Consider the following 57,671-nt stretch of genomic DNA (forward strand, 5'->3'; position numbering starts at 1 on the left):
TGGGGCTTCCCCATGTGAGAGTAGGTCACCGCCAGGTAGGAATAGAGAGCCCCGATAAATATCGGGGCTTTTTTTTAAAAAAATCCTTAAAAAAAGCACCGCACTTTTATTCATTTTTCAGTCTATTATTCATACCCGATTTATCCGCCCATTGTTTGCTTGGATCAATTCTCTAGGTAATGTTGAAAATTGGCTCATCTATCTCATTTTTCAGCTATTCCGCCATATTTATCGTTTATTAGTTAGGTTATTTTATAATTGGAATTTTTAGTATATTTAATACTTATTTAAAGTATAATTGAAACTTTTTTAAATTAAGGGTAAAGTGTCAATCATATTTTAAGGAATTTGCTATGAAGAAAGATTTAGTTTACCGCCAGAAATACCTTGAAAGGGTACGCCCGTTTATCGGCAAATCCTTGATTAAAGTATTCACAGGGCAACGCCGTGTGGGTAAAAGTTATTTGCTGTTTCAGATTATGCAAGAGATTCAGACGGCGGATAAAAAAGCCCATATTATTTATATCAATAAAGAAGACTTGGCATTTAGCCATATTTCCAGTGCTGAAAATCTAAATGATTTTGTACGGCAACAGAAAAAGTGCGGTCAAAAAAATTATATTTTTATCGATGAAATTCAAGAAATTACCGGCTTTGAGCAGGCGTTGCGTTCGCTTTTATTAGACGATGAACTGGATTTGTATTGCACAGGCAGCAATGCTCATTTGCTTTCTCGGGATATTGCCGGAGCCTTGAGCGGGCGGGCGATTGAAATTAATGTCCATTCTCTTTCCTATTTTGAATTTCTTGAATTTATGCAGTTGGAAGAGAGTGATAAGGCGATGTCGTTATTTTTAAAATATGGCGGTTTACCTTATTTGAAAGACCTGCCATTGCAAGATAATATTGTGTTTGAATATCTGAGAAATATCTATTCCACCATTGCGATTCGCGATATCGTGAACCGCTACTCATTAAGAAATGTGCAATTTTTAGAGCAACTCACGCAATTCTTGGCGAGCAATATCGGCAATCTGTTTTCCGCCAAAAAAATCTCTGATTTCTTAAAATCGCAAAAAATCACCACTTCAAGTACGCAGGTACAAAATTATACGGAATACCTTGCTAGCGCCTTTTTGATTCACAAAGTACCGCGTTATGATATTGAGGGAAAACGCATTTTTGAAATCGGTGAAAAATACTATTTTGAAGATTTAGGCTTGAGAAATGCTTTGATCGGCTATCGCGTGCAAGACCGTGGCAAACTGCTTGAAAACTGCATTTTCAATCATCTTCAAATCGCAGGTTACAATGTCAAAATCGGCGGTTTAAATAGCCAAGAAATTGACTTCGTGGCAGAGAAAAATGGCGAACGTATTTATGTACAAGCCGCACTCGCCATTAACGAAGAAAAAACGCTCGAAGGAGAATTCGGCAACTTATTGAAAATTCAAGACAATTACCCGAAATATGTGGTTACTATGGATGAATTTGACGGTAATAGTTTTGAGGGAGTGAAGTGCTTGAGTTTGAGGGAGTTTTTGAAGTTGGTCTTGGGAAGGCAGGATTAGATGGTAGATCTATTATCTCAGAAACAGGTATTTACAAAAATTATGGGAGAGGCTTAAAATGCCGTCTGCCCCAACTTTCAGACGGCATTCATCCCCTTACTTACCCAATTCCTTTTCCTGCAACCATATTCGGCCATTTTTTGCTTAGGCTCAAGCAGATTTGCTATTGGTCTTTAACTTGATTATCGGACGGTTTGTGGCTGATGAAATCGCCGTAGTAAATCACCATCGGAGTTTTGCCCAATTTATCGATGCATTATTAGAGAAAATTTAATTTTTCCCCGTTTCTTTTGTATGTATTTTAGTTTTTAAGGCTCGGGGCTGGTTATTCTTTATTCTTCTTATTCCGTCTGCCCCGAATATGGAATAATATCCTCTATCATCAATTATTCGGAATTCCTGCTATGCACGGCGCAAGTTTTTTCTCTTCTTTTTTATTTTCTATGGGCGTTACCTTGCCCAATCTGCTTATTTTGATGCTAGGAATTATATTGCGGCGCATCGGAATGATCGATGATCGTTTTTGCGAGCAGGCGACCAAGCTGGTATTTAATATTACCTTACCGCTGCTGCTGTTTCTCAGCATTGTAAATAATCATGTGGATTATGCTTCTCAGGCGTTGCTGCTTGGGGTGGGGATTTGCGGTACCTTGATTATGTTTGTTCTGGCGGAATGTTTTGCGGCAAAGTTTATCGCTGAAAAAACAGAGCGAGGAACTTTCGTACAATCGGTTTACCGGGGTAATAACGGTATTATCGGGCTGGCGTTGTGCATTAACGCTTATGGCGATGCGGTGTTTGCCCCCGCTTCTATTTATGCCGCCGGTTTGACGCTTATTTATAATATTCTCGGGGTGATTACGCTAAGTCGTTCCCTATCCGACGGCAAAGTGAGTATGGGAGCGATGCTGAAGAATATTGCTAAAAATCCGTTAATTATTGCAATTATTCTCGGTTTAGTCGCTAATGCCTTGCAGCTTCGCTTGGTAAAGCCTCTTCAGTTAACCGGCGGTTATCTTGCTGCGGTAACCTTGCCTTTGGCGTTGATTTGTGCCGGTGCCAGTATTAATTTTCGAGCTATCGGGCAACTTTCCGGGGTTTCTCTCCGTTCTAGTATCGGGCGTGTGCTGTTCGCACCGGTTTTTATGGTTCTAATCGCCAAAGGATTCGGGTTGAAGGGTATGGATATGGGGATCGTATTGTTGATGGCGACTACGCCCCTTGCGGCGGCTGCCTATGCTATGGTTAGAGCGATGGGCGGAAATGCGGTAACGGTGGCCAATATTATCGGCATTACCACTATAGGTTCTATGCTGGCTTCCGCCTTAGGATTGATCCTGTTATCCCAGATCGGCTGGCTGTGATGATGACCGCAGATTATTTTTCGTCTAGGGAGCATAAAGTGCGGTCGTTTTTTTATAAAGTTTTTATTCTACGCTTATTTTAACCGCGACCCGTTCGCCCCTTTCTAAGCGCTGACGGATTCTCGCCGTTTCCACGCACAGCATATTGCGGTAAGCCTGTTCGGACATAGCGCTCGTCGCTTTGTGCCAAGGGTTCCAGACCACAATATCGGAAGCATTGCTATGCTCGATTTTGATTATGCGTTTATACAGCGGATCTTCAATCAGGGTAGGTTGATTTGGCCGCGGATAGATACAATCCACATGTTCCCCGATTGAACGAGGGGACGGCACTATTTGTTCGCTTTGACTTAGAGAATCGAAACATTGTTCGGATAAATTGTGCAGTATTGTTTGTTCGATATCGCCCAGATTAAAATAACTGTGCAATGCAAGCTGAGCCTGGGATTCGGCGAAATTTACAAAGGTGATTTCACATTCCCGATCAAAGGTCATAATGATCTGAGCGAGAATAATATCCTGAGCGGAAAATAATGAAAAAACCAACCGCACTTTGTCGCTTTCGATAATATATTCGCTTAATTTCCACAAACTGATGCGGGCGAAGCCGTGTGCGGGAGTCCCCGCGTTATTAAACCAGGGATAGCAGATAGGGATGCCGCCGCGAATCGCCTTACCCAAGGAGAAGGGTTCTATTTCGCTGAGCCAAAATACGTCCTGTTGGGTATGCCGGGGCTTCCAACTAAGTAAATGTGCGCCCTGTAGTGCGATTTCCGCCGAACCTATTTCATGTTGTAATTTAAGCACGGGAATCTCGTTATAATGGTATAAACTCAGGGCGGGAGTGATTTGCTCTACTAATTTGTATTCCATAATTTTTCCTTTTATAACCTCGCTTTGTTACAATATAACCCAAAATTTCCCTTAATATGAATAAAAATAACAATGACAGATGTTGATTCTATCGCCCGGGTTTTTGCCCAAGATGGGACATTAAGCCGTAATCTGAAAGGGTTCAGCCCCCGTGCGGCACAACTTGAAATGGCTCAAGCCGTATCGGAAGCCATTTGCCGTCGTCGCCCTTTATTGGTGGAAGCGGGGACGGGAACCGGGAAGACCTTCGCCTATCTTGCCCCGGCACTGCTGTCGGGGAAAAAGACCATTATTTCCACCGGCTCGAAGAATCTGCAGGATCAGTTGTTTAAACGGGATCTGCCGGCGATTAAAAAAGCCTTGAACTATACGGGAAAAGTCGCTTTGCTAAAAGGCCGGGCCAATTACCTTTGTCTTGAACGTCTGGATCAGCTGATTGCTCAGGGTGTACTGGGGGATCGTTCCGTTCTGGCGGATTTATCCAAAGTGCGTAAATGGAATAATGCGACTCAAAGCGGTGATCTGTCCGAATGTATTGAACTGGCGGAAGACAGCCCTATTCTGCCGCAATTGGTCAGTTCACAGGAAAGTTGCCTGGGGACGGATTGTCCGAATTATGCGGATTGTTATGTGGCGGCGGCGCGTAAACGTGCCTTGGCGGCCGATCTTGTGGTGGTGAATCATCACCTGTTTTGCGCCGATATGGCGGTAAAGGAAAGCGGTTTCGGGGAATTGATTCCTGAAGCTGAAGTGATTATTTTTGATGAGGCTCATCAGTTGCCGGATATTGCCGGACAATATTTCGGCCAGTCCTTAACTTCGCGCCAGCTGTTTGATTTATGCAAAGATATGCATATCGTTTATCGCACCGAGTTGAAAGATATGCAGCAACTGGGCGCCGCTTCCGATCAGCTGATGAAATCTGTGCAGGATTTTCGCCTGTTACTCGGCGATAAGAATACAAGGGGTAATTGGCGCGATTTATATAAACAATCGCCACTGCAAAAGGGGATGCAAACGCTGCGCGAAAGATTATTGTTTTGCGCCGAAGTGATTAAGTTGGTTTTGGGGCGCTCCCAAACTCTGGACAGTATTTTTGAACGAATTGATAAGCTCAAAGAATTGTTCGAACGTTTCACTGATACCTCCGTTACCGGCTATTGCTACTGGTACGAAACCTTTAACCGCCAGTTCGGATTATATATTACGCCGCTGACCGTAGCCGATAAGTTCGGCGAACAAATGAAAACGCAGAAAGCGGCTTGGATTTTCACCTCGGCAACCTTGGAAACCGGTGGAACTTTTGAACATATCCGCCATCGCTTAGGTATTGAAGACGGCGAACAGAAGCTATTGAAAAGCCCCTTTAATTATGCCGAGCAAGCGTTATTATGTGTACCCCGTTACCTGCCGGCCAGTAACAGGGAGGATACCACCCGGCAACTGGCACAAATTTTGTTGCCGGTAATTGAAGCGAATCTTGGGCGTTGCTTTGTTCTCTGTACCTCCTATTTTATGATGAAAAGTCTGGCGGAGTATTTTCGCAATAACAGCGCATTATCCGTGCTATTGCAGGGTGAAACCTCAAAATCCCGCTTACTTGAACAGTTTGTACAGGAAAGCCATAGCGTGCTTGTGGCCACTTCCAGTTTTTGGGAAGGTATCGATGTGCGCGGCGATGCCCTGTCGCTGGTTATTATCGATAAACTGCCCTTTGCCGCCCCTGATGATCCTTTACTGAAAGCAAGGATTGAAGATTGCCGCCTACAGGGGGGAGAGCCCTTTCGGGATATTCAAATTCCGGAAGCGGTTATTGCACTGAAGCAGGGAGTAGGGCGTCTGATCAGGGACGTTACCGATAAAGGTGCGATAATTATTTGCGACGGCAGGCTGGTTATGCGCCCCTATGGCGAAACCTTTCTGAAAAGTTTACCTGCGGCAAAACGTACCAGAGATTTACAAAAAGTGATAGAATTTCTCACATCAAAGCGAAGTGAAGAAAGAGAATAACATGAATTTAACATTATTAGCCCTGGACACTTCGACCGAAGCTTGTTCCGTGGCTTTATTGCACCGGGGAGAAACGCTCTGGGCGGATGAACAGGCTCAGCGTAGTCATACCAAACGTATTTTACCGATGATCGACAAAATTCTGGCCGATGCCGGATTACACCTAAAGCAGGTGGATGCGTTGGTTTTCGGGCGGGGACCGGGCAGTTTTACCGGTGTTCGTGTGGGCGCAGGTATCGCGCAGGGGCTGGCTCTGGGGGCGGATTTACCGGTTATTCCGGTTTCTAATCTAACGGCAATGGCGCAGGCCGCTTATGAAATTCATGGGGCGAATAAGGTTATCGGTGCAATAGACGCACGAATGGAAGAGGTGTATTGCTGCTATTTGAGCGGACAAAAAGTGCGCTCGGAATTTGGCGAGTTTATGCAATGGCAGCCCCTGATTGAAGAGCAGGTATGCTCACCGCAACGGCTTATTGAACAACTGAAAGCTATGCCGCAAACGGAGGCTTGTTGGCGCGTGGGAACCGGTTGGTCGGCCTATCCCCAGCTGGCGGAGGCGGATTTAGCTCGCTCATCGGATATCATTCTGCCTTCCGCCCGTTATATGCTGCCTTTGGCTCAACCTGAATGGTACGCCAAGCGTTTACTGAACGCCGTTGAAATTGAACCGGTTTACCTGCGTAATCAGGTTACCTGGAAAAAACTGCCGGGCAGATAATGCCGGCATATTAGCGATCGGCTGCGGTATAAACCTAATTCCGTCATGAGGAGGGAAAAATGAAAAAAGGATTTATATTATTATCATCTGTGTTACTGCTTAGCGCCTGTGTTTCTCCGCCGCAAGGATTAGAAAAGGAGCAATCATCGCTGCGGAATATAAAGGACATAGTTGCAGAGGATTATGCCTGCCGTTGTAAAACCGTTCGATTGGGGGGAAAAGTGCTTTCCGCCACGGCAATGAAAGATCGGATGCGAGTTGAAATTCTTAGCCTGCCGATTGCTTCATTTTCTGCCAAACCGGTACTGAGCGCCGATAGTGATGGGCGTTTTATCGCTTATTTGGACGGGTTTATCGAACCGGAAAATTTAATTCAGCAATATATTACCGTATCCGGCATATTGAAGGGGACGGAAACGGAAAAAATCGACCGGGCGGATTATACCTATCCCGTCGTACAAGTGAAAAACTATAAAAAATGGAGACTGGCGCAGCGTTATGCTTATGCGGCAGAGGACTGGGAGGATTTTGACGGCTATTATGCTTCTCCTTTCTGGGGATGGCCTTCGCCCTTCTGGTATCCGCGACCGATGCTGCGTTATTATTTGTATTAATTCAGAGCAAGATTTTATCTAAGGACATATATGCAAAAGCCATGGTTTAAAAATTATCCGGAAGGCTCGGAACAAGAACTGGATACCTCCGTATATCGTAATATTTTGGATATGCTTGACAAGGCGGTGCGCGAGCATCCCGACCGCCCGGCCTATATCAATATGGGGCAGGTTCTGACCTTCCGTAAACTGGAAGAACGCAGTCGGGCTTTTGCCGCTTATTTACAGAACGAACTGAAATTACAGCGCGGCGATAGAGTAGCGCTGATGATGCCGAATTTACTGCAATATCCTATCTCCCTTTTCGGCGTATTGCGTGCGGGGCTGATTGTAGTGAATGTTAACCCGCTGTACACGCCGCGCGAACTGGAACATCAGCTGCAAGACAGCGGTGCGAAAGCTATCGTCGTGGTTTCTAATTTTGCCTCCACGTTGGAAAAAGTCGTATTTAATACCTCGGTTAAGCATGTGATCTTAACCCGTATGGGTGATCAGCTTTCTTTCGGGAAGCGTACCCTGGTTAATTTTATTGTTAAATATGTCAAAAAGCTGGTGCCTAAATATAAACTGCCGCATGCGGTAACCTTCCGTGAGGTACTGAGTATCGGTAAGAACCGCCAATATGTGCGCCCGGTGATTGAGCGCGAGGATTTAGCCTTTTTACAATATACCGGCGGCACCACAGGTATTGCGAAAGGGGCGATGCTCAGCCATGGTAATATTATCGCCAACGTATTTCAGGCGAAGTGGATTGCGGTTCCCTTTTTGGGCGAACGGGAAAGGGAACGTAATGCGATCTTGGCCCTGCCCTTGTATCATGTTTTTGCGCTTACGGTAAACTGCCTGCTGTTTATTGAATTGGGGGTTACCGCAGTATTAATTACCAATCCGCGCGATATTGACGGCTTTGTCAAAGCGCTGAAAAAACAACGCTTTGTGGCGATTACCGGGGTCAATACGTTGTTTAACGCTTTGCTGAATAATGAAAACTTTAAAGAAGTGGATTTTTCCGCACTGAAACTGTCCGTAGGCGGCGGTATGGCGGTTCAGCAGGCGGTGGCGACCCGTTGGCACGAATTAACCGGTTGCAGCATTATCGAAGGTTATGGTATGACGGAATGTTCTCCGTTAATCGCCGCCTGCCCGATTAATGTGGTTAAACATAATGGCACCATCGGGGTTCCGGTTCCGAATACTGATATTAAAATTGTGAAAGAGGACGGTTCGGAAGCCGCATTAGGTGAGGCCGGCGAGCTTTGGGTGAAAGGGGAACAGGTGATGCGGGGCTACTGGCAGCGTCCGGAAGCTACGGCGGAAGTCCTGAAAGAGGGCTGGATGGCAACCGGTGATATTGTGGTGATGGACGAGTCTTACAGCTTGCGTATTGTCGACCGCAAAAAGGATATGATTCTGGTTTCCGGTTTTAATGTTTACCCGAATGAAATCGAAGATGTGGTGATGCTTAATTATAAGGTGGCGGAAGTGGTCGCTATCGGTGTGCCTAATGAAGTCAGCGGCGAAACCATCAAGATTTTCGTGGTCAAAAAAGACGATAGTTTAACGAAAGACGAGCTGCGCAAACATTGCCGACAGCATCTGACCGGTTATAAAGTGCCTAAAGAAATTGAGTTTCGCGACGAATTACCTAAAAATAACGTCGGAAAAATTCTGCGTCGCGTATTGCGTGATGAAGAACAGGCGAAACGTACGCATTAATTTGTTATTACAGCGCACGGATTTCAGTGCGCTTTTTTATTTTACCTAAACTCGGAACCCGCAATGAATATAAAAGAAATTAAAAATCAACCGTTCTTTCATCTGGTAACCGATGATGAAAGTTTAGCCCGTGTTTGTCGCCGGGCTCTGCAACAATCCGTAGTGGCTTTAGATACGGAATTTATCCGTATCCGCAGTTATTTTCCCAAATTAGGCCTGATTCAGTTGTATGACGGCGAATGCGTGGCATTGATCGATCCCTTGGAGATCCGGGATTTTTCTCCCTTTATCGAGTTACTAAAGGCGCCCCAAGTGTTGAAAGTATTACATGCCTGCTATGAAGATTTGGAAGTTTTTCAGCATTATTTCGAACAGTTGCCCGAACCTATGGCGGATACTCAGATTATGGCGGCTTTTCTAAAGTTTCCCGCTTCTACCGGCTTGGCAACATTGATTAAGCATTATTTTTCTCTGGAATTGGATAAGGGCGCTTCCCGTACCGATTGGCTGGCTCGGCCGCTATCGGAAACACAGCTGAGATATGCGGCCGCGGACGTATGGTATCTGCTGCCCTTATATCATCATATGAATAGCGAACTGGAAGGAACGAGATGGAAAAGTGCGGCGGAATTTGACTGTGCTTTATTACTGGAAAAACGTCATCAGATAAAACCAAGCGACAGCGCTTATCTGAATATTACCAATGCCTGGCGCTTAGATGCGGAAGAGCTGATGCGTTTGCAGCTCTTGGCAAAGTGGCGCCAGGAAGAAGCGATAAAACGCGATCTGGCGTTAAATTTCGTGGTAAAAGGGGAAAACTTATGGGCGGCGGCAAAGCATAATCCCGTGCATACCTCGGACTTACTAAGCCTGGGATTCAGTACACAAGAGGTGCGGATTCACGGTAAAAAAATCTTGCAGCTGCTGAGCAAAGCAAAGCGTATCGATGCGGCGGAATACCCAGCACCCATTACTCGCCTGGCGGATGATCCCCGTTATAAGCAAACTTTGAAAGCCTTACAGCGGCGCCTGGCGGAAATCACGCCGCCGGATTTAAATTCGGAGGTGATTGCCAGTAAACGGGGACTTGAAAGTCTGATGAAATGGTGTTGGCTGCGCCGGCGGGATAAGGATAACCTACCGCAACTGATGCGTGGTTGGCGTAGGGAATTTGGTGAAAGCTTAGCCGCTTTGCCGGAATTGCAGGGATAAAAAATCCCCCTCTTTTAGAGGGGGACAATGGAAAAATTACATTTTTTCTACGGTTTTGATTCCCAACAGCGCCAATCCCTGTTTCAGGGTTTTCTCGGTAAGGCGAGCCAGTTTCAGACGGCTGAGCTTCAGTTCCGGTTCGGCGTTTAAAATCGGGCAATGTTCGTAGAAGGCGGAAAATGCTCCGGCCAGTTCATACAGATAATTACACAGAATATGCGGGGTGCCTTCTTTTGCCACGCTTTGTACCGCTTCTTCAAACTGTAGCAGTTTAATGGCCAACGCACGTTCCTTTTCATCATTTAAACTGATGTGCGCCTCCTGCAATTGCTTCTGATCCACATCGGCTTTGGCGAACACGGAACGAATTCGGGTATAGGCGTACTGCATATAAGGTGCGGTATTACCTTCGAAGCTGAGCATATTATCCCAATCGAAAACATAGTCGGTAGTACGGTTTTTGGATAAGTCGGCGTATTTCACCGCTCCGATGGCGACCGCTTCAATTACCGCCGCTTTTTCCCGCTCATTAAGGGCGGTATTTTTTTGCTCGATTAACAGAGTGGCGCGCTGTACCGCTTCGTCCAGCAGATCCGCCAGTTTAACCGTACCGCCGGAACGGGTTTTAAAAGGTTTACCGTCTTTACCCAGCATCATGCCGAAATTATGATGTTCAAGGCTGAAACTGTCCGGCACATAACCGGCTTTACGGGTGATTAGCCAGGCTTGCTGCATATGTTGGCTTTGGCGCGTATCGGAAAACACCAGAGCGCGATCCGCTTTTAAGGTTTCGTAGCGGTATTTGGCCGCAGCGATATCTGTGGTGGTATAGAGGAAACCGCCGTCTTTTTTCTGTACGATAACCCCCATAGGTTCGCCTTCCTTATTCTTAAATTCTTCCAAGAAGACGACCAATGCCCCTTGGTCTTCCTGTGCCAGTCCCTGCGCTTTCAGATCGGCGACAATCGCAGGCAGCATCGGGTTGTACAGGCTTTCACCCATCACGTCTTTTTCCGTGAGCGTTACATTCAAGCGCTCGTAGTTGCGCTGATTCTGACGCATTGTCATATACACCAGTTTTTTCCACATCGTACGGCAATATTCATCGCCGCTTTGTAGTTTCACGACATACTGACGCGCTTTTTCGGCAAAGACCGGATCCTGATCATAATGTTCCTTTGCCGCACGGTAAAAGGCTTCGAGATCACTGAGTTCCATTTCACTGGCATGTTCGTTTTCCATTTTTTCCAGATAAGCAATCAGCATACCGAACTGGGTACCCCAATCTCCCACATGATTGGCACGAATTACATGATGTCCGAGAAATTCCAGGGCGCGAACTACCGCATCGCCGATAATGGTGGAACGCAAATGACCCACGTGCATTTCTTTGGCGACGTTAGGCGATGAGTAATCCACCACCACGGTTTGCGGATGCTCGGTATGAATACCGAAATGCTCGGCCGTTAGCGCATTTTGTGCATTGTCCGCAATCCAGTTTTTACTGAGGAAAATATTAATAAAGCCGGGGCCGGCAATTTCAGTTTTTTCGGCGATATCCTTTAAATCAAGGTGCTCTAACACTTTTTGCCCGAATTCACGGGGATTCAAACCGAGTTTTTTCGCCGTTGCCATAATGCCGTTCGCCTGATAATCGCCGAATTGCACTTTCCCGGACTGACGAACCGAAGGTTCGCATTGATCATCCGCACCGGCGGCGATCATCGCTTGTTTTACTTTATCGGATAAAACGGACTGAATGTTCACTATATATTCCTATTGTTCGGATTTGATTAAAAAAATTAATCCGCTATGATACTCCGGTTTGCTATTTTGGAAAAGGTGGAGTGGGAAAAAATGAAAAATTTATCGCTGCCGCATAATTTATTTGCTATGGGCGAGGAACTTAAGCGGGATTTTCCATTGTTCGAGAGGAAAATCAGTCAACTGGCGGAAGTGATGAATATTTCCCTTTCCGCCTATGTAATAGATCATCTGGCCCTGCGCAGCAACAGTGAAACCCTAGCGAAAAGCTGGCTGACACTATTATTAAAGTGCGGTACAATTCTGAGCGATAATCGGATTAACGGCCGGCCCATTTATCTGATTCGGCTGCATCAGCCGCTGATATTTGCGGGACAAGCGGTGGAAGTGATTGAACTGCCTTTCCCGAAAAATAAGCATTATCCACAGGAAGGCTGGGAACATATCGAACTGGTCATGCCGTTTTTGTCGCAGGAATCCGTAGCCGAATGGCAGGAGCGGATTTTATCTTTATTCGGCTGGAACCGTTCGGCCCATTTAAAGGTCAAAATCAGCGAACCGAAAGGTGAAGGGGAAAGACTGCCGAATCCCTCGATTGCGGTGAGTCTGGCGGATCAATCCGAAAATCATACCTGCATTAAGGTTCACCCTTATAGCATTCAACGGGTTGTCGGGCTTCATTCCGGTGCAAAGGGCGTTTAGGCGGATATGCCGGGAGCTGCGGAAAGGACTAATATTTCCTTCCGTTTTTTTATGATTTATTTTAAAAGGTTATTGATATGAAAAAATTAGCATTGGTTGTGTTGTTAAGCTTAGGAATGGCGGGCTGTGCGAATACGGATATCTACAGCGGAAATGTATATTCCGGCAATCAGGCGAAAGAAGCGCGTTCCATCAGTTACGGTACCATCGTATCGGTGCGAGCGGTGAAAATTCAGGCGGATAATCAGGGTGTGATCGGTACCGTTGGCGGCGGTGTTCTCGGCGGTATCGGCGGTTCTGCTATCGGCGGCGGTACGGGGCGTGCGATTGCTACGGCGGTAGGTGCGGTTGCCGGCGCGGTACTTGGCAGCAAAGTAGAAGAAAAAGCGACCCAAGTCGATGCGGTGGAATTGGTTATTAAGAAAGATGACGGCCAGGAAATCGTGGTGGTTCAGAAAGCCGATAGCAGCTATCAGCGCGGCGCCCGAGTGCGTATTGTCGGCGGTTCCAGTTTGAACGTTTCCGTTATTTAAGCCCGCTTCGGCAGGAAAGGCTTGTGGTTTACAACATAAGCCTTTCTTTTTTCGCGAACAGATTTTATGACCTTTCCCTTTTTTGTATTTCCTTTGCGCTTTGTGATTAAAAGTGCGGTCCTTTTTATGCTTATTTTTTTATTGAGCGCTTGTGATCCGGTTCCCCATGATAAATCGCCCGCAACAGCATCGGATAAAGCGGCGGCCGCAACTAAACCGGCCATACCTGTTTTAACTCGAGCGGTTTATTCCGATTTAGTATTAAATCCGACGGATATACAAAATGAGGAACAGGTGAGCTTCCTACGCGATTTATTTGAAGGACTGACGATTTTTGATCCTCAGGGTAATGTGATCCCCGGCGCTGCTTCCCACTGGTATACGGAAGATAATAAAATCTGGTTTTTTAAGCTACGTCCCGAGGCTAAATGGAGTAACGGCGAACCCGTCAGTGCCGAAGATTTTGTGCTGAGCTGGCAAGCGCTGGCACGTTCTGCCGGGCCGTTAAAAAATTATCTGAGCTTTATGCACCTGGAAAACGCGCTTGAGGTTGCGGAGGGTAAAATGCCGGTGCAGGCATTGGGAATTCATGCGCCCGAGCCTTTTCTTGTACAGATTAAGCTGGATAAGCCCCTTTCCTATTTACCTAAAATGTTGACCCATGCAGCATTGCTGCCGCGTTATCGGGGGGAGGCGACGAATCCCGTGGCTAACGGCGCCTATGGACTTGTTGAACAACGGGGGGATTTGATTCGGCTGGAGAAGAACTCTTTTTATCCTCAGCAGGAGAATATCTATTTCACTCGGGTGGATTACAGAAAAATAGGCACAGGTCAGGATCTCGGTGCGGCAGATTTAGTTGTTTCGCCGGCGCCCGGCACTGAGAATACGCAGCTTTTTCCCCGTTTGTGCAGCTATTTTTACGAATTTAATTTTCGCGATGCCCTTATGGCTAAAAGTGCGGTTAGGAAAGCATTGGTTTCTATGATTTCACCGGCGGCGATTCTGAGAGATGAAAAATTGGCGATGATGCCGAGTAATTCCGTGCTGCCTCGTAATATGCAACCTGAATCCGATACGCAATGGCAGGCTTCGGTGGTGGAACAGTTATTACAGCAGGCGGGGATTTCCGCCGCTAACCCGTTACGCTTTAAGCTGAGTTATGATCAGGTGGGCATTCATCCTGCTATTGCCAACCGTTTGATTCAAGCCTGGTCGCAGTCGGATTTGATTCGGGTTGAAGCTCAGCCCCTAAGCTGGACGCAACTGCAGGAGAAGCGCAATAAAGGAGATTTTCAGGTAATACGTTCCGGCTGGTGCGCAGACTATAATGATGCTTCCGCATTTTTTCACTTATTCCGTTCCGGCAGTCCGGATAATAAAACCGGTTTTGCCAATCAAGAACTGGATCAATTATCAGAGCGCCTGAGTAACGAGATTATTGAACCCCAGGCTGTAACGGATATTTTACGTCGTATTTCCGATCTCATTCGTCGAGAAAGGGTAGTGCTGCCGATCTTTCAATATAATAAGGCGGTCTATATTAAAGAGGGGATTGCGGGCTATGAGCTTTCCAATCCCACCGAAACCCTGTACAGCAAGGATCTTTATCGTTTGCAAAATCGCCCTCATTCCTCCCCGCAGCACTAATCAAATAGGTGTATATGGGAAAAATAATCCAGCTTCCGTTTGCCGAAAGGGCTGTAATTTATTAAAATGACGGAGTTTTTTTGTTTTACCTTCTGTGGGAAAAGGGGAGCGAAGCTCCTCCTGTCGCAGCATAAGCCTTATGCTTCGCTGTTTTTGGGGCGGTTTTCTATCCCGAATATGTTGAGTGATTTTTCTTTAATTTATGACAATTTTAGTTCTTGGTATTAATCATAAGACGGCAACTGTCGCAGTCCGCGAAAAAGTCGCTTTTAGTGAAGAGAAGCGGCGTTTTGCCTTGCAACAAATCCGGGAAATAAAATTGGCTCAGAGTGCGGTGATTCTATCAACCTGTAATCGTACGGAGATTTATCTGCATGATAAGTTTATTCCGCCGCAGGAAGAATCGGAACAGAACCGACAATGGCTCGAAGGCTGCATTCGCTGGTTTGCGGAAATTCATCAGTTGGAGCCCCAAGCGTTAGAAAATTGCCTGTATGCCTATCAAAATCAGCATGCGGTTAAACATCTGATGCGGGTTGCCGGCGGACTGGATTCTCTGATTCTGGGCGAACCTCAGATTTTGGGGCAGGTGAAGCAGGCCTATCAGAGCAGTACGGATTATTATCAACAGCAAGCGCAGGCGATGTCCGGCGAATTTTCCCGTTTATTCCAGAAAGCCTTTTCTGTGGCGAAACGAGTGCGCACGGAAACCTCTATCGGCGACAGTGCGGTTTCCGTTGCTTATGCCGCCTGCGGACTGGCTCGTCAGATTTTTGAAAATCTGCAACAGCTTAATATTCTGTTGGTCGGTGCGGGGGAAACCATTGAGTTGGTCGCTCGCCATTTGTTGCGCCACGGGGTAAAAAAGCTGACCCTTTCCAACCGCACTTTATCCCGCGCCGAACAATTGGTACATAAATTAGATGCCGCAGATATCCGTATTTTAGCACTGGAACAGTTGCAGAGCGGACTGAATGAAGCGGATATCGTTATCAGCTCTACCGCAAGCCCAAATATATTGATAACCCGAGATATGATGAAAGCGGCTCAGCAGCGGCGTAAAAACGCTCCGAGTCTGATTATTGATATTGCGGTACCTCGTGATGTGGAGGAAAGTGTCGCCGAGCTGGACAGCGTATATCATTATACGGTGGACGATTTGCATAATATTATCCGGCGTAATCTGAGCGAGCGGGAAAAGGCTTCTAAGGAAGCGGAAAAGATTATTCAGCATGAATGTGAAGATTTCTTCGAATGGCTGAAAATCCATCAGGTATCGGATTTAATCCGACTCTACCGTGAGGAAGCTGAAAATATCCGTCAGGGGCTGGTGGAAAAAGCCATTGTCGCCTTACATAAAAATGAAGATGCGGAAAAAGTGTTACAGGAGTTAAGTTATAAATTAATGAATAAGCTGATTCATAGTCCGACGCAGGCTATGCAGTTAATGGTAAAACGCGGCAATACGGAAGGGTTGCAGAGTTTTTCCAGTTCGCTCGGAATTAAGTCCGAAGCGGATAAAGAATCCTCCAATTAAAAAGCGGAATTAAATAATTCCGCTTTTTTCGTCCGTATTTTTATTAAAGTACAATGGTTTTATTCTGGAAGACGAATATTCTGTCGTGCAAGGCAAGATCCAGCGCTCGGCTTAATACGGTTTTTTCAACGTCCCGTCCCGCTTTCATCATAGCTTCCGCATTATAGGTATGATCCACATTAATTACGTTCTGCATGATAATCGGGCCTTGATCCAGCTCGTTATTAATGAAATGCGCTGTTGCTCCGATAATTTTTACTCCGCGCTCATAAGCCTGCTGATAAGGTTTGGCGCCGATAAATGCCGGCAGAAATGAATGATGAATATTAATCACTCGGTTCGGGTAGCGGGAAACGAATTCCGGGTTTAGCACCCGCATATATTTGGCCAGTACGATATAGTCGGGCTGATATTCATCGATTTTATCAGCCAGTAACTTATCATGTTCCACCCGAGTTAAATTTTCATGACTGATACAATGAAAAGGAATATCAAAACGTTCGACCAATGATTTTAAATGGGCGTGATTACCGATAACGGCGGCTATTTCCACATCCAGACCGCCATAATAATTCTTCATCAGAATATCACCGATACAATGGGCTTCTTTGGTTACTAAAATAACGATACGCTTTTTACGGTTGCCGATTAACCGGCAATTGGTTCCCTGCGGTAAACTGAAGGCTAAATCGGCCAGCAAGGTTTCTTCATTAAAAATACCTTCCAATTCGGTACGCATAAAGAAATGTTTTGTTTCAAAATCAACGAATTCATTATTATGCAGAATATTAAGTTGATGTTTGTAACAAATATTGGTGATTTTGGCGATTAATCCTTTGTCATCGGGACAGTCGGTAAGCAGTATTTTATTTTCAATCATAGGGTGTTGCATATTAAATATAGTTCCTACAAAAAATAAAACCCATTATATTCAAATGGGTTTTACTTCACACAAAAAGAATTAAATTGCAAATGAAGACAGCGGTTTTCCAGCGTCCAGCTGAGCCTGAATCGCTTTCGGCGTTCTGCCCTGACCGGTCCAGGTTTTTTCCTGTCCGTTTTCATCCACATATTTATATTTCGGTGGAAACGGCGCTCTTTTTTTACGTGTGCGAACCGGCGTATCGCCACCCAGAATTTCGGCTAATTCTGCCGCGGTAATGCCGTCTTGTTTTAATAATTCTTTATATTTTTCAATACGGCTCTGACGCTCTTCGGCCAGACGTTTATTTTCCTGCTCTTCGGCACGTTTTTCTTCAACCACGATCTGCACTTTATTCAAAACGGATTCTAACTGCTCCAGAGTTAATTCGCGTGCGATAACGCGCAGGCTGCGGATATTGGTTAAAGTTTTAAGTAATTCGGTCATTACGCCTCCTTATTTCAGCTTCTTTTTGCTTTGAATTTAAAATTAACTAGTAACATATATTTAGTACGGCAGAATAATAAACCAATATATTTTTTATTGATATAAGGTACTGTACTTCAATACATAATAATACATAATTCAGTTCATTCCGATTATAAGACTATAGGACAATCGAAAAGTTCTTCTAATCATATAGTAATTTTTATTTTAGGTAAATCTTATTCAGCTGATAATCTTTTATCTTTTCGCTGGTATAACCTGATAAAGATAAGGTTAAAAAATTCTTGCTTTTTCTATTGGCTTTTGGGACGTAATACGGTAATCTTGGAGGGCCTATAAATGTAGAGGTGCGAATATTATAAGTAATTTTCCCGAGTGGATAACGTTGAAGGAAGAGGAAAGGAGTATTCGCCGAAATCGGTTAAAAGTCATTTTATCCGGTTGGTGGCATTACCGAAAGGGATGTTACTGTCATAGTATTATTTATTCACTATGGAGCGCTACTGGTTAGGTTGGGTTCTTATCACCTGCCTTTCTTTTAATTTTATAATCTCGCCGATTATTCCTTTAAGTAGTTCTCTTTAAATTTTATTTAGGTAGAACAATGCAATTAGTTGATTTTTCCACTTCCGCCTGGTCGGTATTACCGGCGATTCTCGCCCTGGCTTTAGCAATTGTCAGCAGAAAAGTAATTCTTTCCCTGAGTATCGGTATTTTGGTCGGTGCGATAATGCTAAGCGACGGCAACATTGGAACCGGTCTGCAATATTTATATGATCGGGTAACTTCTTTGATTTACACCTTTGACGAATCCGGACAATGGGTACTTAATGATAATAATACGAATATTATATTTTTCCTGTTATTACTGGGTATTCTCACTGCTTTTTTAAGCGTATCCGGCAGTAATCAAGCTTTTGTCGAATGGGCTCAGCGGCATATTAAAAGCCGACGCGGTGCAAAATTGATGGCGGCCTGTCTGGTTTTCGTTACCTTTATTGACGATTATTTCCATAGTCTGGCGGTAGGCGCCATTGCGCGTCCGGTAACGGATAAGTTTAAAGTATCTCGTGCTAAATTAGCCTATATTCTGGATTCCACCGCCGCACCTATGTGCGTGCTGATGCCAATGTCCAGCTGGGGCGCCTATATTATGACCCTGATTGCCGGTTTGTTGGCGGAACATGGTATCCGCGAATATTCGCCTATCGGAGCCTTTATTACCATCAGCTCCATGAATTTTTATGCGATTTTTTCTATTGTTACGGTTTTTGTCATTGCGATTTTTTCCTTTGATATCGGCCCTATGGCGCGTCATGAACGACAGGCTATGGCGAAAGAAGAAAACGAATGCGATGAAGAGGGGGCGGTAAAAGGAAAGGTCAGAAATCTTGTATTACCTATTTTAGCGCTGATTGTCAGTACCGTAGCTATGATGATGTACACCGGAAATCAGGCGTTAGCCGCCGAAGGTAAAGCTTTCAGTGTGCTTGGCGCCTTTGAAAATACGACGGTGGGTTTATCCTTAGTCGTCGGCGGGTTGACTTCCATTGCGGTATCTAGCTTATTAATCGTGGCTGGGCGCCAGGTCAGCCTCAGCGAATATCTGAGAGCGATTATCCTCGGTATGAAATCCATGTTGGGAGCGATTCTGATTCTGTTCTTCGCCTGGACGATCAATAAAGTAGTTAGCGATATGCAAGCAGGGCAGTATCTTGCCGGTTTGATTTCGAGCAATCTTGCGGCAGGGTTGTTACCGGCATTACTCTTCTTACTAGGTACCGTGATGGCATTTTCTACCGGAACCAGTTGGGGGACTTTCGGTATTATGTTACCTATTGCGGCGGCAATTGCGGTGAACGCCGCACCGGAATTATTGATTCCTTGTCTGTCCGCTGTAATGGCGGGCGCGGTTTGCGGCGATCATTGCTCTCCGGTTTCGGATACTACTATTTTATCCGCCAGTGGTGCGAAATGTAATCATATGGATCATGTAACCACTCAATTGCCTTATGCTTTACTGGTCGCCTTATCCACCACCGTAGGTTATTTAACGGTCGGATTTACTCAATCCGGCCTATTGGGCTTTGTTGCTACGGCGGCTGTGTTAGCCCTAATCCTTCTGATCGGGAAAAAACGTATCTGAAAAATGTGATCAGACACAAATTTATCAATAAAAATTTAATTTTTTATAAAATGCGACATTTAGTCGCATTTTTTTATTTTATTTAATTTATTTTTTATAAAATATCGAAATTTGTTATATTTTTGGAGTTTTATTCTTATTTTTACCGAATGGATTTGGTTTGAAATGCTGTGAACGGGCTAGACAATTCTCCGGGGATAGGTAAACTGAAATTCGGTTTATAAAAAAGTTAGGGTTTCTTTAGGGGAACCCGTGGAAGAATGCCCTAGGCACGAGAGGTGAGTATGAAAAAATTATCCGGCGCGGAGATGGTAGTGCAGGCATTGCGCGATCAGAACGTAAAATACTTATTCGGTTATCCCGGCGGGTCGGTACTGGATATCTACGATGCCATTCATACATTGGGCGGCATTCAACATATTCTGGTACGCCACGAGCAGGCGGCGGTTCATATGGCGGACGGCTATGCCCGAGCAACAGGAGAGGTCGGTTGCGTTTTGGTTACCTCGGGGCCGGGGGCGACGAATGCAATTACGGGGATTGCCACCGCCTATGCGGATTCCGTTCCCTTGGTGGTAATTACCGGTCAGGTGATGAGCGGGCTAATAGGGACCGATGCTTTTCAGGAATGCGATACCGTGGGGATTTCCCGTCCGGTGGTAAAGCATAGCTTTATGGTTAAACGTACCGAAGATATTCCGAGCATTATTAAAAAGGCATTTTATATCGCCTCCACCGGACGGCCCGGCCCGGTGGTCATCGATATTCCAAAGGATGTGGTAAATCCGGAGAATAAATATCCTTACGAATATCCGAAAGACATTTCCATGCGTTCCTATAATCCAAATATTCAGGGGCATAAAGGACAGATCAAAAAAGCCTTAAAAGCGCTTTTAGTGGCGAAAAAACCGGTTTTATTTGTCGGTGGCGGCGTTATTGCGGCCGATTGCAGTAAAAAACTAACCGAATTCGCACAACTGTTACATCTTCCGGTTACTTCCTCATTAATGGGGTTGGGCGCATTTCCCGCTACGGATAAACAATTTTTAGGTATGCTCGGAATGCACGGTACCTATGAAGCGAATAATGCTATGCATCATAGTGATCTTATTTTGGGGATCGGCGTCCGTTTTGATGACCGGACGACCAATAATCTGGCGAAATATTGTCCGGAGGCCAGAGTTATCCATATTGATATCGATCCGACCTCGATTTCCAAGAACGTGCCTGCGGCTATTCCTATTGTGGGGAGTGCGGATAATGTATTAACCGAGTTTTTAGCCCTGCTGGAAGAGGATAATTTAGTAAAATCTCAGGCGGATCTCAGCGACTGGTGGAAGCGGATTAATCAATGGAAGGATAGAAAATGCCTTGCTTACGAGCAGGATAATGAGGTACTAAAACCGCAGGCCGTGGTAGATTGCATTTACCGCCTTACTGAGGGTAAGGCTTATATCGCGACGGATGTCGGACAGCATCAGATGTTTGCGGCGCTGCATTATCCCTTTGAGCGACCGCGCCATTGGATTAGCTCCGGCGGATTGGGAACCATGGGATTCGGTTTACCGGCGGCGCTCGGCGTTAAGTTGGCTCATCCCGAAGCTAAGGTCGTTTGTATTACCGGCGATGGCAGTATTCAAATGAATATTCAAGAGCTTTCCACGGCAAAACAATATGGTATTCCGGTGGTGATCGTCAGTTTAAATAATCGTTTTCTCGGCATGGTGAAACAGTGGCAGGATTTAATCTATGCAGGCCGTCATTCTCAGGTGTATATGAATTCGCTGCCGGACTTCGTAAAACTGGCGGAGGCGTACGGCCATGTGGGGATCCAAATTAATCATCCGCAGGAACTGGAGGAAAAACTCGAACAGGCTTTTGCGGTTAAAGATAAATTGGTTTTTGTCGATGTTCAGGTGGATGCTTCCGAACATGTTTACCCGATGCAGATACGCGGCGGGGCCATGGATCAAATGATTTTAAGTAAAGCGGCGGAGTAAAATATGCGTAGAATTTTATCTGTATTAATAGAAAACGAGTCCGGCGCATTGTCGCGCGTCGTCGGATTATTTTCCCAACGGGCATTTAATATTGAAAGTCTGACCGTAGCACCTACCGACGATCCCACATTATCCCGAATGACCATAGAGGCGTACGGCGATGCCGGGGTATTGGAGCAAATTGAAAAGCAACTGCATAAGCTGGTCGATGTATTCAAGGTAATTAACCTCAGCGATTGCGAGCATGTGGAACGCGAGGTGATGTTATTAAAGATACGGGCGGTAGGAACCACCCGAGATGAAATAAAGCGTTTGGCGGATATTTTCCGCGGTCAGATTGTAGACGTAACAACCAAATCCTATACGGTACAGCTAACGGGTACAAAGGATAAATTGGATGCTTTTGTGAAGGGCGTTAAAGAAGAAACCTCTATTATTGAAATCGTACGCTCGGGGCTTATCAGTCTGTCCCGCGGTGAGAAAAATTGCCTTTAATCGCTTCAGGCGGAAAAAAGTGCGGTGATTTTGACCGCACTTTTTTACGACCATGAGAATGATCAAAGTTTTAGGTATCTTTTCTGGTTTATTTCTTTCTTAGTGCTAAAATCAAGCCGGCAGTTTCGGAAGGTATTAAAGCATGAAATTAGATGAGTTAGCTAAGCTTGCCGGTGTTTCCACCACTACGGCAAGCTATGTTGTAAACGGTAAGGCGAAAAAATATCGAGTCAGTGATAAAACCATCGCCAGAGTCGAAGCATTGATCAAGGCTTATGATTTTAAACCCAATGCGATGGCGGCGGGATTGCGCGCCGGAAAAACCAATACGATGGGGTTGATTATTCCGGATTTTGAAAATATCAGTTATGCGAAAATTGCCAATCAACTGGAAAAAGCCTGCCGTCAGCAGGGGTATCAGTTATTGATCGCCTGTTCTAACGATAATGCGGAAAACGAAGCGGAATGTGCCAAACATCTGATTCGGCGGCAGGTGGACGCATTATTCGTATCCAGCGCATTACCTGAGGATACGACTTTCTACGCTCAGTTCGAGCAGACGCCGATTATCGGATTCGATCGTTTTCTTGGGGCCGCTGGGATCGATAACGTACTGACGGACGATGAGGCGAATGCCGAAGGTTTGGCGGAGGCCTTGCTGATGCGGCAAGGGGGGCAACGGATTCTATTTTTAGGCGCATTGCCTGAATTACCGATTAGCCGGGCAAGGGAGCAGGGATTCCGCAGCCGCTTAAGTAATACGGAATGTAAAGTGGATTTTTTGTATGCAAACCGCTTTCATCAGGACGATGCCGCTGAGGTATGCGCACAATGGCTAGGTAAAAATCAGATGCCCGATGCCTTATTCACCACTTCTTTTACTCTGTTGCAGGGGGCGCTTAAAGCGTTGATGCAACGCCCCGGCGGTATTCCCGATAGATTGAACATCGCGACTTTTGGGCAGCATGAAATGCTGAATCTGTTGGAAAATCCGGTAGTATGCAGCGTACAGGATCACCGTAAAATTGTGGATTCGCTGTTGACAATAGCATTAGAACGAATCGGCGGTAAATCCTTATGCCGACGGGAATGTATTTTGCGTCAATTAGTATTCCATCGCTGGGCGAACTAGAGTCGTTAAGGGTAAAAACGGCAGGGAAGATAATTTTTCTCTGCCGTTTTTGTTGTGCCGTCTTTCCTTTATTTATCCGCTTTGGAAAGAAAAGACCAACAGATGGCCAATAAGGAAAGCGCCGAAGCTGCCGTCAGCACCAGCATTACTACGTTTAATAGCGGATATCTGTTTAATATCAGATGCTGGGTTATATTGCTTTTATTCAAATATACAAAATAGCTTGTGGCCGCCCAAATACCCCAGGTCAAACTTGCCAAACACAGGCTTTTTAACCTTATTTTCCAGCCGAGATGCTTTTTATTAATAATCATCTGTTTTTGTAATTTTATATCGGTCATTGTTAGACTCCTCTGTCCGGGCTTGTCCAAACCGCAAATTGGGATTTCTTCCGGAATATGGCTCTGGGCAAACCTATGGCAAGGGTGGCCATGCCAATCAGCCAGTAAGCCCAGGGGTACCAGATACAATGAAAGGCATAACGAAATAAGCCGTTTTCATATTTGCTGTCGATATAAAGGCTGCATAGGAATTGCAGCAGAAAGGTGAAAAATAACAGGATAATTCCCGGTTTAAGCAATGAGGTTTCGAATAGATGGAGCATATTATGCCCGGTGATAATGCCGTAAAAGCTGGCAATGGTACTGAGCAATAATAAAAATACCCAATTTGCGGTTACCAGATATTCAATATACATCGGCCATAAGCGCCGGTTTTTGAAGCGCCATACTTGGGGAAAATATTTGATAATGACTTCGGCTCCACCCTGAGCCCAGCGCAGGCGCTGCTTAAATAAGCCCCCGAGCCGTTCGGGCATTAACACCCAGCATATTGCTCTTGGCTCGTAATAAATATTGTATCCGGCAGTTTGCAATTTCCAGCTGATATCGAGATCCTCCGTCAGCATATCCGTACTCCAACCGCCGAGCCGGCGTATAATCTCCGCATTAAACAGGCAGCATACGCCGGAAACCGTAAATATCGTACCGATCAGGCTTTGCGCCCGTTTGATCAGGCCGATGATGGCACTAAATTCCGATACCTGAAGGCAACCTAGAATCGTACTGCGGTTACGTACGCGCGGATTGCCGGTAACCGCCGCATAAACAGGATTTTTTTCCAGAGCCATCACCATATAATCCAATGCGGAATAATCCAATACCGCATCTCCGTCAATACAGAGGACATATTTTCCTTTGGCAAGATTAAGGGCGTTATTTAGTGCGCTGGCTTTACCGGAGTTTTTTTGATGCAGGGCGGTAATGCGTTTGTTTTTTTGTGCCCAGCGATCGATGATTTCTCCTGTTTTATCCGAGCTGCCGTCATTGATCAGAATCAACTCATAGTTCGGATATTGCAGGGTTAACAGATGAGGTATGGATTCTTCCAATTGATCCGCTTCGTTATAGCAAGGCATCATAATACTGACCAAGGGAATATTTTCAGCGGGCATTTTACCGAGCAAAATCCCTTTGCGCTTATTTTCCATAAATACAAAGTAGATGATTCCGGCAATCGACCAATATACCGCCATCACTGCCGGGTGCAGAAAAATAAACAGTCCCGTTATTTCGATTATCATATTCATATTACGTTCATCCTGAAAGTATCGTTAGTGCTTATTTTTCCCCTTGTTTCACCGAGAGGTAAGGTTTTACCCGGGTTATATCCGGTCGGTTTAAGAGGAAATCGTCGGGGTAATAGCCGAAGTTCATCAGCTGATTTTGTTCCAGTAATTGCATCCAGCGGATTAGTTCGGATTCCGGAATAGGTTTTCCGCTGCGCCAGTTATAGGATTGCAGTTCAAATAAAATCTTATCCTTGGGGAGAGCGGAAGAGTTTATTTTTTCGATTAATTGCTGTAACCAACCATAAGCGGCATCTCGGCTCAGAGGTGCTTCATTTTCCAGATAGGGCATGGCCATTATTGCCGTACTGTCGTAATGGGCGACGAATTCCGCCAGATTTTGGGCAAACCATTCTTCACTCTGCGGCTCGTTAATCAGGGCGGCATAAATATTACGCGAGGTTTTGAGTGCTTCCCCGCCATATAAAAAATAAGGTTCCAGCGCTTTTTTCAGGCTTAGGGTGAGCTTAATCAGATCCCGGTTTTTTTGTTTGGCTTCACGGCTGACGAGCTTTTCTTCCCCCGGCGGCATCGTTTTTTCCGCTATAGACGCAGGCGCCTCAAAATCGGTTAGGAAAGCATCGTCATGAAAAAGAATACCGTTAAATTTGGTATAAAAAGAAAGATCCCGATAAATGCTTTTTAGCATTTCAATATTTTCCTTATCATAGGGAGAAAGTCGAAGATATTGATCCGCAGCGGGTTTTCCCGTTCTTTTATCGGTAACGTATTTAGCTTTTTTAGCGGAGGCGCTTAAATCAAAAGCCAGGGTCGGCATCCAAGCATAAACTTTCACCTCCGTTCTTTTCATCAGTTGCCAGGCCACCTGGCCGAATAAGTCCGCTTTTACCGGCAGGTATTTATTCGGAAAATAAAGGGCATCGGCCACGCCGTTACCGTCATCGTCCGCATAGGCCTGTAAATATACGGTGGTAACGCCGTAGTCATAGATTCGCTGGATTAACGCATCTAAATTCTTTTTCTGTTGCAGCGGATTTTTATCATATACATAATCTAAATCCACATGGATTACCCGTTGTATTTTTTGGCTTTCATCCGCTTGTTGATTTAAATAAGCGGCAATGGTAGAAAAATCCGTTTCTGCATCCAATAATAGGCGGCCGACGTGCGGATCGCCTGGAGTATTGGTTTTTTCCGCATTCAGCGAGAAATGATGGGTTAATCCCGCCTGTTTGGCGGCATTGATCGCAGCTTGGTTGAATTGCCCGTAGGGCCAGACTATCAGTCTGGGAGTGATTCCGGTACGTTGTTTGATCATATGCGCTGAAGTTTTTAAATCCTGCGTAATTCGCTTTTGATACTGAGCTTCGGTTTCGTATTTTCCGTTACGATAAATAGGGGCGATAAGCGCCGGAAGTTGACTGCCGGCCGGATTGGCGGCGACACCATGATGGGAATCATAGGTATGGGAGGCTATTTCAACCAAACCGCTGTCATACATTTCTCTGATTTTTCGCCAAGTAGTAAAGGCCGAGCGATCCAGTTTTTTCGCGCCATATTGTACCTGGCCTTTTTCCGCAGTATCTACCCAACGGGTAACGGGAGCGAAAACCGCCGGATAATTATAGGCTTTTAATAAGGGATAAATAACGCTGTACATGGTTTCGTAGCCGTCATCAAAGCTGAGCAGTACGGCTTTTTCCGGTAATTCCGTTTTTCCCTGTTCCGCATCTAAAACCTGTTGCCAACTAATTACCCTATAGCCGTTTTCCTGCAACCAATTAAACTGCCTGATTAGCATGGCGGAAGAAATAGTTTGGGGGACATAAAGGCTTTTATCCACAGGGCGGCTTTCGTCCACAACGGAATGATAAGCCAATACGGCGTATTTATCCGCTGCATAGCCCTTCGCCACGCAAAGGGAACAAAAAAGCAAATAAATCGGCAAAATTATTTTTTTGATATACATAGAAAATCCTCCGAATTAAAAATAAACAGATAAATTCAAACGGGCAAAGTTATTAAGTTCCGCCTTGCCGTCATAAATATTCTTTTTACGTCCGATATCATAGGAAATAGCGATTTTTTTACCGATCCTCCATTCTTGTCCGTAGCTGAAAGACCAGATATTTTCACTGCGGTGAGCATATTGTTTATATTTGCCCAAGTCGGCTTTTAGATGATGGGTCAGTACTATTGCGTAATCCAGCGGTTGAAAATAGGTCAGATCATTGCCCAATTCGGCGCTAAAACGGTTTGAGGGATTATGATAGGCGGCCGCCGGGATATTTTTATTGCGCTGATAATCAAAGTGCAGATAATTACGCAGCGCCCAGCGATCCCGCTTATAAGTATCGGTATCCAGCCAGATAAAAACGCTGTTCCGCTTATTGCCGTCATCGAATTTCATCCTCGCGCTGCCGAAACCGAGGCGGAATAAATCATAATGGGTATAAGTAGCGGATAAGCCCATATCCTTGCTATAGATTCCCCCTTTAATCGCATTGATCGGCGTATCCGGGCTGTTGCGGTGCTTGTACAGGGAAAATTGCCAATGCTGATTCAGGCGATAAAGGGCATTCAGCTGATAATAGCTTTTCCTATTCAGTGCGGTACCTCGGCCTATTTCCGCTTCAAGCTCCAGCGGATACCGGTTTAGTAGCGCGCCTATGCCGATCTGCCCCTGTCGGTACTTTTTCTCCGCCTCTAGCGAAGTGGTTTGCCATGAATGAAAATAGACGCCCTGGCCGCTTTCCGTTTTCGGGCTATAAATATAAAACGCCCGTTCATGTTCCTTTTCCCGACTTGTACCGCCTGTCCGCTGCCGAATACTATAGCTACTGATAAAACGCGCCGCACGGAGCAGGTTATAACGTTCCAACAGGGATTCGGCTTTATGCTTTTCGTCGACGGATAAGCCGGCGATTATTTTAGTGGCTGTAGAAATATCGCCTTGCTTCAATGCCGTTTCGGCAAAGTGTTGATGTAGAAACCAAGCTTCTTCCTTGCTCAGAAAATATGCCGCCTTACGGGCTAGGGCTATGGCTTCGTTGTGGTTATTACGCTGTTGTTCCAATTCGCTTAGCGCCATTATGCTCCAGGGATCGCCCGCATAAGTGGCTAAGCGCGCTTTACTCAGATGCAAGGCTTGGGTACGACGTCCCCGCCAGGTTAATAAATTTATCTGATGGAAAAATTTCTTATCGTAATCGGGGTTAGGAATGCGTGAATTGTGAGTGTAATCGTTGATATATCTCGGCGTTGAGATTTGATCCAAATAGTGCTGGGCTTGATTGAATTTCCCCGCATCGCTGGCGGCATTCATTAGCTTAAAGCTCAGTCTGGCGGAAAGGGCGGCGTTGTTTTGTCGTTCCTGCATAGCCAGGGATTGGTAGAGGGATAAGGCTTGATGGGGGGAACCCGAGAAGAGGAGGCTGTCGGCATAGGCTTCCAGAGCATAGGGGGCGATATCCTGTTGTAGTTCCTTTAGTTGTTTAAAATCCGCTTTAACTACGGTGATTTTCCTTAATTGGGCGGCTAAGACCAGATGATCCTGTAAAAGTTGAAGATAGAGTGGGTTTGTTTTTTCCGTTTCGGCTAAAAGAGCGGTTAGTTTTGTATAGGATTTTTGTAATTGAGTGAAGCTGGGTGTAAAGGAGGGAGGATCTTTTTTGACTTGGGACATAATTTCCGTATGCCGTAGCCAACCTTGATCTTTATGATCGAATAAGTGCGGATATCGCCGCATAAGCTGAGCTTGTAACGGGTAAATATTATGTTTTGCGCTGAGTCGGTAAAGGCGGAGAATAAGATCCGAATCATGGGGAGAGGCTTGCAGTTGATCCAACCAGCGCCCCAGCTTGGCAATATCTCCTAGGTTATTATCCCGTAAGGCTTCGGCGGCTTGTGCATATTTCGGCGTGCGACCGAAACGGGATAAATAAAGCTGCAGATGCTGTTCTGCCTGCTTAAATCTTTTTAGTTCGATTTCTACCCATATTCTGCCCAGCCAACCCTCGGCATTTTTCGGCTGTTGTTTATTTAATGCCGAATACAGGGTGAGCGCTCTGAGATATTGTTTTTCCCGGCGATGGGCTAGCGCAAGATTTTCTAATTCGCTGGCGGATAAATTTTTATGGCTACAGGAAGCGCAAATATCAATAGCTTCGCGAAAGCGTTCCTGGCGCAGCAGAAGGGCGATAAGATCCTCTCTGACCCTGGGATCTCCGCTAGCCCGAAATAGGCGGTAAAGATCATCAATGGCTTGATTTAACGCCGTTTCACTGCGGCGAGAGGCGATTACAATTTTTTCTCTTTGCTGGTCGAGCGTCGAAGCGGCATTGGCCGTGAGCGGAATGGCGGCGCAGAGTATCGGTAGTAACAGGTAGTTTAGATTTGCTTTCATTGAATAAAATATCCTAATTTTTAACAGAGGAAATGTTATAAAGCACAGCAAAATTAAACGGATATCATTCAACAGATGTAGAGGAAATTTGATGTGTCTGTGATACCAGCAGTCCATTGCCATTACACATATTGCGATAATCGGGCGCCCGGGCGGGAGCCATAATAATTTTGCATCCTGCAAAACAAATAATAACCCATTGCGAGGTATGAATTATTTTCAGTTTTCGCAACCGGAATTTTACCAATAATTTTTGTAGGGGATAAATATTCGTATGAGCTGGTCGGATTTCTCTGCCTAAGTAGAAAACCACGGTTATATGAGCGAAAGGAGTAAAAGTGCGACGTGCAAAAATGGAGGGTGTCTTTCGGTATTAAAAGTAAAAACGGGGAAAATCAGAAGTTTTCCCCGCAAAAGATAGGCATAAACTGCCCTTATTGAGCATAAATGGCTTTGTATAAGCGGCTTTCAAATTGAACCAACGGAGCCCGTTTGGTTTTGTTTTCCAGTTCTCCGGTGGAATAGCCGTTAATAAACTGAACAAAAGCGATTTTTTCTCCGCGCGCATTGGTCATAAAACCGGCCAGATTATATACCCCTTTCAGCGAACCGGTTTTGGCGATAACGTTTTTGAGTAAAGGTTCGCTGATTAATGAACCGCGGCCGCTGATTGTCCCGTCCACACCGGCGATGGGGAAGGTTTCCATTAAATGCAGGCTGTCTTCATTACGCGCAATATAGGTTAAAGCCTGTAACATCGTTTGTGCATCTACCAGATTATGGCGGGATAACCCGGAACCGTCGGCAATAACGCTATGGCCGAATTTAATACCGGCTTTGCTGGATAAAACCCGTTTCAGCGCTATGCTGCCGAGCTGAAAAGAGGCGGGGCGATTATAAAGCTGATAGGCGATAGTTCGGAACAGCGCATCGGCAATTTGGTTATCGGATTTTTTCATCATCTTTTTCAATAAATCCGGTAGGGGCTTGGATAAATGCTGTGCCAGCAATTTGCCTTGCTGAGGTTTATGGGGGAGCTGAATTTTACCGTTAAAGCGAATGCCGAGGCGATTGAGTTGACGCTGAATAATAGCCGCCGCATAAGCATTGGTGTCCTGAACGGCGAAACTTAATCCGAAAGGCTTGCTCTGACGGGCGATACAACCTTTAATTTGGTATCGGTTATTATCATGTACTATAGCGTCCAGTTGACAATAGGGCGCTTCTTCCGCACTTACGATGCTAACCTGACCGAAAACCTGAATGGGATACTGGCTGGGTATGTTAAATCGCACGGATTCCCCTACCGGGCGGTTAGCGTCTAAATCCACGTAAAAACAGTTATTATCGATATTAGCGGCCGCCGGCGGTGAATTGAAGCACATGCTGAGATCGTTCCAAATCCAGCCGGAAGCACGATCATGGCTGGTGAAGGTTGAAGTGTCCAGAAGCAGATTGCCGTTTATGGCGCTGATTCCCTGTTGCTTCAATTGTGCCAACAGATTATAGAGCTGCCCGCTGGTGAGATCGGGATCGCCGGTAAATTTAACGATTAAATCACCGTTTAAATTATTATTCTGAATATTACCGTTGGTCAGTATTGAGGTTTGAAAGCGGAATTGATCGCCCAAGCTCAGTTTTGCCGCTAAAGCGGTAAAAACCTTCTGGGTACTGGCGGGCAGCATAAAGGTTTGGGGGTTGTATTCCGCGATAATCTGATTCTGATTAATGTTTTGTGCGATAAAACCAAGGCTTGTTCCCTGCGGCAGTTCCTGGCTTAGGGGAGGAATATCCAGGCCGGCAAAAGCCGAAGTTGTTAACAAAAGATTGCCGAAAATCACTAACTTTTTAGTAATACTTAACATATTTAACTTTTTAACCGGATAAAAGGGTATTAAGGTTGCTATTTTTTTTTAGACGAACAATAATAGGGCTTGGATAAGTTCGAGTAAATCATTTTTTATCAGAATTCACATTTAATTTAGACTGACTGCGACATTGTTGGGCGGCTTCTTTTCAGCCGACAATGCCGCGGTCTTCTTTTTAGCGGAGGAAAGGAGAACCATGAAACAGATTCCGATGACCGTGCGTGGCGCAGAGTTGCTGAAACAAGAACTGGAGTTTCTTAAAAACGTACGTCGCCCCGAAATTATTAAAGCGATTGCGGAGGCTCGGGAGCACGGCGATTTGAAAGAAAACGCCGAATACCATGCCGCTCGTGAGCAGCAGGGATTCTGCGAGGGACGGATTCAGGAAATCGAAGGGAAATTATCCAACTGTCAGGTAATTGACGTTACTAAGATTCCGAACAACGGCAAAGTTATTTTCGGTGCGACCCTGGTATTAATCAATACGGCTACGGACGAAGAATTGACGTATCGTATTGTCGGCGACGATGAAGCCAATATCAAAGAAGGGTTGATTTCAGTGAACTCTCCCATTGCCAGAGGCCTGATCGGGAAGGAAATCGATGATACGGTGGTGATTAGTACGCCGGGCGGACAGGTTGAATTCGAAATTATTGAAGTCAATTATATTTAACCTTATTCAATAGCCCCAAGATGGAAAAACATAAGGCATAAGAAAACTTATGCCTTATTTGTTGTGGAAAGGGGGGGATTATCTCCGCGGCAACTGAATAACCGGTTCTTCGGCAGGGCGGTAAAGAACCAGAATATGCCCGATAGTTTGTACGGCGTTCGCTTCCGTTTCACGCACTATCGCATCGATGATCAGCCCTTTGGTTTCCCGATCCGCACCAGCAATTTTTACTTTAATCAGCTCATGGCGGTTTAGGGCATTATCAATTTCCGCCAGTACGCCTTCGGTTAAACCGTTACCGCCCAGCATAACTACCGGGTTTAAGTGATGGGCCAATCCTTTAAGAAATTGTTTTTGCTTGGTAGATAATGTAATCGACATAATTCATCCTAACATAATAAAAAGTGCGGTCATTTTTTACGGATTTTTTCCCGAAAAAGCCCGAACCTGACTTGAATTGCAGGATTTTACCCCTATATGGGGAAAACTGCCACAACATTTGGAATATTATGGGAAAGAAAAAGCGCTCGGCAAGTTCAAGCCGTTGGTTGAACGAACATTTTAACGACCCTTTCGTACAGAAAGCGCATAAACACAAGCTGCGTTCGCGGGCCTATTTCAAACTGGACGAAATTCAGCATTCCGACCGATTGTTTAAACCGGGCATGACCGTAGTTGATCTCGGCGCCGCCCCGGGCGGTTGGTCGCAATATGCGGTTACTCAAATCGGCGACAAAGGGCGAATTATCGCCTGTGATATTTTGGACATGGATCCCATTGCCGGCGTCGATTTCCTGCAAGGGGACTTTCGTGATGAAAAGGTTCTTGCCGCCTTATTGGAACGGGTGGGAGATGATAAAGTAGATGTCGTGATGTCGGATATGGCGCCTAATTTCAGCGGTATGCCCTCGGTGGATATACCGCGCGCCATGTATCTGGTTGAACTGGCGCTGGATATGTGCAAACAGGTTCTGGCCCCTAAAGGCAGCTTTGTGGTAAAGGTGTTTCAGGGCGAGGGCTTCGATCAATATTTGCGTGATATACGCACCTTATTCGCAACGGTAAAAGTGCGTAAACCCGAAGCATCGCGGGGGCGTTCGCGAGAAGTTTATATTGTGGCCACAGGCTATAAAAATTAAGCGCCTATCCTATTGATAGTTTTGTTTAACAATAAAATTTGTAGTAAGCTATTCACAAATCTTTAACTTAAAAAAACGAGGTCAAACCTTGAACGATATGGTCAAAAATTTAATACTTTGGGTTGTTGTTGCCGCAGTAATGATGACGGCATACCAAGGGTTTAGTTCTAATTCCGGCGGAAATGCCGTGGATTATACGACATTCGTGACTGATGTCGGTAATAATCAGGTTGCTCAGGCGACATTTGAAGATACCGAAATTCGGGTTACAAAAAACGACGGTACCAAATACAGTACCGTGATGCCGATTTATGACGATAAACTGCTGAATGACTTGCTCAATAAGAAAGTGAAAGTCGAAGGTACTTTGCCGGAAAAACGCGGATTATTCTCGCAGATTCTTATTTCCTGGGTGCCGATGCTGTTTTTGGTCGGTGTTTGGATTTTCTTTATGCGCCAGATGCAGGGCGGCGGCGGAAAAGCCATGAGTTTCGGTAAAAGCCGAGCCAAAATGCTGACTAAAGAACAGGTGAAAACCACCTTCGCCGATGTCGCCGGTTGTGATGAAGCCAAAGAGGAAGTGGGGGAAATCGTGGATTTCCTGCGCGATCCGTCTAAATTCCAGAAACTGGGCGGTAAAATTCCTAAAGGTATTTTAATGGTCGGACCGCCGGGAACCGGTAAAACCCTGATTGCAAAAGCGATTGCCGGGGAAGCTAAGGTACCTTTTTTCACCATTTCCGGTTCCGATTTCGTTGAGATGTTCGTCGGTGTCGGTGCTTCGCGTGTACGTGATATGTTCGAGCAGGCGAAGAAAAATGCCCCTTGTTTGATTTTTATCGACGAGATTGATGCGGTAGGCCGCCAGCGCGGCGCCGGTTTAGGCGGCGGGCATGATGAACGCGAACAAACATTGAACCAGATGCTGGTGGAAATGGACGGTTTTGAAGGCAATGAAGGGGTGATTGTGATTGCCGCCACCAACCGTCCGGACGTATTGGATCCGGCTTTAACCCGTCCGGGGCGTTTCGACCGTCAGGTAGTGGTGGGTTTACCGGATGTACGCGGGCGCGAACAGATTCTGAAGGTACATATGCGTAAAGTACCGGTAGCGCCGGATGTGAATGCCATGACTTTAGCGCGTGGTACGCCGGGTTATTCCGGGGCGGATTTGGCTAACTTGGTGAATGAAGCCGCGCTCTTTGCCGCCCGAACCAACAAACGGGTGGTTACCATGCTTGAATTTGAAAAAGCCAAAGATAAGATCAATATGGGTCCTGAGCGCCGCACTATGATGATGACGGAGAAACAGAAAGAGTCTACCGCTTATCATGAAGCCGGTCATGCCATTGTCGGTTACCTGGTTCCCGAACATGATCCCGTACATAAGGTAACTATTATTCCGCGCGGACGTGCGTTGGGGGTAACCTTCTTCCTGCCGGAAGGGGATCAAATCAGCATTAGTCAGAAGCAGTTGGAAAGTAAATTGTCCACCCTGTATGCGGGACGTTTGGCGGAAGATTTAATTTACGGCGAGGAAAATATTTCCACCGGTGCTTCCAATGATATTAAAGTAGCCACTAATATTGCCCGCAATATGGTTACTCAGTGGGGCTTCTCCGAAAAACTGGGGCCGATTCTGTATTCCGAAGACGAGGGAGAAGTATTCCTCGGACGTTCAATGGCGAAAGCCAAACATATGTCCGACGAAACGGCGCATCTGATCGATGAAGAGGTTCGCGCCATTGTAAACCGAAACTATAGCCGTGCCAGACAGTTACTAATCGACAATATGGATATTTTACATGCGATGAAAGATGCACTGGTAAAATATGAAACTATTGAAGAAATTCAGATTAAGCAGCTGATGGAACGTCAGCCAGTTACACCGCCTTCAGGCTGGGAAGATACGAAAGAAAGCCTTAAGGAGAGCGCTGAGCAGACCAAGGCTTCCAGCCAAGATGAAGCTGAGACGGATAAATCCGACGATATGGAAAGCTAACGGAAAGCCGATAAAGTGCGGTCAAAAATTTACAACTTTTTTGAACGCTTGATACTCTAGCTTAGGACGCCTGTTTGGCGTCCTTTTTTATACCCCTTTATAAGAGAAGAATGGTAAGAAAAGAACGAAAGTTAAGTGGTTAAAGGCAATATGATACCGCATTGATTAAAAACGGAATTTAAGCTCAAGCTAAGTTAAGGGATAGAGGCGAAATACGGATATTGCTAGAAGAGCAATAAGGGCTGATATTGATACGGGAGAGGCACGCTGAGCTTAGGCTTGATAAAATCGGCGCCGCTCAGCGCCGATAGGGAGGATTACAGGAGTTGATTCAGTAAGTGGGCGATACCTTCCTCATTATTACTCAGGGTTACCTGTTTCGCCTGTTGTTTCACCGCTTCTTCCGCATTTCCCATGGCGACGCCTAAGCCGACGGCCGTTAGCATACTAATATCATTGTGATTATCGCCGAAAGCAATGGTATGCTGAGGATCAATATTCCAACGCTGCAGCAATTCCAGTAAGCGAGCGCCTTTACTGTTGCCGCGGTTAGCAATATCAATACGATCGATCCAAGACCATTCACAGCTGAATTCATCGGGAGAAAGCTGGGCTTCCGTCGCTTTCATTAGGGCCGGATCCGGGGCGCTGATAACAAATTTCCAGATAATTTCTTCCTGTTCAAGTAAGCGGCGGAAATCGGTAATCTGTCTTAACTCCGGTCGTACTTCCGGCGGGCAGCTTTGCACCCAGCGCTTAAAATTTTCCATATGCGGATTAAGCTGCATATAGTTCATGGCATCGCGGGAATACATTAGCAGATGTACCCCTTGGCGCTGAGCCAGATCAATGACTTTTTCCGCCTGAGCTTTGGAAAGAGGATTTCCGGCTAAAACCTGATCATTTTGGGGCTGATAAAGGTAGGTACCATTGCAGCAGATCATCGGCGTATCTAATGCCAGTTCATAATAATAGGGTTTTACTGCGGTATGATGCCTGCCGGTTACCAGAATAACCTTTAGTCCCTGCCGGCGAGCGTGCTGAATGGCTTTTTTACTGCTTTCTTGAATATTTCCTGTAGAATCCAGCAAGGTGCCGTCCAGATCAAAGGCAATGGCCTGATAAGTCATATTGATTTCCTTACAAAAATAAATAAAAGGAAGATCAGTATAAAGAAAAAGCAAGGTTTTGTTAACCTTGCTTTTTGCGGTTAAATATTTTCCGCAGGGAACATAAATGGATTCAGGCCGCTTCGGGCTAAGCCTTTTTCTTCCATTTCAATATCAAGGTAAATCGCCGCTAAATCATCTGCAACGGCTTCCACATAGGGATCCTTTTCCTGATAGAGAATTTTCAGATAACTATGGCAGTCTTCGCAACTTTCGGCTTTTACCGCCGCGGAGGCATTATCAATAGACCAGTAATTTAATCCGTTTGCCTGATCACAGTTGCTGCATTTGGCTCGAACCACATTCCATTCGGTTTCGCATAAGGCGCAATGCAGATAGCGTAATCCCTGCGATGCGCCGATTTGTACGATGCTGGCTACGGGAGCGCAGCCGCATACCGGGCAGAGATGTAGGTTTTCGCCACTTTCCGCTTTGGCGTTATGGGGGATTTGCTGAGTCAGCTGCAACCAGTATAGGGATAATGCGGCCCAGATAAACACCGCTTTGTCCGTTCCCACTTGCGCATATTCCTGTTGCAACAACTGATCGGCCAGGTTTTCCAGACTGGTATTGGCACTTTTTTCCAGCGCTTCAATTGCGGCGGCCGCTTGCAGGTTAACTTGGGGTTTGAGCTCCGCCAGCAAGGCGTGCAGATATTCGCGCCAGATTGGATCGCGTTGCCAATTGTGGACCGAAAGCGGCATATGGCTCGGGCTGTCCGCCTTTAGGCGCATATCTTCAGGCAATGGCATTTGTGCCAATACCTTTGCTTGAGCCTCTACGATAAGCGCGGCAAAATTCAGATAATCTGCAAAGGGATTATCCTGCGCCAGATCACGCAGGCGTTTTGCTCGGCGTTGATACAGATTTTTGGGGGAGGCGAAAAGAAGCGGGGGAGTATATAACGCCCCCGATTTTTTCACAATTTCACTTTCAGGTAAAATTCTGATACTCATAGTTTAGCTTTTCTCTTGCGATACCTTTTCTTCTTTTTCCAGTAGCGGCTTGATTTCATGGCGGAACCAGCGCGGATGGTGTTTTTTCGCCCAACGTGCGCTAACGGTACCTTCTACCATACCTTTAATCGAGCCTTTCACCCAGAACGCCATATACATATGGACCATGATGCCCAGAATAAAGGCGATTGCGGTTACCGCGTGCAATAATATGGCAACTCGGATCACCGGGATTGGGAAGTAAGGTGCAAAATACGGACGCCACATTATTACGCCGGTTACCAGCAAGATAATTAATGCCGCTAACATGGTCCAGAACAACAATTTCTGTCCCATATTATAATGGCCGACGTCCGCGACGTGATGTTCGTTGCCTTTCAGCACTTCAATCACGTTAAACAGCCATTTAAAGTCCTCTTTCTTCGGAATATTATCGCGCCAGTAGGTAACGAACAGTACCATAAAGGCGGCGATCATCACCAGTCCGGAAAACGGATGCACGATTCGCGCCAGTTGCGGCGTACCCAGTATATCCGCCAGCCAGGCGAAATCGGAGAAGAAAAATGCCAGACCGGATAAGGCCGTCATAAAGAACGTTAAGGCGACCAGCCAATGGCTTAGGCGCTCACGTAAGCTATGACGCAATACTCTACGATTTAAATCGACCATGCCTGTCCTCCTTATTTCTGTTCGCCGTGCGGGTCGAGCGGTTTTTCTTCATCGTCCAGCGCTTCGGTATTCGGCCCTATGCCGATATAGTGCGCCGCCGCTCCTACCGCCAGGGCGCCCATAGCAATACCCGCTAGCGGTTTTAAGACGCCTTTCCATAGATGTACCACATCGCTGATGTGCGGATCCTTCGGCAGACCGGAATATAACTCCGGTTTATCTCCGTGATGCAACACATACATTACATGGGTACCGCCCACGCCCGCCGGATCATAGACCGCAGCATTTTCATAACCGCGGGTTTTCAGCTCTTCCACTCGTTCTTGCGCCAATTCCAGCATTTTTTCCTTGCTGCCGAAATGAATGGCGCCGGTCGGACAGGTTTTCACACAGGCAGGTTCCTGGCCGACATTTACCCGATCCACACAAAGGGTGCATTTATACACCCGGTTGTCCTGCGGGTTAAGACGCGGGATATTAAACGGACAGCCGGCAATACAATAACCGCAACCGATACAGTTATCCGACTGGAAATCGACAATACCGTTGGCATAACGAATAATGGCTCCCGGCGAAGGACAGGCTTTTAGACAGCCCGGTTCGGTACAGTGCATACAGCCATCTTTACGGATAAGCCATTGCAGACGCTCGTTTTCCTCCACTTCGTTAAAGCGCATCACCGTCCATTGTTTGGCATCCAGATCATGAGGGTTATCATAAACCCCCACGCAAGGTTGCGGTTCGGTACGCAGATCGTTCCATTCGGAACAGGCCACCTGACAGGCTTTACAGCCGATACAGGTGGTAACGTCGATTAATTTTGCCACTTCAAACTTGTGATCGCGCGACTGTGGCGGCGGTGTCAAGGATGAGGTTGCGGATCGTTCAATAATATCTTGAGTCTGTACGCCCATCTTATGCCTCCACACGTTCGATATTCACAAGGAAAGATTTAAACTCCGGTGTCTGAGAGTTCGCATCGCCGACAAAAGGAGTCAGTGTATTGGCGATATAGCCTTTTTTACCGACGCCTTCGTAGCCCCAGTGCAACGGAATACCGATATGGTGAATATCTTTACCGTCCGCTTTAAGGGCTTTCAGACGTTTGGTTACTACAGCCACCGCTTTAATATAACCGCGGCTTGAACTGACCTTGACATAATCGCCCTGCTTAATACCTTTCTCTGCGGCTAGGCTTTCACCGATTTCCACAAATTGTTCCGGCTGAGCGATAACGTTGAGTAACGCATGCTTGGTCCAGAAGTGGAAATGCTCGGTTAAACGATAGGTCGTTCCCACATAAGGGAAGCTTTCCGCTTTACCCATTTGAGCCAGATCATCTTTAAAGACTCGGGCCGCAGGGTTTGAAACCACATTAGGGTGCAACGGATTGGTACCTAACGGAGTTTCGAAAGGTTCGTAATGCTCTGGGAACGGACCTTCCGCCATTTTATCCAGAGCGAACAGACGTCCGACCCCTTCCGGCTGCATAATAAACGGCATGGTATCGGTACCAGGTGCGGCAGTGCCGTAATCGGCGATATCGATATAGTTCCAGTTTTTACCGTTCCATTTGATTAGCTGACGATGTTTATCCCAAGGCTGACCGTTAATATCCGCCGATGCACGGTTATAAATAATACGTCGGTTCAGCGGCCATGCGAATGCCCAGCCCAAGGTATTACCTAATCCGGACGGATCGGAATTATCGCGGTTTGCCATTTGGTTACCTTTCGGCGTCCATTGACCGGAGTAAATCCAGCAGGCGGAAGCGGTGCTACCGTCATCGCGCAGTTGGGCGAAGCTGCTTAGCAATTCCCCTTTCTTGACGATGACATTACCTTTCTCATCAACCAGATCAGCTAAGGCAAAACCGTTATTTTCCTGTGCCAGTTCCGCCGGTGTTGGCGTATGCGGCGCTTTATAATTCCAGCTCATGGCTTCAAAAGGTTTGATACCTCTGCCGCCTTCTTTGTGATAAAGCTCAAGCATGGCTTCACGGATACCGGCCAGAATATCTACGTCCGGTAAGGCTTCTCCCGGCTGATCCGCACCTTTCCAGTGCCATTGCAACCAGCGACCGGAGTTAGCGATAGAACCGTCTTCTTCGGCGAAACAGGTGGTCGGCAAACGGAAAACTTCCGTTTGAATCGAGGCGCTGTCCACATCGTTCATCTCACCGTGGTTTTGCCAGAAAGTGGCGGTTTCGGTCGCCAAAGGATCCATGACGATTAGGAATTTCAGCTTGCTTAGTGAACGTACAACTTTATTTTTATCCGGGAACGAAGCTACCGGGTTAAAGCCCTGGCAGATATAACCGTTGACTTTACCTTCGTCCATCATACTGAAGAAGCGTAACACATCGTACACCGCATCCCATTTCGGTAGGAAGTCAAATCCCCAACCGTTTTCTCTGGTCGCTTTATCGCCGTAGAAAGACTTCATCATACTGACAAAGAATTTCGGCGTATTTTGCCAATAGTTGACCTGATTAGGCAGAGTGGATTTCGGTGTAACCGCATTAATAAAGTCTTCGTAGGTGGTTTCCTTTTCATGCGGCAGACGTATATAACCCGGTAACATTTGCGACAATAAACCGAGATCGGTCAGCCCCTGAATATTGGAGTGGCCACGTAATGCGTTTACCCCGCCTCCGGCCATACCGATATTGCCTAGTAATAACTGGATCATCGACATGGTGCGGATATTCTGAGCGCCGACGGAATGCTGAGTCCAGCCTAATGCGTACAGAATAGTCATTGTTTTATCAGGTACGGCGGTTTTCGCCACTTCTTCGCAGAAATAGAGGAAATCTTTCTGCGAGGTACCGCAGATGCGTTCCACCATTTCCGGCGTATAGCGGGAAACGTGCTGTTTCAACAAATTGATGACGCAACGCGGATGCTGCATACTCATATCACGTTTGGCGTAGCCGTTTTCGTCGAACTGATAATTCCAGGTTTTTTTGTCGTAGCTGCGTTTTGCTTCGTCGTAGCCGGTAAACAGCCCTTCATTAAAAGCAAAGCCCTCATCAACCAGGAAAGTGGCATTGGTATAGTGTTTTACATACTCATGCTGAATTTTATCGTTATCCAGAAGGTATTTGATTACCCCGGAAAGGAAAGTAATATCCGAACCGGAACGGATTGGCGCATAAAAATCTGCCACTGAAGCGGTACGATGAAAACGCGGATCCACGGCCAAGATTTTGGCTTTATTATGGATTTTCGCTTCCATTGCCCAGCGGAACCCGACCGGATGCGCTTCGGCGGCATTACCGCCCATTACCACGACCAGATCGGCATTTTTGATATCGCACCAGTGGTTTGTCATGGCACCGCGACCAAATGTTGGAGCAAGACTTGCTACCGTTGGTCCGTGTCAAACACGCGCCTGGTTATCTAATGCCAGCATTCCTAAAGAACGGGCCCATTTCTGGGTTAATAAACCGGCTTCGTTACTTGCGGCGGAAGCGGCAAGCATACCGGTGGTCAACCAGCGGTTTACGGTAACACCGGCGGCATTTTTTTCCTGAAAGTTAGCGTCGCGGTCTTCTTTCATTAATTTAGCGATACGCTGATAGGCTTCTTCCCAGCTTAAACGTACCCATTTGTCTGAGCCCGGAGCGCGATATTCCGGATAGCGTAAACGATTCGGGCTGTTTACATAATCCAGTGCACCGGCACCTTTCGGACAAAGTGCGCCGCGGCTTACCGGATGATCGGGATCGCCTTCGATGTGAAAGAGTTTACGTTTGGCGTTTCTAGCGGTATCCCCCAAGCTATGTAATAGCATACCGCAACCGACGGAACAATATGTGCAAGTGTTTCGTACTTCTTGAGTGTTCAACAGTTTATAAGCGCGCGGGGCGGCCAGTGCGTTAACCGGAGCAAAGCCCAGTACCGCGGCCGATGTTCCCGCCATTCCACCTGCACAGATCTTAAAGAATTTTCTTCTCGTGACCTGCATAGACAATTCCTTAATCCAACAAAAATTGAATAATATGGTAGTAAAAAATAGCTAATACTCATGCAGTCGTTTTGGGCGGCGGATATCGGCGTTGACAACGGAAGATGTTAACGTCGATCAGGCGGAGATATGAAATTATACGATTCAATGAATAATGAATAAGGCCGTATGCTTCCGTCTTTTACCTTTCATGAAGGCCGCGCCCCTATGATAAATAAGTTAGACATCCCGGCAATACAGCTTGCAGTAATGACAACTGGTCGGCAAGCCTGAAATTACTTACTTACCATATAAGACTAAGTGCGATATTATAATCAACATCAGATAGGCTGAGTACAAATGAACAGATTATAAATCTCGTGTAGGATACCTATATTTTGTGTGTAAATCTATAACTAATCATGTGGATTAAGGAAAAAAATTTTGATAGAGATCACAAAACAAGCAATATTTCTTTTCAAAAAATTAACAAATAAAAAACATTTTCATAATGAAAAACATGATGATTTGCAAAATTTATCATTTGAATTTAACCAAAAACAAGAGAACCTTGCGGTAGAAGTGCCGGTGGCACTTATTTATAACGATATTTCCCATACGGTTATGATGACAACCCCGAAAGATCTGGAGGATTTTGCGCTTGGTTTTTCTCTGGCGGAAGAAATCATTGATAAACCCTCGGACATTTACGGGATCGATATTGAAGAAACCTGTCAGGGAATCGAGGTGCGAATTGAGCTGGCAACCCGTTGCTTTGTCCGTTTGAAGGATAAACGCCGTACTATGGCCGGGCGTACCGGGTGTGGGATCTGCGGTTCCGAACAGCTGCAGCAGGTAACCAAAAAATTAGCCAAATTAGACCGCACTTTGTCTTTTGATCCGAATTTGCTGGATCAATGTTTGGAGGCTTTGTATCGGGCGCAGGAACTGGGCAAACAAACGGGATCTACTCATGCCGCTGCTTTTTTCAGCCCCGGCGGCGAACTTAAAGCAATCCGAGAAGATGTCGGACGCCATGTGGCGCTGGATAAATTATTGGGTTGGCATGCCAAGGCCGAACGACCGCAAGGCTTTATTTTGGTAACCAGCCGCGCCAGCTATGAAATGGTGCAAAAAACCGTTACCTGCGGTATTGAAATGCTGGCGGCGATTTCCGCCGCTACGGATCTGGCGGTTAGAATGGCGCAAGAAAGTGAACTGACCCTTATCGGTTTTGCCAGAGAAGGGCGGGCTACGGTTTACACTGGAGCGGAGCGGTTGCAATTCAATAAAACATGCTGAGAGCAGAGGGTATAACGATTATTATACCCTTTGTCGCTTATCTCCTTTTTGTCGCTTAGCTGAAGTGGATATTGGCGGCTATGGACGGCGAAGAGTCAGTGCCTAAAAAGTGCGGTTAAAAAATTCGAATTTTTAATTTGGGCCGATTTTCCGCAATATCCTCCCTCTGCAGAACTATAAAGAGTGAGGCGATAAAGGAATTTTGCCCTTTGTCAGTTATCCATATGGGGTTAAAAAATGTTCCGCTTTTCTCTCTTACGGGCGGAGATGATGTTTTGTAACTTGTTCCTCATATAAAAAGCCTCTATAATTACCTGTAAAAATACACAGATATAAGAGCAGTTATTTAATGGAAATCTCGGAATTACTTGACGGATTAAATGAGCGACAGCGCGAGGCGGTGGCCGCACCTTTGGGCAATTATCTGGTTCTGGCCGGTGCGGGAAGCGGGAAAACCAGAGTGTTAACTCATCGCGTCGCTTGGTTAATCGCTGTCAAGCAGGTTTCCGAAGGCAGTATTATGGCGGTAACCTTTACCAATAAAGCCGCTGCGGAAATGCGCCAACGTATCGAACGTACCTTATCCGATTACACCAATCAGCCGATTTTCTCCATGTGGGTGGGAACCTTTCACAGCATCGCCCATCGCTTATTACGAGCCCATCATCCGGATGCGGATTTACCGCGCGATTTCCAAATTTTGGACAGCGAAGATCAGTTGCGTCTGCTAAAACGCCTGCTCAAACTGCATAACTATGACGAAAAAATGTACCCGCCGAAGCAGGCCTGTTGGTATATCAACAATAAAAAAGACGAGGGATTGCGCCCTCATCAAATTGATGATCATAACGACCGCCAGGAACGGGAATGGATCAATATTTACCGTATTTACCAGGATACCTGCGATCGGGCGGGTCTGGTGGATTTTGCTGAAATCCTGCTGCGCGCTTATGAGCTTTTTGTTAAAAAACCGGTGATTCTGCAACGCTACCGTCAACGTTTTCAACATTTATTGGTAGACGAATTTCAGGATACCAATAAAATTCAGTACGCCTGGATTCGACTGTTGGCGGGGGATAGCGGTAAGGTCATGATTGTCGGCGATGACGATCAATCCATTTACGGTTGGCGCGGAGCGCAGATTGAAAATATTCAGCATTTTCTGCAGGATTTCACCCAAGCAAAAACCATTCGTTTGGAACAGAATTACCGTTCAACCGCTAATATCCTGCAAAGTGCAAATCAGCTTATCGCCAATAACAGCAACCGCCTCGGCAAGGAACTCTGGACCGATGGTGAGGCGGGAGAGCCGGTGGGAATTTACGCCGCTTTTAACGAGCTGGATGAAGCTTTATTTGTTTCCGCACAGATTAAAATCTGGCTGGAGGACGGCGGTCAATTTAGCGACTGCGCAATTTTATATCGAAGTAACAGCCAGTCGCGGGTATTGGAAGAGGCATTGATACGGGCGCAGATTCCTTACCGAATTTATGGAGGTATGCGTTTCTTCGAACGTCAGGAAATCAAAGATGCGCTGGCTTACTTACGCCTGATTGCGAACCGGGACGACGATGCCGCTTTCGAGCGGGTTATCAATACGCCGGCACGCGGTATCGGTGAACGAACCCTGGAAGTTCTCAGAAATTTGACCCGTGAACGTAATATTACCCTTTGGCAGGCAACCCGAGTGGCTACGAGTGAAAATATGCTGACGGGACGAGCGGCAACTTCACTGTTACGCTTTTGTGAATTGATTGCCGGCCTGGATCGGGATACGGCGGAAATGCCGCTTTTTGCCCAAACGGATTTTGTCATTCAGCATTCCGGCCTGTATGAAATGTATAAACAGGAGAAAGGTGAAAAAGGCGAAGTGCGGATTGAAAACTTGGAGGAATTGGTTTCCGCCGCACGAGAATTTATTTGTCCGGAAGATTCGGCGGATATGACCGAGCTGACCGCATTTTTAACCCATGCTTCGCTGGAAGCGGGAGAGGAACAGGCATTGCCGCATGATATCTGTGTGCAAATGATGACCTTACACTCCGCCAAGGGACTGGAATTTCCCCGTGTCTTTATCGTAGGAATGGAAGAGGGCATTTTCCCTAGCTTTATGTCGCTGGAAGAGCCGGGACGTCTGGAGGAAGAGCGACGTCTGGCTTATGTGGGGATTACTCGCGCTCAACGGAAACTTACCCTTTGCTATGCCGAAAGCCGGCGTTTATACGGCAAAGAAGAGCGGCATATTCCTTCCCGTTTTATTGCCGAATTACCGCAGGAATGTATCCTTTCGGTACGCCTGCGCGGTACTGTTACCCGTGCTTATAATCAATCGGTAGCAGGGGCGCCGATAGCGGCGGCGCCGGAAGAGAAAGAATGGCGCAGCGGACAAAAAGTGAAGCACCCGAAATTCGGCAACGGAACCGTTATTAATGTGGAAGGCAGTGATAACAATACTCGCCTGCAAATAGCCTTTCAGGGGCAGGGCATAAAATGGTTGATCGCGCATCTGGCTAAACTGGATAAATTATAACAATAAGTTTATTCCGCCTGTGGAAAGTGCGGTCGGTTTTCTTCCTCTTTTATCCGCCAGAAGGTGGCAAAGCGCGGTTTGCCTTTATTGGTTAAACCGCGATATTTATAGCTGATCAGGCTGCCTATCGGCGGCGGATTACGCCGTTCTTCATCACTGAATCCGGAACCTATGCGAAAGGTTCCTCTTTCGTTCTTGCAGCTCAGCGCCCCCAGCATTTCCGCCAATCGTCCTTTGCCCTTATGATGTGCGATTACCCGGCATTCTTCATCGGCGGCCGTTTTCAGTTTTAGGATCTGATTGCTGCGCTTAGCTTCGTAGGGCGCTGCGGGATTACGTACCACGATGCCCTCGCCGCCGCGCTTTTCTATCCGCTGTAAAAACTCATACATATGCTGTCGGTCGCGGATTGGGATTTGTTCGATAATTCGTACCGGAATGGCGGGATACTGTGCCAGGTATTGGGCAAGCTTATCTAAACGGCGGGGCAACGGCCCCTTTTCCTCGGGCACATCGAAAACATAGAGTTTTAATTTATTCCAGCCTTTATCCTGATAGCTTCTGCTGATTGAAGATATTTCGGCAAAGTTTAGCTGCGCCGAGAAAAGTTCTCCGTCGATAGCAAAGGGGGGAAAGTCCTGAGTAAAATAATCCGGGACGACAAAAGGCAGGCCGCTGCGTCCGAATAATTGTTTACCGTCCCAGTAAGCCCGCACTCCGTCCAGTTTTTCACTCATTGTCCAACCGCGAATATCCTGTTGTTGATATTCGCTCAGCAGCATTAATTCCGGTCCCCGTGCATAAATAAGGGGGGAGAGTAAAACAAGCAAGGCGCATAGCAGCTTTTTCATAGGTATTTTTCCTTTATATGGTTAACGCATAAGTGGATTATGGCTATATTGTTTTAGGTGCGGAGAGGTTAGCCTGCATTTTCCGAGCAGGATCGGAATACTCAGGCAGAATGAGGTTATAAAGGATAAAAAATTGCAGCGCTAACGGCTGAGGAAAAGGGGAAGTATAAAAAGAGCGGTGGAAAACAACGGGATTTTTTTCTCGATCCCTTTATATGCCGAGGCTGTCCGTTATTTCTCCGTTCCTTGTCTGATTGAAGGGATATAAGGTTGGCTTCTTTGTTATGAATATTTTTACTTAAGGGGCTGAATAATTTTCATAAAAATAATATGAAATATTTGTTAGAATCATTTTGAGTTAATATTTTTCACAATAAATCAACAAATAATAAAGGAACACCACATGAGCCAATTATTTCCCAATGCCAAACCTCGTACTAAAGCCCCTTATCGTTTTGATATCGTCGGTAGTTTCCTGCGCCCGGAAGGCTTAAAACAGGCACGCCAACAATGTAGTTGCGGGGATATCAGCTGTGCTGATTTAACTGCAGTGGAAAACAGCGAAATTAATAAGTTGGTTCAACATCAGAAATCCGTCGGCTTGCATGCCGTAACCGACGGCGAATTCCGCCGTACCTTCTGGCATCTGGATTTTCTGGCTGCCTTAGGCGGTGTGGATGAGGTGGATTCGGAAAAATTTTCGGTTCAGTTCAAGCACCATAGCGTACGTCCGAAAACCTTAAAAATCACCGATAAGATCAGCTTCCCCGATAATCATCCGTTTTTAGAACATTATCGTTCCTTGCAGGAAATCGCCGGTGATTATCCGGTAAAATTCACCATACCTTCACCTTCGATGCTGCATTTGATCTGTACCGTACGGGCGACGGATTATGAACCTATTGAGCGCTATCGGGACAACCGTCTTCTGCTGGAGGACATTGCGCAGGCTTATCGCAGCGCATTACAGAAATTCTATGCACTGGGTTGCCGTAACCTGCAACTGGACGATACCAGCTGGGGAGAGCTTTGTTCCGAAGAGAAACGCGCCGCTTATCAGGCTCGCGGGTTTGATTTGCAGGCTCTGGCCCGGGATTATGTCGAAATGATTAATCTTGTTATTGATGGAAAACCGGAGGATATGACGGTAACTATGCATATTTGTCGCGGTAATTTCCGTTCCACTTGGTTCTCTTCCGGCGGTTATGAGCCGGTAGCCGAAACCCTATTCGGTCATTGTCGCGTAGACGGGTTCTTCCTTGAATATGACAGCGATCGCTCCGGTGATTTCAAACCGCTGCGTTTTATTAAAGATCAACAAGTAGTGCTGGGATTGGTAACCTCCAAAGACGGGCAACTGGAAGATCGGAATGAAATTATCCAGCGTATTAAAGAAGCAACTCAGTACGTGGACATTAATCAACTCTGTTTAAGCCCGCAGTGCGGATTTGCTTCGACGGAAGAGGGCAATATTTTAACCGAGCAGCAACAATGGGATAAGCTGAGCTTTATTCGCGATATTGCTAAGGAAGTTTGGGGCGAATAAGCTTTTATTTGCTACGAACAGGCGGAAGCATAGCTGTACTTCCGCTTTTTTTGTGCAAAAGTTTCTCTACCCGGCATAGATGAAGAAAATAAGCTGAATGGAAATTCTAGATGGCGGGGATAGGCTGAGCTATTTTAAATTTCGGAGCTTGAGCAGAGGTTTATTCGTTTAGGGAGCGGAGCCTAGAGCCCGTATGAGGGGAAATCAAAAGGCTTTCACTAGTATTGAGAAATCTTCGTTACGGATTAAATGCCTTGCTTCGTTATTTTGAGTGAAATAAAAATAATTTTTTATGAATAATAATGATCTGCGCGGGTTATAAATGATAACTTGTTGAAAACCAAAATAGATATAAAGGTTATTTTTGTGTTGCGAAATGTAAAAATTAACAAAATTTGTTGATCTGGATCACAAATTTCACAAAGATTACTTTATAAAAATACAAGGTGAATATATGATTGCCCAGGTTTTGAATCCGGGCATAAATTGTCGTTTAAGCGATATTTTACAATGAGTTACCCCGTGTCGGAACGGCGGAAATATTAGGTTTAGCGAGATAAGCCATTTATTCGAGCAGGTTTGCTGAACCGAATTTACAAGGATGAAATTTAGAGCAAGGACGCTATTTTATCGCTTTCACTGTAATTTATGCTAAAAATGAACTTTTCAAATCAAAAATCTTCAAAAAAACTTATCCATAATCTCACCGACAATCTTTAGCTCCCTTTCTGCAGAAGGTATTTATCAGTCATCAGCATGGGCTTTATGTTTTTGCTCGTTCGCTGGGGGAGAATTGCGCTAAGCGCCGATAAATCCGGGGTTTTGTATAGATAATATCCGCAGCGGTTTAAAATAAAATCAAATTGCTTAATCTCTATGCGAACAATTAAAAAAAACGTTTTTTTTTGAAAAAGTAGTTGACGCCTCAAGGCGATATGCGCATAATACGCCACGCAAAGCCGATGACGGTAACGCAAAAAATTGGTAAATGGCTACGTAGCTCAGTTGGTTAGAGCACAACACTCATAATGTTGGGGTCACAGGTTCGAATCCCGTCGTAGCCACCAAATTTTGTGCGGGAATGGCGAAATTGGTAGACGCACCAGATTTAGGTTCTGGCGCCTGTGCGTGTGGGTTCAAGTCCCTCTTCCCGCACCATTCATCAGCTTGCAATATGATAATTGGGGTATCGCCAAGTGGTAAGGCACCGGGTTTTGATCTCGGCATTCCTAGGTTCGAATCCTAGTACCCCAGCCATCTGAAATTTCGTGCGGGAATGGCGAAATTGGTAGACGCACCAGATCCAGGTTCTGGCGCTTACGCGTGTGGGTTCAAGTCCCTCTTCCCGCACCATTTCATTAGCTTTATAGCTTCTGCAAATGGGGTATCGCCAAGCGGTAAGGCACCGGATTCTGATTCCGGCATTCCTAGGTTCGAATCCTAGTACCCCAGCCATCTGTATTCTTCATTTTATATTTTATTTCTACTTAGACTTATTCCCTTTAGTTTGCTGCAACCCTATAGGTTTTTTCTTTCTGTTTTCGATTTTAGGGTTAAAGTAGCTTAGGTATAGCATTTTCCCCCTCCATAATGAATGGCATAGCGATAAAAGTAATATATTTTTATCATTTCACTTGATTTTTGCGCTGAATGGCGTAATTTTGTCAATCGCTTCTGTATTTTGTAGCAAATACTATTTATTTTTTCGGTAAATTTGTTTTCTTGAGTCAGTTTATGTCTATGTCAGCTATGTCAGAAAAAGAGTTCGAATTAAAACGCCAGGGTAAAATCACCCGTTTGACAAACCGTACCTTTAAATTTGATCCGCGCGTAAAGAGCGGTTGGTTTTCTGCAGTTTATTTTCTGAAGACCGCCGAAATCATCAAACAAAAGCGGCCGAAGCAGAGGGTTACCATGCAGTTCTTTCAGAAAAAAGAGGCGATTTTATGCGGAATTGACGAGGCCATCGCATTATTGCACAGCTTCGCAACTAATCCCGGCGAGCTTAAGATCTGTGCTTTGCACGACGGGGATAAAATCAGTCCTTTCGAAACCGTATTAACAATTGAAGGATATTATGAGGATTTCGGCTATTTAGAAGGGATTATTGACGGTGTATTGGCACGCCGCACCTCGGTAGCCACCCATGTTTACAATGTTGTTCAGGCCGCCGGTGATAAGCAGGTGATTTTTATGGGGGATCGGGACGATCACTTTTCTCAGCAGGCGGGCGACGGTTATGCCGCCTATATCGGAGGGGCAGCGGCACAGGCCACTCACGCCATGAACGAATGGTGGGGTAAGGCCGGCGTGGGTACCATGCCTCATGCGCTGATCCAGTTATTTGATGGGGATCTTATTAAAGCCTGCGAAGCCTATGTGGCCACCTTTCCGCAGGATAATTTGGTCGCGCTAGTGGATTATCATAATGATGTTATTGCCGACAGTCTTAAGGTGGCTCGTCATTTCGGCGATAAATTATATGGGGTGCGGGTGGATACGGCGGCTAATATGGTGGATCAGTATTTTCTGAATAATCGCCATGAATTTGGACGCGAGGATCTGCGCGGAACTAACGTACGACTGATTCGGCTTTTACGCGAGCATTTGGATCAGGCCGGTTTTCCCAATGTGAAAATTATTGTCAGCGGCGGATTTGATGCAGATAAAATCCGCCAGTTCCAACAGCAGAACGCTCCGGTGGATTCTTATGGCGTAGGCTCGAGTTTACTGAAAGTCAATATCGGTTTTACCGGAGATTGCGTGTTGTTGAACGGTAAAGCACAGGCGAAAGAGGGGCGTCAATATAATGATAATCCACGCCTCAGTCAGGTGGAGTTTCCGTTAATTTAAAAGGAAAACAGATGCAAAATTATATTGATTATTTAGTGGATTGGCTGGAGCAACAACGTCGGGAATATGCGGCAGAAGGCTATGTACTGGGGATCAGCGGCGGTATTGATTCCGCGCTGGCGGCACATTTGCTGGTGCGTACCTCTGCGCCGGTGCAAGGGCTGATTTTACCTTCCCCTACCACTTCGGCACAGGATATTGCAGATGCCCGTGCGGTAGCTCAAAGTGCCGGTTGCCCGGTTATGGAGTTGTCGATTTCAGCCTTATATGAGGGTTTTATGCAATCTATGGCCGCCTTATTTAACCAAGAGGCGGAACGACAGAATGTGATCGCCGGTAATGTTCAGGCTCGGCTCAGAATGACCGCACTTTACGCCTATGCGCAAAGTCATCGGGCGATTGTGGTCGGTACCGATAATGCGGCAGAATGGCTGACCGGCTATTTTACGAAATTCGGCGACGGCGGCGTGGACGTAGCACCTTTGTTAGGCCTGCGTAAGGAGCAGGTATATCAGCTGGCAAAATTATTAGGGGTACCGGCGCAGATAATGGAGAAAGCACCCAGTGCCGGCTTGTGGCAGGGGCAAACGGATGAAACTGAAATGGGTGTGAGCTATGCCGAGATAGATGCTTTCTTGCGCGGAGAAAGGGTTTCCGCCGAGGCGCAGCGGCAAATTGATTTCTGGCATAACCGCTCTCATCATAAAAGACGCTTAGCCCCGGCGCCTTTGTCCCTTTCCGCTTTTGAGCAACGGGCTAAGGCAAATAACGAGATAAAGGCCGAATAAGCGGCGCTATCGGAATCTCCGTATCAGATTAGCTGATAGAGAGCAATAATCAGCGGCATGGTAAATACGCAAAGTAGGGTAGTAACGCCGTAAACGGCACTGGCTTTATTGGCGTCTTTATTAAAGATTAATGCCATTTGGGTAACAGTCGCCGCCGCCGGGCTGATGGTTGCCAAGAAGCTTATCATCACAATAGTATCACCGTTTTCCGCCCAACGTTCGAAACCTATCAGCTTAACGATCAGCAGTAAGAACAGGGGAATAATAATCAGGCGTAGGGCGGTAACCAAATAAATCCGTTTGGATGAAAATATAGTGCGCAGCGGAATGGAGGCAATCAGCATACCGGCAATTAGCATGGCATTGGGGCCGATAAAAGAACCGACGGCGCTCAGGGTGCCGGTAATCATCGGCGGCAGTTTTATCTGCAAGGCGAATAGGGTTACCCCGATAATAATTGAAAGAATATTGACGTTGCTGAAAATCTGTTTCAAGGTCAAATTGCCTTTACCGCATAAAATCATGCGGCAATGGGTCCAGAATAAAAAGGTCTGCACCACAATAAAACAGGTGGCGTAGATTACCCATTCGGGGCCGAACAAGGCCATAACCAGCGGAATAATCAGATTGCCCGAATTGGAATAAATGGAGGCGGCGTGTTCCAGAGGATCCAGTTTTAACAGGCGTTTCAGCAGTGAGCCGAGAATAATCAGGATCAGATGCAAAAAAACCGCCATGCTTAAAGAGAGCAGCAGTCCCTGTAGGATCGCCGGAGTATATTCGATCTGAAAGGCCTTAATCATTACCGCCGGGCTGATAATATACAAGCCGATAACGGACAGCGGATAGCTGTCTTTCGACTGTAGCAGTTTAAATTTGACCAGCGCATAGCCCATTAACACAATCAGGGTCAGTTCGGTGATCTTGGCGGCAAGAAGTAAAGCGATATCCATAAGGTTTATTAGCAATCGGTTGTTAATGACGGCCATTTTATATCCAAAACAAAAATAAAAAAACGTTTCAGGCCGGAATTTGCTATAATCCGGGCGATTGCACAATGCTTCGGCGCTTATCCCGAAGCGGAACAAAAGTCTTGTGTTTTTGACCGCACTTTTTAAGGAAACTTCATGTCCATACAGTTTAACGCCATTGCGCTGATGCTGGTATTACTGATCCTGCTCGGCGTAATCAGCAATAATAATTCGATTACCATTTCCGCAACCTTACTGCTACTGATGCAGCAGACCTTTTTAGCTAGATATATTCCCTTCTTTGAAAAACACGGTTTGAATATAGGCATTGTTATTCTGACCATAGGCGTACTGGCGCCCCTGGTGTCCGGACGTATCAAATTGCCTAATCTGATGGAGTTTCTGAACTGGAAAATCTTTTTATCCGTGGCGGTGGGCATGCTGGTGGCTTGGTTTGCCGGACGCGGGGTAAATCTGATGGGTTCACAGCCGGTATTGCTGACGGGCCTATTAATCGGCACCATTTTAGGGGTTGCTTTTTTGGGCGGGGTTCCCGTCGGCCCTCTGATTGCCGCCGGTATTCTTTCTCTGCTGCTGGGAAAAATTTAAGCGCCGTATAAGGCCGCTCAGCCGGCTTTTCTAACCCGGAGCATGGTTGTGAATATTAAAACTTTACCGAGTTTAAACTGCTCCATAATGAATAAAGCACGGAAGCTTCGAGTTATAGGTTTCGCTTAAGAAAAGCGGATAAACCTTATTCAAGGGCGCGGAAAAAGCGCTCGCCAAAGCCTTGATTCCATTTAAAACCTAAACCGAATAAACCGCTCTTATTTAGCGGTTTTAAATTTTTATCAATAATAAAAATATAGAGATTCGCTAGGGAAAAGGCGGCGAAATCAATTTTAGGAATCTTGATTTCAGCAAGAAAAAATATGATAAAATACGCAAAATTTTGGCTCGGGAAATAGGGATAAGGCCTTATATAAATTGAGTTTTCCGAGTTCGGTAAAGAAATGTAAATGCGCAATAAACGCATAATAAGCCCAAAAGGAACAGTAATGCAGCAGTTAGCACAGGATTCCGCCTTTATGGCGCAGGCCATTGAGCTGGCGAAAAAAGGTCGGTTTACCGTGGCGCCCAATCCCGCCGTCGGTTGCCTATTGGTTAAGGGCGATGAGATCGTCGGGCAGGGATTTCATGTTAAAGCGGGGGAGCCTCATGCGGAAGCGATGGCATTGCGTCAGGCCGGCGATAAGGCTCGGGGAGCGACCGCTTATGTAACCCTGGAACCCTGTGCCCACTACGGCCGAACTCCGCCTTGTGCGCTGGCCCTCATTCAGGCCGGGGTAAAACGGGTGGTGGCCGCCATGCAGGATCCCAATCCGCAAGTGGCGGGAAAAGGGTTGGCGCTGTTGCGCGAGGCGGGAATCGAAACGGCGGTCGGCGTACTGACGCAGGAAGCGGAAGCGCTAAATAAAGGTTTTTTAAAGCGTATGCGTAGCGGTTTGCCCTTTGTCCGTCTGAAAATGGCGGTTTCCATCGACGGCAAAACCGCCATGGCGTCTGGGGAAAGTAAGTGGATTACGGGAGAAGCCGCCCGTGCCGATGTGCAACGGGAACGGGCGCTGTCAGCAGCGATTTTATCCACGGGCTCGACGGTAGCAGCGGATAATCCCGGCTTAAATGTGCGCTGGGCGCAGCTGCCTGTGGAGGTGCGGGCGGAATATCCCCTGCCCGCTTTGCGTCAACCGCTCAGAATTATTATGGATTCGCAATCCCGGGTTTGCCCGCAGCATAATCTTTTTCAGCATAGGGAGCCGGTGTGGCTGATTGGCGAAGCGGAAAGAGATATTTCCGCCTTTCCCGATTTCTGCCGGCATTTAACCCTAGCGCCCGATGCCGGGCAGAGCAAATTACAGGCGTTAATGGTCGAGCTGGGCAGAAGGAAGATAAACGATCTCTGGGTCGAAGCCGGTGCTGTTTTTGCCGGTGCCCTAATCGAACAGAACCTGGTTGATGAGCTGATTCTTTATATTGCCCCGAAATTATTAGGCCATCAGGCGAGAGATTTATGTGTATTACCCCATCTGCAAAAATTAGCCGATGCGCCGTTATGGCATTTGCACTCAATGACTCGGATCGATGAAGACCTAAAACTGGTTTATACCTTGAGGAACGCATAATATGCTAAAAAAACTCTTCCACGCCGTGCTTATCGGCCTTGTTTGTGCCGGGCTGATTTTATTCGTTTTGCCCCAATTCGGTACAAAGGGCGCATTGCTGAATATTTATAACAATGATGTGGCTTCTTTCCGCGATGCGGTCAGAATCGCTTCTCCCGCCGTAGTGAATGTTTATAACCAGTCTTTTTCACCCTCGGAAAATCACCAGTTTCAGGTCAATAATCTGGGATCCGGCGTAATTATGACTCAAGACGGCTACATTCTTACCAATCAGCACGTTATTCAGAATGCGGATCAGATAGTGGTGGCATTACAAAACGGGCGGATTTACGAAGCCAATCTGATCGGCTCGGACAGTCTGACGGATCTGGCGGTATTGAAAATAAAAGCGGAAAATTTATCGACCATTCCGCAGAATCCGGCGCGTCAGGTACATGTTGGCGACATCGCACTGGCAATAGGTAATCCCTATAATCTCGGGCAGAGCGTTTCACAGGGTATTATTAGTGCGACCGGGCGTAATGCGGTAGGGGATTCCGTCGGTAGGCAGAATTTTATTCAGACCGACGCTTCGATTAACCGGGGAAATTCCGGCGGTGCTTTAATTAATTCCCTGGGCGAGTTGGTGGGGATCAGTACCCTGAGTATCGGTAAAAATGCCAATGAAGGGGCGGAGGGATTAAGTTTTGCCATTCCGGTGGAAATTGCCAATGAAGTGATGGAGAAGATTATTAAGGACGGGCGTGTAATCCGCGGATTTTTCGGGGTGCAAAGCGATATTCTGTTTAATAACGGGCAGGAAGAGGAAAACGGTAACGGGGTGAAAATTAAAAGCGTGATGCAAGGCGGCCCGGCGGCATTGGCGGGTATTTTGCCGGATGACGTTATTTTAAAATTTAACGGCATTCAAGCTAAATCGCCGGCTCAGATGATGCAGATTATCAGTAATATCGCGCCTAATACTAAAGTACCCGTATTGGTTTCCCGTGCGGGTAAAACCTATGAAATTCAGGTGGAAATCGGGGAATATCCGCTAAATTAATATGAACTTAGAGATGATAGAAAGCAGCCATTTTTTTGCCTGTCTGGATCGGCTGAAGCTGATTCGACGTTGGTCTTTAATGCGCAATTTGGAAAATGAAAATCTGGCCGAACACAGCTTACAGGTCGCTTTAGTGGCTCATGCGCTGGCGGTAATAAAAAATAAATTTTACGGGGGGCAAGTGAATCCGGAGCGGATTGCCGTAATGGCGATGTATCACGACAGCTCGGAAATATTTACCGGCGATTTACCCACACCGATAAAATATTTCAATCCGCAAATTACTCAGGCCTATAAGCAGATTGAAACGGCGGCGGAATTGCATTTGATCAGTTTGCTGCCAAGGGATTTACAGGCGGAATTTACCCCTTATTTGGATAGCGAACAGTTTTGCCCTCAGGAAAAACATATTGTTAAGCAGGCGGATCTTATTTGTGCTTATATCAAGGCACAAAGCGAGTTAAGCCGCGGCAATCAGGAATTTGCGCCGGCAAAAGCCCGCCTGGAAGCATTGATGCGGGAATGGGAAAGCGAGGAAATGAATTATTTTATCCTTGTATTCGTCCCCAGCTTCGGCAGGGCTATTGACGAAATGGCCTGATAGGCGAATTTATTCTCCGCTTTGTCGCTTAAGTCTATGACAGAGAAAAAATAAAGCCAAGATTTGGCATTCGGTAAGTGATTTATGCTAAAATAGACACCCTTTGATTAACTATCGGCTTATTAACTGTTAGTTTCTAAATGATTTCAGATAATATTAAAATTCAGTCGTCGGAGGAATAGATGACAAGCGCTGCAAATAAACGTTCTATAATGACCCTTTTTTCAGATAAATCGGATATTTATTGCCATCAGGTCCGTATTGTTCTGGCGGAAAAAGGTGTTGCTTATGAAACGGAAATTGTAGATCCGCAAGCATTGTCGGAAGATTTGGTCGAGTTAAATCCTTACGGAACCTTACCTACCTTGGTGGATCGGGATTTGGTGCTGTTTAATTCCCGAATTATTATGGAATATCTTGACGAACGTTTTCCTCATCCGCCGCTGATGCCGGTGTACCCTGTTGCGCGCGGCAAAACCCGTTTGTTAATGTTGCGTATCGAGCAGGATTGGTATCCGGTATTGGTACGGGCGGAGAAAGGGAATGAAGAAGAGCGTAAGGCCGCATTAAAACAGCTGAAAGAGGAAATGTTGGCTATTGCTCCGATCTTTACCCAAACGGCTTATTTTATGAGTGAAGAATTCAGTTTGGTAGACTGCTATATCGCTCCGTTACTGTGGCGTATGCAGGAGCTTGGGGTAGAATTTTCCGGCGCCGGCAGCAAAGCGATTAAAGCTTATATGAATCGTGTTTTTGAACGTGATTCTTTTGCACAGTCCCTGGGTCATAATGCGCCTAAGAACCTGATGGATGAAAAATAAGCATGGAATATCACGCATTGCCTAAGCGCCCTTACTTACTGCGCGCTTATTACGACTGGCTGATCGACAGTAACTTCACCCCTTATTTGGTGGTGGATGCCACTTATTACGGTGTTAATGTTCCCGCCGAATATGTAAAAGACGGGCAGATTGTATTGAATCTGGCACCGGGTGCGGTGGGAAATTTTCATTTATCTAACGAAGGGATTCAATTTAATGCCCGTTTTCAGGGCATCGCACGTGATATTTATATTCCGATGGGGGCAGCCTTAGCAATTTATGCCAGAGAAAATGGCGACGGCGTAATGTTTGAGCCGGAAAGTTGTTACGATCAGGCGGAAGCCTCAGGCGAGGAAC

At 46.1% G+C, this 57,671-nt stretch carries 46 protein-coding genes, 5 tRNA genes and 1 riboswitch (1 of these 52 running past the window's edge); of the genes, 34 read left to right on the forward strand and 17 right to left on the reverse strand.

The features are described from left to right. The first annotated feature begins 353 nt into the window (after positions 1-353). On the forward strand, positions 354-1,571 hold the full coding sequence (locus tag EDC45_RS06875) for an ATP-binding protein (protein WP_133544836.1): 1,218 nt from the start codon (positions 354-356) through the stop codon (positions 1,569-1,571). A 404-nt stretch (positions 1,572-1,975) separates the two neighbouring features. Continuing rightward, on the forward strand, positions 1,976-2,935 hold the full coding sequence (locus EDC45_RS06880; protein ID WP_133544838.1) for an AEC family transporter: 960 nt from the start codon (positions 1,976-1,978) through the stop codon (positions 2,933-2,935). 63 nt (positions 2,936-2,998) lie between these two features. Here EDC45_RS06880 and EDC45_RS06885 read toward each other — a convergent pair whose 3' ends face one another. Continuing rightward, a complete protein-coding gene (locus EDC45_RS06885; RefSeq protein WP_133544840.1) occupies positions 2,999-3,808 on the reverse strand; it encodes a D-hexose-6-phosphate mutarotase in 810 nt (269 codons plus the stop codon). A 72-nt stretch (positions 3,809-3,880) separates the two neighbouring features. Between EDC45_RS06885 and yoaA the strand changes: the two genes are divergently transcribed. From yoaA to rnd, 5 genes are all read left to right on the forward strand, one after another. Further along, on the forward strand, positions 3,881-5,818 hold the full coding sequence (gene yoaA / locus EDC45_RS06890; RefSeq protein ID WP_133544842.1) for a DNA repair helicase YoaA: 1,938 nt from the start codon (positions 3,881-3,883) through the stop codon (positions 5,816-5,818). A 1-nt stretch (position 5,819) separates the two neighbouring features. Next, on the forward strand, positions 5,820-6,539 hold the full coding sequence (gene tsaB, locus EDC45_RS06895) for a tRNA (adenosine(37)-N6)-threonylcarbamoyltransferase complex dimerization subunit type 1 TsaB (RefSeq protein ID WP_133544844.1): 720 nt from the start codon (positions 5,820-5,822) through the stop codon (positions 6,537-6,539). Positions 6,540-6,598: 59 nt separating this feature from the next. Continuing rightward, a complete protein-coding gene (locus tag EDC45_RS06900) occupies positions 6,599-7,153 on the forward strand; it encodes a Slp family lipoprotein (RefSeq protein ID WP_133544846.1) in 555 nt (184 codons plus the stop codon). A gap of 30 nt (positions 7,154-7,183) precedes the next feature. After that, on the forward strand, positions 7,184-8,869 hold the full coding sequence (fadD, locus tag EDC45_RS06905) for a long-chain-fatty-acid--CoA ligase FadD (protein ID WP_133544851.1): 1,686 nt from the start codon (positions 7,184-7,186) through the stop codon (positions 8,867-8,869). Between the two features lie 63 nt (positions 8,870-8,932). Further along, positions 8,933-10,081: a ribonuclease D gene (gene rnd / locus EDC45_RS06910; protein WP_133544853.1), complete on the forward strand. Its 1,149-nt coding sequence runs from the start codon at positions 8,933-8,935 to the stop codon at positions 10,079-10,081. A 36-nt stretch (positions 10,082-10,117) separates the two neighbouring features. On the opposite strand, the gene argS is transcribed toward rnd, so the two are convergent. Further along, positions 10,118-11,848: an arginine--tRNA ligase gene (gene argS / locus EDC45_RS06915; RefSeq protein WP_133544855.1), complete on the reverse strand. Its 1,731-nt coding sequence runs from the start codon at positions 11,846-11,848 to the stop codon at positions 10,118-10,120. Positions 11,849-11,938: 90 nt separating this feature from the next. On the opposite strand from argS, the gene EDC45_RS06920 reads away from it, so the two are divergent. From EDC45_RS06920 to hemA, 4 genes are all read left to right on the forward strand, one after another. Next, entirely contained in the window at positions 11,939-12,547 is a 609-nt protein-coding gene (locus EDC45_RS06920; RefSeq protein ID WP_279526596.1) for a VOC family protein, read from the forward strand. Between the two features lie 77 nt (positions 12,548-12,624). Then, positions 12,625-13,080 carry an outer membrane lipoprotein gene (locus tag EDC45_RS06925; protein ID WP_133544859.1) on the forward strand — a complete coding sequence of 152 codons (456 nt, stop codon included), beginning with the start codon at positions 12,625-12,627 and terminating at the stop codon, positions 13,078-13,080. Between the two features lie 126 nt (positions 13,081-13,206). Next, the gene (locus EDC45_RS06930; protein WP_166635111.1) at positions 13,207-14,730 is read left to right on the forward strand and encodes a peptide ABC transporter substrate-binding protein; all 1,524 of its coding nucleotides are present in this window, start codon (positions 13,207-13,209) and stop codon (positions 14,728-14,730) included. A gap of 202 nt (positions 14,731-14,932) precedes the next feature. Next, complete coding sequence (gene hemA, locus EDC45_RS06935; RefSeq protein WP_133544862.1) at positions 14,933-16,267, forward strand: glutamyl-tRNA reductase; 1,335 nt, start codon at positions 14,933-14,935, stop codon at positions 16,265-16,267. Between the two features lie 43 nt (positions 16,268-16,310). Here hemA and purU read toward each other — a convergent pair whose 3' ends face one another. Both purU and EDC45_RS06945 read right to left on the reverse strand, forming a co-directional pair. Beyond that, entirely contained in the window at positions 16,311-17,147 is an 837-nt protein-coding gene (purU, locus tag EDC45_RS06940; RefSeq protein WP_133544865.1) for a formyltetrahydrofolate deformylase, read from the reverse strand. Positions 17,148-17,228: 81 nt separating this feature from the next. Then, positions 17,229-17,636 (reverse strand): H-NS family histone-like protein, encoded by a 408-nt coding sequence (locus tag EDC45_RS06945; RefSeq protein WP_133544867.1) that lies wholly within the window; start codon positions 17,634-17,636, stop codon positions 17,229-17,231. Positions 17,637-17,970: 334 nt separating this feature from the next. Further along, positions 17,971-18,147, forward strand: a riboswitch (Lysine riboswitch). Positions 18,148-18,240: 93 nt separating this feature from the next. On the opposite strand from EDC45_RS06945, the gene EDC45_RS06950 reads away from it, so the two are divergent. The 4 genes from EDC45_RS06950 (at position 18,241) to cra (ending at position 23,409) form a co-directional block, all read left to right on the forward strand. Continuing rightward, on the forward strand, positions 18,241-19,782 hold the full coding sequence (locus EDC45_RS06950) for a Na+/H+ antiporter NhaC family protein (protein ID WP_133544869.1): 1,542 nt from the start codon (positions 18,241-18,243) through the stop codon (positions 19,780-19,782). 284 nt (positions 19,783-20,066) lie between these two features. Beyond that, entirely contained in the window at positions 20,067-21,782 is a 1,716-nt protein-coding gene (locus EDC45_RS06955; RefSeq protein WP_133544871.1) for an acetolactate synthase 3 large subunit, read from the forward strand. Positions 21,783-21,785: 3 nt separating this feature from the next. After that, positions 21,786-22,277: an acetolactate synthase small subunit gene (gene ilvN / locus EDC45_RS06960; RefSeq protein ID WP_133544873.1), complete on the forward strand. Its 492-nt coding sequence runs from the start codon at positions 21,786-21,788 to the stop codon at positions 22,275-22,277. A 142-nt stretch (positions 22,278-22,419) separates the two neighbouring features. After that, positions 22,420-23,409, forward strand: a complete 990-nt coding sequence (gene cra / locus EDC45_RS06965) for a catabolite repressor/activator (protein ID WP_133544875.1) — start codon at positions 22,420-22,422, stop codon at positions 23,407-23,409. A gap of 68 nt (positions 23,410-23,477) precedes the next feature. On the opposite strand, the gene EDC45_RS06970 is transcribed toward cra, so the two are convergent. The 5 genes from EDC45_RS06970 to dacB all read right to left on the reverse strand — a co-directional run bounded on the left by EDC45_RS06970 (position 23,478) and on the right by dacB (position 31,267). Beyond that, entirely contained in the window at positions 23,478-23,750 is a 273-nt protein-coding gene (locus EDC45_RS06970; RefSeq protein ID WP_133544877.1) for a peptidylprolyl isomerase, read from the reverse strand. Between the two features lie 2 nt (positions 23,751-23,752). Further along, on the reverse strand, positions 23,753-24,991 hold the full coding sequence (gene pgaC / locus EDC45_RS06975; RefSeq protein ID WP_133545072.1) for a poly-beta-1,6-N-acetyl-D-glucosamine synthase: 1,239 nt from the start codon (positions 24,989-24,991) through the stop codon (positions 23,753-23,755). A gap of 37 nt (positions 24,992-25,028) precedes the next feature. Then, positions 25,029-26,966, reverse strand: a complete 1,938-nt coding sequence (pgaB, locus tag EDC45_RS06980; RefSeq protein ID WP_133544879.1) for a poly-beta-1,6-N-acetyl-D-glucosamine N-deacetylase PgaB — start codon at positions 26,964-26,966, stop codon at positions 25,029-25,031. A gap of 15 nt (positions 26,967-26,981) precedes the next feature. Next, entirely contained in the window at positions 26,982-29,402 is a 2,421-nt protein-coding gene (pgaA, locus tag EDC45_RS06985) for a poly-beta-1,6 N-acetyl-D-glucosamine export porin PgaA (protein ID WP_166635112.1), read from the reverse strand. A 434-nt stretch (positions 29,403-29,836) separates the two neighbouring features. Then, a complete protein-coding gene (dacB, locus tag EDC45_RS06990) occupies positions 29,837-31,267 on the reverse strand; it encodes a serine-type D-Ala-D-Ala carboxypeptidase (RefSeq protein WP_133544883.1) in 1,431 nt (476 codons plus the stop codon). Between the two features lie 199 nt (positions 31,268-31,466). Here dacB and greA point away from each other — a divergent pair, with 199 nt between their 5' ends. After that, the gene (gene greA / locus EDC45_RS06995) at positions 31,467-31,943 is read left to right on the forward strand and encodes a transcription elongation factor GreA (protein WP_133544885.1); all 477 of its coding nucleotides are present in this window, start codon (positions 31,467-31,469) and stop codon (positions 31,941-31,943) included. A gap of 78 nt (positions 31,944-32,021) precedes the next feature. Here greA and yhbY read toward each other — a convergent pair whose 3' ends face one another. Further along, the gene (gene yhbY, locus EDC45_RS07000; protein ID WP_133544887.1) at positions 32,022-32,324 is read right to left on the reverse strand and encodes a ribosome assembly RNA-binding protein YhbY; all 303 of its coding nucleotides are present in this window, start codon (positions 32,322-32,324) and stop codon (positions 32,022-32,024) included. A 128-nt stretch (positions 32,325-32,452) separates the two neighbouring features. Here yhbY and rlmE point away from each other — a divergent pair, with 128 nt between their 5' ends. Both rlmE and ftsH read left to right on the forward strand, forming a co-directional pair. Then, a complete protein-coding gene (gene rlmE / locus EDC45_RS07005) occupies positions 32,453-33,082 on the forward strand; it encodes a 23S rRNA (uridine(2552)-2'-O)-methyltransferase RlmE (RefSeq protein WP_133544889.1) in 630 nt (209 codons plus the stop codon). Between the two features lie 97 nt (positions 33,083-33,179). Continuing rightward, a complete protein-coding gene (gene ftsH / locus EDC45_RS07010; protein ID WP_133544891.1) occupies positions 33,180-35,084 on the forward strand; it encodes an ATP-dependent zinc metalloprotease FtsH in 1,905 nt (634 codons plus the stop codon). A gap of 317 nt (positions 35,085-35,401) precedes the next feature. Here ftsH and EDC45_RS07015 read toward each other — a convergent pair whose 3' ends face one another. The 5 genes from EDC45_RS07015 to fdnG form a co-directional block, all read right to left on the reverse strand. After that, positions 35,402-36,214: a pyridoxal phosphatase gene (locus tag EDC45_RS07015; protein WP_133544893.1), complete on the reverse strand. Its 813-nt coding sequence runs from the start codon at positions 36,212-36,214 to the stop codon at positions 35,402-35,404. Between the two features lie 80 nt (positions 36,215-36,294). Then, positions 36,295-37,209 (reverse strand): formate dehydrogenase accessory protein FdhE, encoded by a 915-nt coding sequence (fdhE, locus tag EDC45_RS07020; RefSeq protein ID WP_133544895.1) that lies wholly within the window; start codon positions 37,207-37,209, stop codon positions 36,295-36,297. A 3-nt stretch (positions 37,210-37,212) separates the two neighbouring features. After that, positions 37,213-37,878 carry a formate dehydrogenase subunit gamma gene (locus tag EDC45_RS07025; RefSeq protein WP_133544897.1) on the reverse strand — a complete coding sequence of 222 codons (666 nt, stop codon included), beginning with the start codon at positions 37,876-37,878 and terminating at the stop codon, positions 37,213-37,215. Between the two features lie 11 nt (positions 37,879-37,889). After that, positions 37,890-38,792, reverse strand: a complete 903-nt coding sequence (gene fdxH, locus EDC45_RS07030; protein WP_133544899.1) for a formate dehydrogenase subunit beta — start codon at positions 38,790-38,792, stop codon at positions 37,890-37,892. Position 38,793: 1 nt separating this feature from the next. Then, positions 38,794-41,847, reverse strand: a complete 3,054-nt coding sequence (gene fdnG, locus EDC45_RS07035; protein WP_166635113.1) for a formate dehydrogenase-N subunit alpha — start codon at positions 41,845-41,847, stop codon at positions 38,794-38,796. Positions 41,848-42,270: 423 nt separating this feature from the next. On the opposite strand from fdnG, the gene fdhD reads away from it, so the two are divergent. Together fdhD and uvrD are read left to right on the forward strand one after the other, a co-directional pair. Next, positions 42,271-43,128 carry a formate dehydrogenase accessory sulfurtransferase FdhD gene (gene fdhD, locus EDC45_RS07045; RefSeq protein ID WP_133544905.1) on the forward strand — a complete coding sequence of 286 codons (858 nt, stop codon included), beginning with the start codon at positions 42,271-42,273 and terminating at the stop codon, positions 43,126-43,128. 349 nt (positions 43,129-43,477) lie between these two features. Then, positions 43,478-45,658 carry a DNA helicase II gene (gene uvrD / locus EDC45_RS07050; protein WP_133544907.1) on the forward strand — a complete coding sequence of 727 codons (2,181 nt, stop codon included), beginning with the start codon at positions 43,478-43,480 and terminating at the stop codon, positions 45,656-45,658. Positions 45,659-45,666: 8 nt separating this feature from the next. On the opposite strand, the gene EDC45_RS07055 is transcribed toward uvrD, so the two are convergent. Continuing rightward, a complete protein-coding gene (locus EDC45_RS07055; protein WP_133544909.1) occupies positions 45,667-46,509 on the reverse strand; it encodes a DNA ligase in 843 nt (280 codons plus the stop codon). A gap of 403 nt (positions 46,510-46,912) precedes the next feature. On the opposite strand from EDC45_RS07055, the gene EDC45_RS07060 reads away from it, so the two are divergent. From EDC45_RS07060 to nadE, 8 genes are all read left to right on the forward strand, one after another. After that, positions 46,913-48,055, forward strand: a complete 1,143-nt coding sequence (locus EDC45_RS07060; RefSeq protein ID WP_133544911.1) for a 5-methyltetrahydropteroyltriglutamate--homocysteine S-methyltransferase — start codon at positions 46,913-46,915, stop codon at positions 48,053-48,055. A 990-nt stretch (positions 48,056-49,045) separates the two neighbouring features. Further along, positions 49,046-49,122 (forward strand) — tRNA-Met (locus tag EDC45_RS07065). Between the two features lie 8 nt (positions 49,123-49,130). Next, positions 49,131-49,213 (forward strand) — tRNA-Leu (locus EDC45_RS07070). 24 nt (positions 49,214-49,237) lie between these two features. Continuing rightward, positions 49,238-49,312 (forward strand) — tRNA-Gln (locus tag EDC45_RS07075). Positions 49,313-49,325: 13 nt separating this feature from the next. Beyond that, positions 49,326-49,408, forward strand: a tRNA-Leu gene (locus EDC45_RS07080). 27 nt (positions 49,409-49,435) lie between these two features. After that, positions 49,436-49,510: transfer RNA gene (locus EDC45_RS07085), tRNA-Gln, on the forward strand. Positions 49,511-49,795: 285 nt separating this feature from the next. Next, entirely contained in the window at positions 49,796-50,908 is a 1,113-nt protein-coding gene (locus EDC45_RS07090; RefSeq protein WP_208107255.1) for a nicotinate phosphoribosyltransferase, read from the forward strand. Positions 50,909-50,919: 11 nt separating this feature from the next. Continuing rightward, positions 50,920-51,696: an NAD(+) synthase gene (gene nadE / locus EDC45_RS07095; RefSeq protein ID WP_133544913.1), complete on the forward strand. Its 777-nt coding sequence runs from the start codon at positions 50,920-50,922 to the stop codon at positions 51,694-51,696. Between the two features lie 23 nt (positions 51,697-51,719). Here the strand turns inward: nadE and EDC45_RS07100 are convergent, their stop codons facing one another. Continuing rightward, the gene (locus tag EDC45_RS07100; protein ID WP_133544915.1) at positions 51,720-52,649 is read right to left on the reverse strand and encodes an AEC family transporter; all 930 of its coding nucleotides are present in this window, start codon (positions 52,647-52,649) and stop codon (positions 51,720-51,722) included. A 174-nt stretch (positions 52,650-52,823) separates the two neighbouring features. On the opposite strand from EDC45_RS07100, the gene EDC45_RS07105 reads away from it, so the two are divergent. The 6 genes from EDC45_RS07105 to EDC45_RS07130 all read left to right on the forward strand — a co-directional run. Then, positions 52,824-53,276: a DUF441 domain-containing protein gene (locus EDC45_RS07105; RefSeq protein WP_133544918.1), complete on the forward strand. Its 453-nt coding sequence runs from the start codon at positions 52,824-52,826 to the stop codon at positions 53,274-53,276. A gap of 449 nt (positions 53,277-53,725) precedes the next feature. Beyond that, positions 53,726-54,850 (forward strand): bifunctional diaminohydroxyphosphoribosylaminopyrimidine deaminase/5-amino-6-(5-phosphoribosylamino)uracil reductase RibD, encoded by a 1,125-nt coding sequence (ribD, locus tag EDC45_RS07110; protein WP_133544920.1) that lies wholly within the window; start codon positions 53,726-53,728, stop codon positions 54,848-54,850. 1 nt (position 54,851) lies between these two features. Then, positions 54,852-55,892: an outer membrane-stress sensor serine endopeptidase DegS gene (gene degS / locus EDC45_RS07115; protein WP_133544922.1), complete on the forward strand. Its 1,041-nt coding sequence runs from the start codon at positions 54,852-54,854 to the stop codon at positions 55,890-55,892. A 1-nt stretch (position 55,893) separates the two neighbouring features. Then, on the forward strand, positions 55,894-56,493 hold the full coding sequence (gene yfbR / locus EDC45_RS07120) for a 5'-deoxynucleotidase (RefSeq protein WP_133544924.1): 600 nt from the start codon (positions 55,894-55,896) through the stop codon (positions 56,491-56,493). A gap of 182 nt (positions 56,494-56,675) precedes the next feature. After that, a complete protein-coding gene (sspA, locus tag EDC45_RS07125; RefSeq protein ID WP_133544926.1) occupies positions 56,676-57,314 on the forward strand; it encodes a stringent starvation protein SspA in 639 nt (212 codons plus the stop codon). 2 nt (positions 57,315-57,316) lie between these two features. Then, on the forward strand, positions 57,317-57,671 hold the 5' portion of the coding sequence (locus tag EDC45_RS07130) for a ClpXP protease specificity-enhancing factor (protein WP_133544928.1). The gene runs 113 nt beyond the window's last position; 355 of the gene's 468 nt are visible here — the first part of the coding sequence; the start codon lies at positions 57,317-57,319; its stop codon lies off the right edge, out of view.

Origin of the sequence: Mesocricetibacter intestinalis, assembly GCF_004363295.1 — a bacterium.
In the GTDB taxonomy this organism is placed as follows: Bacteria; Pseudomonadota; Gammaproteobacteria; order Enterobacterales; family Pasteurellaceae; genus Mesocricetibacter; species Mesocricetibacter intestinalis.

Excerpts from the sequence above, each read along its gene's own strand:
- yfbR (WP_133544924.1), top strand. The coding sequence starts at position 55,894 with ATGAACTTAGAGATGATAGAAAGCAGCCATTTTTTTGCCTGTCTGGAT.
- purU (WP_133544865.1), bottom strand. The coding sequence starts at position 17,147 with ATGATTGAAAATAAAATACTGCTTACCGACTGTCCCGATGACAAAGGA.
- fdhE (WP_133544895.1), bottom strand. The coding sequence starts at position 37,209 with ATGAGTATCAGAATTTTACCTGAAAGTGAAATTGTGAAAAAATCGGGG.
- fadD (WP_133544851.1), top strand. The coding sequence starts at position 7,184 with ATGCAAAAGCCATGGTTTAAAAATTATCCGGAAGGCTCGGAACAAGAA.
- hemA (WP_133544862.1), top strand. The coding sequence starts at position 14,933 with ATGACAATTTTAGTTCTTGGTATTAATCATAAGACGGCAACTGTCGCA.
- EDC45_RS07025 (WP_133544897.1), bottom strand. The coding sequence starts at position 37,878 with ATGGTCGATTTAAATCGTAGAGTATTGCGTCATAGCTTACGTGAGCGC.
- EDC45_RS06885 (WP_133544840.1), bottom strand. The coding sequence starts at position 3,808 with ATGGAATACAAATTAGTAGAGCAAATCACTCCCGCCCTGAGTTTATAC.
- uvrD (WP_133544907.1), top strand. The coding sequence starts at position 43,478 with ATGGAAATCTCGGAATTACTTGACGGATTAAATGAGCGACAGCGCGAG.
- EDC45_RS06955 (WP_133544871.1), top strand. The coding sequence starts at position 20,067 with ATGAAAAAATTATCCGGCGCGGAGATGGTAGTGCAGGCATTGCGCGAT.
- rlmE (WP_133544889.1), top strand. The coding sequence starts at position 32,453 with ATGGGAAAGAAAAAGCGCTCGGCAAGTTCAAGCCGTTGGTTGAACGAA.
- pgaC (WP_133545072.1), bottom strand. The coding sequence starts at position 24,991 with ATGATAATCGAAATAACGGGACTGTTTATTTTTCTGCACCCGGCAGTG.
- pgaB (WP_133544879.1), bottom strand. The coding sequence starts at position 26,966 with ATGTATATCAAAAAAATAATTTTGCCGATTTATTTGCTTTTTTGTTCC.
- ilvN (WP_133544873.1), top strand. The coding sequence starts at position 21,786 with ATGCGTAGAATTTTATCTGTATTAATAGAAAACGAGTCCGGCGCATTG.
- degS (WP_133544922.1), top strand. The coding sequence starts at position 54,852 with ATGCTAAAAAAACTCTTCCACGCCGTGCTTATCGGCCTTGTTTGTGCC.
- EDC45_RS06950 (WP_133544869.1), top strand. The coding sequence starts at position 18,241 with ATGCAATTAGTTGATTTTTCCACTTCCGCCTGGTCGGTATTACCGGCG.
- greA (WP_133544885.1), top strand. The coding sequence starts at position 31,467 with ATGAAACAGATTCCGATGACCGTGCGTGGCGCAGAGTTGCTGAAACAA.
- nadE (WP_133544913.1), top strand. The coding sequence starts at position 50,920 with ATGCAAAATTATATTGATTATTTAGTGGATTGGCTGGAGCAACAACGT.
- rnd (WP_133544853.1), top strand. The coding sequence starts at position 8,933 with ATGAATATAAAAGAAATTAAAAATCAACCGTTCTTTCATCTGGTAACC.
- EDC45_RS06970 (WP_133544877.1), bottom strand. The coding sequence starts at position 23,750 with ATGACCGATATAAAATTACAAAAACAGATGATTATTAATAAAAAGCAT.
- pgaA (WP_166635112.1), bottom strand. The coding sequence starts at position 29,402 with ATGAAAGCAAATCTAAACTACCTGTTACTACCGATACTCTGCGCCGCC.
- EDC45_RS07100 (WP_133544915.1), bottom strand. The coding sequence starts at position 52,649 with ATGGATATCGCTTTACTTCTTGCCGCCAAGATCACCGAACTGACCCTG.
- yoaA (WP_133544842.1), top strand. The coding sequence starts at position 3,881 with ATGACAGATGTTGATTCTATCGCCCGGGTTTTTGCCCAAGATGGGACA.
- tsaB (WP_133544844.1), top strand. The coding sequence starts at position 5,820 with ATGAATTTAACATTATTAGCCCTGGACACTTCGACCGAAGCTTGTTCC.
- EDC45_RS07090 (WP_208107255.1), top strand. The coding sequence starts at position 49,796 with ATGTCAGCTATGTCAGAAAAAGAGTTCGAATTAAAACGCCAGGGTAAA.
- EDC45_RS07015 (WP_133544893.1), bottom strand. The coding sequence starts at position 36,214 with ATGACTTATCAGGCCATTGCCTTTGATCTGGACGGCACCTTGCTGGAT.
- cra (WP_133544875.1), top strand. The coding sequence starts at position 22,420 with ATGAAATTAGATGAGTTAGCTAAGCTTGCCGGTGTTTCCACCACTACG.
- EDC45_RS06900 (WP_133544846.1), top strand. The coding sequence starts at position 6,599 with ATGAAAAAAGGATTTATATTATTATCATCTGTGTTACTGCTTAGCGCC.
- sspA (WP_133544926.1), top strand. The coding sequence starts at position 56,676 with ATGACAAGCGCTGCAAATAAACGTTCTATAATGACCCTTTTTTCAGAT.
- EDC45_RS07105 (WP_133544918.1), top strand. The coding sequence starts at position 52,824 with ATGTCCATACAGTTTAACGCCATTGCGCTGATGCTGGTATTACTGATC.
- EDC45_RS06920 (WP_279526596.1), top strand. The coding sequence starts at position 11,939 with ATGAAAAATTTATCGCTGCCGCATAATTTATTTGCTATGGGCGAGGAA.
- ftsH (WP_133544891.1), top strand. The coding sequence starts at position 33,180 with ATGGTCAAAAATTTAATACTTTGGGTTGTTGTTGCCGCAGTAATGATG.
- ribD (WP_133544920.1), top strand. The coding sequence starts at position 53,726 with ATGCAGCAGTTAGCACAGGATTCCGCCTTTATGGCGCAGGCCATTGAG.
- EDC45_RS06875 (WP_133544836.1), top strand. The coding sequence starts at position 354 with ATGAAGAAAGATTTAGTTTACCGCCAGAAATACCTTGAAAGGGTACGC.
- dacB (WP_133544883.1), bottom strand. The coding sequence starts at position 31,267 with ATGTTAAGTATTACTAAAAAGTTAGTGATTTTCGGCAATCTTTTGTTA.
- yhbY (WP_133544887.1), bottom strand. The coding sequence starts at position 32,324 with ATGTCGATTACATTATCTACCAAGCAAAAACAATTTCTTAAAGGATTG.
- EDC45_RS06925 (WP_133544859.1), top strand. The coding sequence starts at position 12,625 with ATGAAAAAATTAGCATTGGTTGTGTTGTTAAGCTTAGGAATGGCGGGC.
- EDC45_RS07055 (WP_133544909.1), bottom strand. The coding sequence starts at position 46,509 with ATGAAAAAGCTGCTATGCGCCTTGCTTGTTTTACTCTCCCCCCTTATT.
- EDC45_RS06930 (WP_166635111.1), top strand. The coding sequence starts at position 13,207 with ATGCTTATTTTTTTATTGAGCGCTTGTGATCCGGTTCCCCATGATAAA.
- EDC45_RS06945 (WP_133544867.1), bottom strand. The coding sequence starts at position 17,636 with ATGACCGAATTACTTAAAACTTTAACCAATATCCGCAGCCTGCGCGTT.
- EDC45_RS06880 (WP_133544838.1), top strand. The coding sequence starts at position 1,976 with ATGCACGGCGCAAGTTTTTTCTCTTCTTTTTTATTTTCTATGGGCGTT.
- fdxH (WP_133544899.1), bottom strand. The coding sequence starts at position 38,792 with ATGGGCGTACAGACTCAAGATATTATTGAACGATCCGCAACCTCATCC.
- EDC45_RS07060 (WP_133544911.1), top strand. The coding sequence starts at position 46,913 with ATGAGCCAATTATTTCCCAATGCCAAACCTCGTACTAAAGCCCCTTAT.